Raw genomic sequence first — 56307 nt, forward strand, 5'->3', positions numbered from 1 at the left:
TCGACGCAGTAGCCGAGGGCCTCCTCGTAGCCGAAGGCGAGGCCCTCGAGCCGGCCGATCCACTTGAAGCCGGTCAGCGTCTCGGCGTGCGGCTGCCCGGCCGCCGCCGCCATCTTGGCCAGCAGGGAGGAGGAGACGATCGAGGTGGCGTAGACGCCGTGGTGGCCGCGGTCGAGGAGGTGCTGGGCGAGCAGGGCGCCGACCTCGTCGCCCCGCAGCATCCGCCAGCCGTGCGGTCCCTCGATCGCGGCGGCGCACCGGTCGGCGTCGGGGTCGTTGGCCACCACCAGGTCGGCGCGGCGCTCGCGAGCCAGCGCCAGGGCGAGGTCCATCGCCCCGGGCTCCTCGGGGTTGGGGAAGGCCACGGTGGGGAAGTCGGGGTCCGGCTGCTCCTGCTGCTCCACCACGTGGAGGGTGGAGAAGCCCGCGGTCTCCAGCACCTGGGTGACCGAGGCGCCGCCGACCCCGTGCAGCGGCGTGTAGACGATCTCCAGGTCGCGGGGGCCGTCGGCGACCAGGCCGGCGGTCGTGTCGAGGTAGCGGTCGATGAGCTCCTCGCCGACGAGGGTCCCGGGGCCGCCCCGGGGGATGTCGGCGACCGGCCCGACGGCGGCGATCCGCTCCGCGATCCCGGTGTCGGCGGGCGGCACGATCTGGCTGCCGTCGCCGAGGTAGACCTTGTAGCCGTTGTCCTGAGGGGGGTTGTGGCTGGCGGTCACCATGACGCCCGCCACGCAGCCGAGCTCGCGGATGGCGTAGGCGAGCAGCGGCGTCGGGAGGGGGCGGGGCATCACGAAGGCCCGGAACCCGGCGCCGGTCATCACCTCGGCGGTGTCGCGGGCGAAGACCTCGCTGTTGTGTCGCGCGTCGTAGCCGATCACCACGGACGCCTCGCCGGTGACGCCCTGGTCCCGCAGGTAGGCGGCGAGTCCGGCGGCCGCGCGCAGCACCACGATCCGGTTCATCCGGTTGGGCCCGGCGCCGAGCGCGCCGCGCAGTCCGGCGGTCCCGAACTCCAGGGGGCCGCGGAAGCGGTCGGCCAGGTCGGCCGCGTCGCTGCCGGCCTCCACCTGGGCGATGACCGCCTCCAGCTCGGCGCGGGTGACGTCGTCCGGATCCTCGGCGGCCCAGGCGCGGGCGAGGTCGAGCAGGCGTGCGGTGGGGGCGTCAGACGTCATGGCGGCACGGTAGCGCGGCGGGTCGCGGCGCGTGCGAGCCGCGGGTTGTTCCCCGGCCTCGCCCAGGGGCGGAGGAGCCGCCTGGGCGAGCCGGGTGGAGGTCGAGCAGGGTCAGGAGAGCGCGGCGAGCGCGGCGTCGTAGTCCGGCTCGGTGGTGATCTCGTTGACCAGCTGGGTGTAGGCGACCTTGCCGTCGGCGTCGAGGACCACCACGGCGCGGGCCAGCAGGCCGGCCATCGGGCCGTCGGTGAGCGTGACGCCGTAGTCCTCGCCGAAGCTGGAGCGGAACGCCGAGCCGACCTTCACCTGGTCGATGCCCTCGGCGCCGCAGAACCGGGCCTGCGCGAAGGGCAGGTCCTTCGACACGTTGACGACGGTGGTGTTCTCCAGGCCCCCTGCCAGCTCGTTGAACTTCCTGACGCTCGCCGCGCAGATCCCGGTGTCGACGCTGGGGAAGATGTTGAGGACGACGCGGGTGCCCTGGGTGTCGGCCTGGGTCAGCTGGGAGAGTCCCTCGCCGACCAGGTCCCATCCCGGAGCGGAGCTGCCGACGGCCGGCAGCTCGCCGACGGTGTGGACGGTGTTGCCCTTGAGTGCAGTGGTAGCCATGGACCATTCCTACACCGGGACCGCAACCGCCGGTCGGCGGGTCTCAGGGTCGGCGGAAGTGCGCCGTGTGCTCGGCCAGCTCGGCGAAGACCGCCTGGTTGTGGCTGAACGCGCGCTGGACCTCCGCGACGGCCTCCGCCTGCTGGGCCCCGTCGAGAGGGAGGGCGTCGAGCCGGGCGCGGTAGCCGTCCTTGTAGACCTTGACCTTCTCGATCGACTCGAACCGGTAGAACGACAGGCCGGCGCCACCCCGGTCGAAGTCGCGGTCGAGGATGCGGCCGATCGCCTGGCCGCCCGAGAGGTCGCCCAGGTAGCGGGTGTAGTGGTGGGCCACGAACCGGGCCGGGTGGTCGACGGTGGCGCGGATGCGCGCGGCGTACTCCTCGGCGGCCAGGCCGCGGCAGACCTGCTCCGCGTCGTCCCCGGTGCTCCAGGACTCGAGGTCGGCGTCGAGCGAGGGGAGACGCTCCAAGGCCGGGTCGTGGAGCGGTGCGACCAGGGGGTGCGCCGCCAGGGCGCGGGCGGTCTCCTCGAGCGCGGCGTAGACCGGGCGCAGCGAGCGCAGGTAGTTGACGTAGCCCGCCTCGTTGACCCGGCCGCCCATCAGGTCCTCGATGAACGTGGAGCTCTCGGCGGCGGCGTGCTGGGCCTGGGAGCCCTCGCGCAGTGCGGTCGACAGGGGGGCGGACGCGGCGTCCAGGACGGTCATGTCTGGGGTCTCCAGGGGGTCGGGGGCGAGGTGCCGGAGGGGGGCCGAGCGAGGCGGTTAGGTGATCCTAAGTTGGGTTAGGCTAACCTAAGCCCACGGGGTCGTGCTCGTAGCCCCGGTCCGGTACTCGTCGAGGAGAAGTTGAGAATGCTCAGGTCGCAGGCGCCCCGCGTGGCCGCCCTGGCGGCGGTGGTCGTCCTGGTCGCCGGCTGTGGGATCCAGGGCCCGGACCGGGCCTCCGGTACCGAGGCGTCGAGCGGGGTCAAGGCCGCACCGCCGGTGGCCGGCGTGACCCCGGCGGAGGACCCCCGGGCCTGGCGCGGCGCGGTGAGCGCCGGGGTGGACGTCTCCGACCTCAACCCGGTCGCGACCAGCCCCGAGCCCGCCCTGCCCGCCACCCTCACCGACGCGCAGGGGACCGAGGTGGTGGTCGAGGACGTCTCCCGGGTGCTCGCCCTCGACCTGCACGGCACGCTGTCGCGCACGGTCTTCGAGCTCGGCCTGGGTGACCGGCTGGTCGGCCGCGACCTCTCCACCGGCTTCGAGCAGGCCGCCGACCTCCCGCTGGTGACCGGGAACGGCCACGAGCTCAACGCCGAGGCGATCCTCGAGCTCGACCCGACCCTGATCATCACCGACACCTCCCTGGGGCCCTGGGACGTGGTGCTGCAGATGCGCGACTCCGGCATCCCGGTCGTCGTCGTGGAGTCCTCGCGGTCGCTGGACAACATCGACGAGGTGACCGCGACGACCGCCGCCGCCCTGGGCGTCCCGAAGGCCGGCGCGGCGCTGGTCGAGCGGATCTCGGACGAGGTCGCGGCGGTCCGCGCCGACATCGCCGAGGTGGCTCCCGAGGACGAGCGGCGGCGCCTGCGCACGATCTTCCTCTACGTGCGCGGCAACGCGGGCGTCTACTACATGTTCGGCAAGGGATCCGGCGCCGACGACCTGATCGACGCCGTCGGTGCCTACGACGTGGCCGAGGAGATCGGCTGGTCCGGGATGCGCCCCGTCACCGCCGAGGGGCTCGTGGCCGCGGCGCCCGAGCTGGTGGTCATGATGCGGGGCGGCCTGGAGTCGACGGGCGGAGTCTCCGGACTGCTGGAGAGGCTCCCGGCCCTGGCCAACACGCCTGCCGGGCGCAACGAGCGCTTCGTCGACATCGAGGACTCCCTGGTCCTCGGCTACGGCCCGCGGACCGCCGACGTGCTCAACGCCCTGGCCGTCGCCGTCCACGCTCCGCAGGAGCTGGCGTGAGCCTGAGCCTGCCGCTGCCCCCGACGGGCACCAGCAGGCGCGCCGTCCTGGTCACCCTCGGTGCCCTGCTGCTGGTGGCGGTGACGGTCGCCGCCGGTGCCGGCCAGCTCCACATCCCCGCCGCCGAGGTCGTGGGCTCGGTGCTCAACCGCCTCGGGCTCGACGTGACCTCCCTCCCCACCCACCCCCAGGGCGAGTCCACCCTGTGGCAGGTCCGGTTCCCGCGACTGGCGATGGCCGTCCTGGTCGGAGCATCGCTCGGCGTCGCCGGCGCGGTGATGCAGGGGGTCTTCGGCAACCCGCTCGCCGAGCCCGGTGTGGTCGGTGTCTCCGCCGGCGCCGCCCTCGCCGCGGCTGCGGTCATCGTCTTCGACGTCGTCGCGCTGGGCCAGTGGACGCTCCCGGTCGCCGCGTTCCTCGGCGGCCTGGTCACCACCGTCGCGGTCTACCTGCTCTCCCGGGACTCCGGTCGCACCGAGGTCGTCACCCTGGTCCTCACCGGCGTCGCGGTCAACGCCATGGCGGGCGCCGCCCTGGCCTTCCTGATGTTCCTCGGGGACACCCAGGCGCGCGAGGAGATCGTCTTCTGGCAGCTGGGCAGCCTCAACGGCTCCCGGGCCGAGCAGGTGCTGGTCACCGTGCCGGTCGCGCTCGTCGGCATCGTGGCGGCCGTGCTCCTCTCCCGCCGGCTCGACCTGCTCGCGCTGGGGGACCGGGGCGCCAAGCACGTCGGGGTCGACGTGGAGCGCCTCCGGATGGCCAGCATCGTGGTGGTCGCGGTGCTCACCGCGGCGGCGGTCTCCTTCGCCGGCATCATCGCCTTCGTCGGGCTCATCATCCCGCACCTGCTGCGGATGGTCGTGGGCCCCGGACACCGGGCCCTGGTGCCCAGCTGCGCGCTGGGCGGGGCGCTCCTGCTGGTCCTCGCCGACCTCTGGGCGCGCACCGCGATCGCCTACGCCGACCTGCCGATCGGCATGCTCACCTCACTGGTGGGTGGTCCGGTCTTCTTCTGGCTGCTGCGCAGGGCACGTCGTACGGCGGGGGGCTGGGCATGACGGCCACCCGCGGCCCTGCGGCCGCTCCGGCCCTGCGCGCCCGAGAGGTCGGCGTCGAGATCGACGGGCGCCACATCCTCCGCGACGTCTCCTTCGAGGTGAGCCCGGGCGAGCTGGTCGCCCTCGTCGGGCCCAACGGAGCCGGGAAGTCGACCCTGCTGGCCGTGCTCGCCGGGGACCGGCGCCCGGACAGCGGCGAGGTCGAGCTCGCAGGCCGTCCGCTCGCGACCCAGTCGGCCGCCGAGATGGCTCGGAGGCGGGCGGTGCTGCAGCAGAAGCAGACGCTGGCCTTCGGCTTCCGGGTGCGCGAGGTGGTCGAGATGGGGCGCGCGGTCTGGCGTCGCACGGCGCGCGCCGAGCACGACGACGTCCGGGTCCAGGAGGCGATGGAGGTGGCCGAGGTCGACCACCTGGCCGCCCGGGTGGTGCCCACCCTCTCCGGGGGCGAGCAGGGACGGGTGGCCTTCGCCCGGATGCTCGCCCAGGAGGTCGAGGTGCACCTGCTCGACGAGCCGACCGCCGCGCTGGACATCCGCCACCAGGAGGCCCTGCTCTCCCACGCGCGGCGCAGCGCCGCGGCCGGGGCCGCCGTCGTCGTGGTGCTGCACGACCTGAGCCTCGCGGCCGCCTTCGCCGACCGGATCTGCGTCCTCGCCGCGGGTGCGGTGCGGGCGGTCGGACGCCCCGCCGAGGTGCTGACCTCCGCCCTGCTCACCGAGGTCTACGAGCACCCGGTCGAGGTCGTCGACCACGCCGGCAACCTCCTGGTCCTTCCGGTGCGCGGCCCGGTCCCCGCGACCGCCGCCGACCCCGCTCCCTTCCCGACCGTCGTCCCCGAGGAGGCCACGTGCCCGTCCTGAGCTCCCGGAGGTGGCTGCCGCAGCGCGTGACCGCCCTCGTCCTCGCCCCGGCCCTGGCGCTGCTCCTGCTGCTCGGCACGGTGCTCCTGGGCCAGGCTCCCGCCCAGGCGGCGGGACGCGTGGTGGTGGACAACGACGGGCGCGGTCAGGTCATCGACTCGCGGTACTCGACCGAGCTCAGGGTCTCGGGTCAAGGGTTCCAGTCGGTCAAGGGCGGACACGGCGGCCTCTACGTCTGGTTCGGCACCGTCAGCGGGCGTTGGCAGCCCAGCAAGGGCGGCCGGTCGGGCACGGACTACGTCTACGTCCCCGACAGCGAGTCCCGCAGCAATGCCGGCTTCCAGCGCTACGTGGCCTTCCCGGGCTCGGACACCGCCTCCTCGGCCAACGGCGGCACGATGACCGCCGACGGCTCCTGGTCGGTGCGGCTGCTCGTGCCGGGTCCGACGTTCCAGGGAGTCGGGCGCGACGGCACCGCCCGGACCGTGGACTGCCGCAAGGTGACCTGCGGCGTCATCACCGTCGGCGCGCACGGGGTGCACAACGCCAACAACGAGACCTTCACCCCGGTGCGGGTCGCCGACCTCACGCCGGCCGCGAGCCCGGGTGAGTCCGTGGCTCCGGAGGCGGGGACGTCGACGACGGAGACCCCGCGCGGCGCGGCCACCGAGGACGACCGGGACGTGGTTGCGCCCGCCGCGCCCGCCGCACCGGCGAAGCAGAGCAGGCAGGGCAAGCCCGCGCTCCGGGTCGACCGGGCGTCCGCGGTGCCCGGACGGGCGCTGTCGTTCGTCGCCCGCGGACTGCGCCCGGGTGAGCAGTTCACCGTCGTCCTCGACGACGGGCTCGCGGCCAGCGGGCCGCACACGGTGGGCGCGGACGGCCGGGCGGTCGGAGTCGTCGGGCTGCCGGCGGGGCTGCCCGGAGGCACCCACGAGCTGCGCCTCTTTGGCGGCGGCCGGGAGGCCTCGGTGATGTTCGGGGTGAGCACGGACGCCGCCCCGGCCGCGGAGGTCGAGCCCGGGGCGGGCGGCGCCGCGGCGACGAGCTCCTCCTGGTGGTCGGAGGAGGCCCCGGCGACCGTCTTCCTCGTGGTCTGCGCGCTCCTCTTCGCGGGCGCGCTGGGCCTGGCGTTGAGCCGTGTCGTGAGGAGCCGCCGTGCGCACGCCTGAGCGCGCCCGGGCCGGGCTGGCCGTGACGGCCGCCGCGCTCCTGCTCGCCCTCGGTGTCGGGGTGCCCCCGGCCGGCGCGTCCACGGGGCTGGAGGAGCCGGCCCCGAGCACGGCGCTCGAGGTCTCCGACGTGGTCTTCGCGTGGAGCCTCAACGAGCAGACCAACGCGCGCTCGCACAACCCGACGGCCATCAACTTCCTCGCCGCCGGGGTGGCCGACCCGGGCCGCGGCGGCGCGACGCTCCCGTCCTCGAAGTGGTCGCCGACCGCGGGGAACACCACCATCGAGAAGCTCGACGCCGCGGGGACCTGGCAGACCGCCACCTGGCAGGGGCTGGGCACCGACGCCCACGGCGCGCCGATCGACCTCTACGGACCGTTCAGCGGCCACCGGGTGAAGGTGGCCGGCGGCGCCGGGACCGTGGACCCGGTCGCCGAGGACGCCTCCCTGGCGTGGACGGGCACCTTCACGGTCGTCTACTACGCAGGCAACACCGTCTTCACCGTCTCCGACCCGCAGCTCAGCCTGAGCGGCGGTGCCGGGGAGGTCACCGCGGTGCTCGGGGGATGGCTGGCGGACCGCACGGACACCCGGACCTGGACCCCCGTGGAGGGCCGCCGCGTCGCGATCGCGACCCTCTCCGGGGTCGACGTGACGGAGACCGGCCTGGTCGCCACCCCGGCCTACGGCGGCGTCGAGGTGACCGGCTCGGTCCCGCAGCGGCGTACGGGGGAGCACTGGGGGAGCTTCCCGGCGCCGATGATCGACTTCCTCTCGCCCCTCGGGGTGGACCAGTTCTGGTACTCGACCGGTCTCCAGTCGGACTGGACCAAGCTGCCCAGCCCGGTCGTGGTCGGGTACGCCGGGACGCTGCCGGAGGCGCCGGCCCCCACCCGGGGCCCCGCGGCCACCAAGCCGACCCCGGCGCCGGCGAAGGTGACCAACCCGGTCAGGCCCAGCCCCTCGCCCAGCCCCTCGCCCAGCCCCTCGCCCAGCCCTTCGCGCGGCCCCGCGAAGTCCGCGCAGGCGGGTCCGGTGGACCCGGTGGAGCCCGCCCCGCCGGTCGCCGGAGGCCCGGAGGACAGCGTGCCGGCGGACGTCGTACCCGACGCCGGGCCCGCGGCCCCGCAGGCGGTGGGCGCGCCGCTCTCCCTGCAGGCGGACCTGGTCGCGGCGGACGTCACCTCCCTCGCGGCCGCCAGCTCCGAGACCGTCCATCCGGGCTGGTGGGCCGGGGGAGCGCTGCTGCTCGCCGGCGCGCTGCTCCTCCTGCTCCCGGCCCGTAGACCCTCCTGAGCCTTCCTCCCTCCACCCAGCACCACCGAAAGGAACACCCATGTCCACCTCCCGTTCCACACGCCGCATCGCGGCCGGAGCAGCAGGCGCCCTGGTGGCCGGTCTCGCGACCGTCGCCACCGTGTCGGCTCCCGCCCAGGCCGCACCGGCCACCGGGGCCCTGACCTGGAACATCTCCCAGCAGTTCGTCGAGCACCTCTTCTTCAGCCGGTTCGGGCAGAGCACGCCGATGCCCAGCACCGCCACCGGCACGGTGAGCGACGGCGCGACGCACACCGCCGGTGACCCCGGCACCGGCGCCGACGACCTCTTCACCTTCCCCGCCGCGAGCGTCGAGACCGACGGGGGCGCCACGGTGCGTACCTACCGCGGCACGGTCCGCGGCGCGTTCGTGGCGGCCGGGGCCGAGCAGTACTCGGTCGTCGTCTCCGACCCCTCGGTCGTCACGCAGGCCGACGGCACCGGCGAGATCCGGGCGACCGTCTCCGCCGCCAACATCGGCAGGGCCGGCGGCGCGCCCGCCGCCAGCACCGCCCCGACCTCGGTCACCGTCGCCGAGTTCTCCGGCGCCACCTCCACGCCGGAGAGCGTCGTGGCGACCCCCGACTGGGCGGGCGTCCTGGCACCCGGCTCCGACGTCGCCGTCGAGCTGGGCGCCGTCGCACCGCACCCGGTGGACGGCAAGTCGTTCCACCCCGAGTTCCTCGGCGCGCTGACCCCGGGCGTGCGGGGGCACTTCTACTTCACCAGCAGCGGTGACCACAAGCGTCCCGGTGCGTTCGCGGCCTCCGCGACCGCGAGCGCCCCCTCGGTCAGCGCGACCGTGACCGGTGCGGACGTCACCGACGGGGTGACGGTCAAGGTCGAGGGCAAGGGGTTCAACCCCACGACCAACCCGGGCGACGCGGGCGTCTACGTCGCCCTGGCCCCCGCCGGCACCGCGATCGACTACGGCAACCGCGCGAGCCTCGCCACCATGGCGGCGGTCAGCTACGTGATGCCGGGCGACTTCTCCGGTGACGCCTTCACCACCGTGCTCAACGCCCCGACCGAGAAGCTCGTCGCGGGCACGCAGTACGCGGTCTTCACCTGGCAGGCGCACACCCACTCCAACACCACCCAGGACACCGTCACCCCGGTGGCGATCGACTGGAGCTTCCTGGCCCAGCCGGCTCCCGCCCCCACGCCTGCCCCCGTCCCCGCCCCCGTGCAGAAGGTGGCGCTCAAGGCGAAGGCGAAGCTCGCGACCGCGCCGACCACCCGCAAGGCGGGCCGGGTCGTGGTTACCCTCAAGGGCAAGGCCGGCCCCGCGACCGGCCGCCTCAAGGCGACCCTCAAGGTCCCGGGCAAGAAGAAGGCCGTCCAGGTCAAGCCCAAGCTCAACAAGCGCGGCAAGGCGGTCATCAAGCTGCCGAAGGGCAAGCGCGGCGCCTACAAGCTGGTCGTCCGCTTCACCGGCGACGACAGCTACACCAAGGCCCGCAAGGTCGTGAAGTTCCGCATCACCCGCTGACCTCGTCCGTCACTTGAATCCCCGCCTGGCCGGTGATCCGCAGGGTTAGTGGGGCATACATGCCCCACTAACCCTGAAGATCCCCGCCCAGGCGGGGATCCCTGCGTCACCCCCGCGGCAGGGCGGGGCGCCAGAACTCCTCGCCGGCGAAGGGGCCCCCGACGTGCGCGGCCTCGGCGGGGTCCTCGGGGCGCGGCGCGATCTCCCCGGCGTACGACGAGGCGTCGTCCTGCGGCTCGTAGCCCAGGGCCCGGCCGGGCTCGAGGTCCCACCAGGCGTCGGTGTTGGCCGAGATGCCGTAGAGCACCGCGAAGCCGGGCGCCCGCGCGGTCAGCGCGGCCTCGACCATCCGCACGCAGTCGCCGTGGGAGAGCCAGGTCGAGAGGTGGCGGGCGGTGGTGGGGCGGGGGAGGAACGAGCCGATGCGGCAGGCCACCGCGTCGACGCCGTAGCGGTCGGCGTACAGGCTCATCACCGCCTCCGCGGCGACCTTGCCGACGCCGTAGAAGGTGTCGGGCCGCGGCCGGGCGTCGACGCCGACGCAGTCGGTGCGGGGGGTCCGCCCGACGGCGTGGTTGCTCGAGGCGTAGACGAAGCGGTCCACCCGGTGGGCGACGCAGGCGTCGAGCAGTGCCGCGGTGGTCAGCACGTGGGAGGAGAACGACCCGGGGAGGTCGAGCTCGTCGGGGTGGCCGGCGAGGTGGACGACGGCGTCCAGGGGCTGGGCGGCGAAGACGGCGTCGACGGCGTCGGGGTCCGTGCAGTCGCCGAGGTGCCAGGCGACGTCGACGCCCTCGGGGGCGGGGACCAGGTCGAGGCCGACGACCTCGTGCCCGGCCTCGGCGAGCCCGGGCAGCACGACCCGCCCGATGGAGCCGGCGGCGCCGGTGACCAGGACCCGCATCAGATCCGCGGGACCAGGTCGCCGAGGAGGGCGCCCATCCGGGTGGCGGCCGAGCGGCCGGCCTCGAGGACCTCCTCGTGGTTGAGCGGCTCCCCGCTGATCCCGGCCGCGGCGTTGGTGACCAGGCTGATCCCCAGCACCTCCATGCCCGCCTCACGGGCGGCGATCGCCTCCAGGGTCGTGCTCATCCCGACGAGGTCGCCGCCGATCGCGCGGACCATGCGGATCTCGGCGGGCGTCTCGTAGTGGGGGCCGGGGAACTGCACGTAGACACCCTCGTCGAGGCTGGGGTCGACCTCCCGGCACAGCGCCCGCAGCCGGCTGGAGTAGAGGTCGGTGAGGTCGACGAAGTGGGCGCCCTCGATCGGCGAGGTGGCGGTGAGGTTGATGTGGTCGCTGATCAGCACCGGCGTGCCCGGAGCCCACGTCTCGCGCAGACCGCCGCACCCGTTGGTCAGGACGATGGTGCGGCACCCGGCGGCGGCCGCGGTGCGCACCGGGTGGACGACGGCCCGCACGCCCTTGCCCTCGTAGAAGTGGGTGCGGGAGAGGAAGACCAGGACGTCGGAGTCGCCGACCCGGATGCTGCGGATCTTGCCGGAGTGTCCCGCCACGCCGGCGGCGTGGAAGCCGGGGAGGTCGGTGGTGGAGATCTCGGCGGTCGCCGGTCCGAGCGCGTCGACGGCGGGCAGCCAGCCGGAGCCGAGCACGAGGGCCACGTCGTGGGAGTCGACGCCGGTGAGCTCACGCAGAGTCGAGGCGGCCGCGGAGGCCAGGGCTGAGGGATCGGTCTCGGTCACCCACCGATCCTAGGCAGCGTCCCTCTGGTCGAGCCACTCCGCAGGGTGCAGGCTGGGACGATGATCGATCACCTCGGCATCAACGTCACCGACCTGGGACGCGCCAGCGCCTTCTACGACCGCGTCCTGGGCGTGCTGGGGCATCGGCGGCTCATGGAGCACGGGGTCGCCATCGGCTACGGGACCGATCACCCGAGCTTCTGGATCGGGACCTTCGACGAGGTCGGGCCCAATCGCGAGGTCCATGTCGCCTTCGCCGCACCGGATGCCGCCACCGTGCGCGAGTGGTTCGCGGAGGCGGTGGCGGCCGGTGCCGAGGTGCTGCACGAGCCGCGGCTGTGGCCGGAGTACCACGAGGGGTACTACGGGGCCTTCGTGCGCGACACGGAGGGCAACAACGTCGAGGCCTGCTGCCACAGCGGCGAGTGAGCGGCGAGTCATGCCGCGGCCCTCGCGTCGTGGGTGAGGATGTGCGTGTGCCGGTTCACCCGCGGGTCCAGCGCATGAGAGAGCTCGTGCCGCGGATGACGCTGCGCGACAGGTGCCGGGCCGTCGCGCGGCGGTGGCGCCAGCTGCTCCGGCTCGCGGCCGCGACCGCCGCCGCGTTCGCGTTCTCCACCCATGTCCTGGGCCACCAGCAGGCCTTCTTCGCCCCCATCGCCGCGGTGATCGTGCTGGTCGCCGGGGTGGGGCTGCGTCAGCGCATGCTGCTCGAGCCCGTCCTGGGAGTGGCCGTGGGAGTGCTGGTGGGTGAGCTGTTGATCCTGGCCATCGGCCGGGGCGCGTGGCAGCTCGCCCTGGTCGTCGTGCTGGCCACGGCCTCCGCGCTCTTCGCCGGGCTCAAGGGGGTGGCGATCACCCAGGCCGCGAACTCGGGGGTGCTGATGGCCGCGGTGGTCCCGGTGGCGGGGGCCGACAACCCGGCGGTGACCCGGTTCCTCGACGCGCTGGTCGGCGGTTTCTGCGGCCTGGCGATGGTGCTGCTGCTGCCGCGCAACCCCACCCGCGACCTCACCCGGGAGGTGCGTCCCCTGCTCGAGGAGCTGGAGCGGATCCTGGAGGCCGTGGCCCGCGCGATGCGCTCCGGTGACCTGGCGCTCGCCGAGGCGGCACTGGCCAGGGCGCGGAGCATGCAGGGCGACGTCACCACGGCTCAGAACACCGCCGCGAACGTCGCCGAGGTGGCGGCCATGTCCCCGGTGCGGTGGCGCCACCGCAGCGAGGTGGCCCGCTACGCCGGGGCCCTGGGCGACATCGACAACGCGATCCGCGACGCCCGGGTGCTGGCGCGCCGGGTGGCTTCGATGCTGCGGCTGGGCGAGGAGTGCACCGACCTGATGTGCTCCTCGGTGGAGGCGCTGGCCCGCGGAGTGCGGATCTTCGAGTCGGGGCTGGGGGAGAGGCCCGACACCGAGGAGATGCACGAGGCGAGGGAGGAGCTGGTCGAGTCGGTCCGCTTGGCGGTGGCGTCGCTGACCGACGAGATGACCCTCAACCGGGCGGCCGTCGCCTCGCAGGTGCGCTCGCTGGCCGCCGATGTCCTCTTCGCGAGCGGGATGAGCCGCGACGAGCTGGACGTGCGCCTCAACTTCTGAGGCGGACGGCGCTCAGAGGCCGGTCGAGCGGCACGGGCGCTGGCGCAGCGCGGCGACGTAGTCGTCGGGGGCGGCCGCCGCCTCGGCGGCGTCGGCGAGGACCCCGAGGTAGGAGGCACTGGGCAGTCCGCCCTCGTAGGCGTCGAGCACGTAGGCCCAGGCGGTCACCTCGCCGGCGAGGGTGGAGACCCGCACCCGGGTCTTGCGGTAGAGGCCGGTGTCGGCCGACTCCCAGCCGTCGAGGGCCGCCTCGTCCTCGCCGCCGATGTCGTAGACGGCGACGAAGACCTGCTCGGCAGCGTCCTGGACGATGGTCGGCAGTGCGCCGTCCCAGCCGTGCTCCTCGCCGCCGAAGGTGAGCCGCCAGCCGGTCAGCCAGCCCGTGCCCCGCAAGGGGGAGTGCGGGCAGCGCTCACCCATCCGACCGGGGTCGAGGTTGGTGCCGTAGGCGGCGTACAGCGTCACGGGGTGCAGGCTATCGCGCAGCGGAGGTGGGTTACGCCGCCCACCGGCCGCAGCCTAGGCTGTGGGTCGTGACTGACTCCGCACACTTCGACGTCGTTGTCCTCGGTGCCGGCCCCGGCGGGTACGTCGCCGCCATCCGCGCCGCCCAGCTCGGCAAGTCCGTGGCAGTGGTCGAGAAGCAGTACTGGGGCGGGGTGTGCCTCAACGTCGGCTGCATCCCCTCCAAGGCCCTGCTCAAGAACGCCGAGCTCGCCCACACGCTCACCCACGAGAAGGCCAAGTTCGGCATCGAGGGCGAGGTGACGATGTCCTTCGGCCCCACCCACAAGCGGTCCCGCCAGGTGAGCGCCGGCATCGTCAAGGGCGTCCACTTCCTGATGAAGAAGAACAAGATCACCGAGATCGACGGCTGGGGCACCCTGACCTCGCCGACCTCGATGGACGTCGCGATGAACGACGACTCCACCCGGTCCCTGACCTTCGACGACCTCATCATCGCCACCGGCGCGACCGTGCGGATGCTGCCGGGCATGGAGGTCAGCAAGAACGTCGTGACCTACGAGGAGCAGATCCTCGACGAGGAGCTGCCCGGCTCGATCATCATCGGAGGCTCCGGCGCGATCGGCGTCGAGTTCGCCTACGTGATGAAGAACTTCGGCGTCGACGTCACCATCGTGGAGTTCCTGGACCGGATGGTGCCCACCGAGGACGCCGACGTCTCCAAGGAGCTGCTCAAGCAGTACAAGAAGCTCGGCGTCAAGGTCATGCTGTCGACCAAGGTCGAGAACGTCGAGGACACCGGTGAGGGCGTGCGGGTCACCGTCAGCCCGGCGGCCGGCGGCGACTCCCAGGTCATCGAGGCCGACAAGATGCTGGCGGCCTTCGGGTTCGCCCCCCGCCTCGAGGGCTACGGGCTCGACGAGATCGGGGTGAAGACCACCGAGCGCGGTGCGATCGCGGTCGACGAGCGAGGACGCACCAACATCGAGCACGTCTACGCGATCGGCGACGTCACCGGCAAGATGATGCTGGCCCACGTGGCCGAGGCGATGGGGATCGTGGCGGCCGAGACGATCGCCGGCGCCGAGACCATGGAGATCAACTTCGACATGATCCCGCGGGCGACGTACTGCCAGCCGCAGATCGGGTCGTTCGGCTACTCCGAGGAGCAGGCCAAGGAGAAGGGGTACGACGTCAAGACGTCGACCTTCCCCTTCAGCGCCAACGGCAAGGCGGCGGGCCTGGGCGAGACCGTGGGCTTCGTCAAGGTGGTGGCCGACGCCAAGTACAACGAGATCCTCGGGGCCCACATGATCGGGCCCGACGTGACCGAGCTGCTCCCGGTGCTCACCCTGGCCCAGCAGTGGGACCTCACCGCCGACGAGGTCTCGCGCAACGTCTTCGCCCACCCGACCTTGTCCGAGGCGGTCAAGGAAGCCGTCCACGGCATCGCCGGCCACATGATCAACTTCTGACGTCGTGGCCACCCGAAACCCGTCCACCGACCGGGTCGTCATCATCGGAGGAGGCCCCGGCGGCTACGAGGCCGCGCACGTCGCGGCCCAGCTGGGTGCCACGGTGACCGTCGTGGACAGCGACGGGATCGGCGGCTCGGCCGTGATCACCGACTGCGTGCCGTCCAAGACGCTGATCGCCACCGCCGAGGTGATGACCGAGCTGACCACCGCGGCCGAGCTCGGCGTGAGCTTCGTCGACCCCGAGGGCGACTCCGCCGCCCGGGTGGTCGTCGACCTGGGCCGGGTCAACGCCCGGGTCAAGGCGCTGGCCGCCGAGCAGTCCGCGGACATCCAGCGACGCCTGGAGCGCGACGGCGTCCGGGTGGTGCGCGGCCACGGCCGGCTGGCCGGGCCGCAGCAGGTGGTCGTCGACCTCGCCGACGGCGGCACGGAGACGCTCGACTCCGACGCGATCCTGGTCGCCACCGGCGCCGCGCCCCGCACCCTGCCGAGCGCCCAGCCCGACGGCGAGCGGATCCTGACCTGGGAGCAGGTCTACGACCTGACCGAGGTGCCCGAGAGCCTCGTGGTGGTGGGGTCCGGGGTGACCGGGGCGGAGTTCGCCTCCGCCTACCTCGCGCTCGGCATCCCGGTCACCCTGGTCTCGTCGCGCGACCGGGTGCTCCCCGGCGAGGACGCGGACGCGTCCGCCGTGCTGGAGGAGGTCGCCGTACGCCGCGGCATGAACGTGCTCTCGAAGTCGCGGATGGAGTCGGTCACCCGCGAGGGCGACCGGGTGACCGTCACCCTCACCGACGGCCGCACGGTCGAGGCCTCCCACTGCGTGCTCGCCCTCGGGTCGGTCCCCAAGACCGCCGGCCTCGGCCTCGAGGAGGCGGGGGTCCGGCTCGACGAGGGCGGCTTCATCCGGGTCGACCGGGTCTCGCGGACCGCCGCCCGCGGCGTCTACGCGGCCGGTGACTGCACCGGCGTGCTGATGCTGGCCTCGGTGGCGGCGATGCAGGGGCGGATCGCCATGTGGCACTTCCTCGGCGACGCGGTCGCGCCGCTGGACCTGAAGAAGGTCTCCTCCAACGTCTTCACCGCCCCCGAGATCGCGACGGTGGGCTGGTCGCAGCAGGCGGTGGACAACGGCGAGATCGACGCCGAGGTGGTGACCCTGCCGCTGGCGGGCAACGCGCGCGCCAAGATGCAGGGGGTCAAGGACGGCTTCGTCAAGCTCTTCTGCCGTCCCGGCACGGGCATCGTGGTGGGCGGGGTCGTCGTCGGTCCGCGGGCCAGCGAGCTGATCCACCCCGTCTCGCTGGCGGTGGCCGAGTCGCTCACCGCCGACCAGCTCGCCCAGGCCTTCACGGTCTACCCGTCGATGAGCGGGTCCCTCGCGGAGGCCGCCCGGCGGCTGCACCGGGTCTGACCCGGCGCCCGGCACCTCAGTAGGTGCGGACCCACAGGGTGTGCTCGGAGGCGCGCAGCTCCTCCATCGACGCGGGGGAGAGGTCGCTGGTGGCGTCGGTGACCACATAGCCGATGGGGCCGTGGGTCGCGAGCTGCTGACCGGTGATGTTGTCGCCCTCGGCGGCCAGCAGGGTGTTGAAGCCGGCGAGCACGCCGGGCACGTTGTGGTGCAGGATGCCGATCCGGTGCCCGTCGAGCCGCGGCGGCTGGACCTGGGGCAGGTTGACCGAGAGCGTGGTGCTCCCCTCGAAGGCGAAGCCCAGCAGCTTGCCGGCCACGAACCAGCCGATCTCCTCCTGCGCCTCCTGCGTGGAGCCGCCGACGTGCGGGGTGAGGATGACGTTGTCGAGGCCGCGGAGCACCGACTCGAACTCGTCGCCCTGTGCCTTCGGCTCCACCGGGAAGACGTCGAGGGCGGCCCCGGCGATGTGGCCCGAGAGCAGGTTGTCGCGCAGCGCGACGTCGTCGACGACCATGCCGCGCGAGGCGTTGATGAAGAGCGAGCGAGGCTTCATGGCGGCGAACTGGCGGGCGCCGAAGAAGCCCTGGTTGCCCGGTCGCCCGTCGATGTGGAGGCTGACCACGTCGGCGACCGCGAGCAGCTCGTCCAGGGAGCCCATCCGCTGGGCGTTGCCGTGGGCGGGCCGGTCGGCGGTGTCGTAGAAGACGACGCGGAGGCCGAGGGCCTCGGCGAGGTTGGAGAGCTGGGTGCCGATGTTGCCGTAGCCGACGATGCCCAGGGTGCGGCCCCGTACCTCGTGGCTGCCTCGCGCCGACTTGTCCCAGATGCCGTCGTGCATCCGCTGGATCTTCTCCGGGAGGCGTCGGGCGAGGGCGATGATCTCGCCGATCACCAGCTCGACGACGCTGCGGGTGTTGGAGTAGGGAGCGTTGAAGACCGCCACTCCGCGCGCGGCCGCCGCCGCCAGGTCGACCTGGTTGGTGCCGATGCAGAAGCAGCCGATCGCGATCAGCTCGGGTGCCGCGTCGAGGACGGCGGCGGTCACCTTGGTGTTGGAGCGGATGCCGAGCAGCGAGACGCCGTCGAGCGCCTGGATCAGCTCCTGCTCCGAGAGGGAGCCGGCGCGCAGCTTGACCTCGATGCCGCGGCTCTCGAGCGACTCGACGGCGCGGGGGTGGATGTTCTCCAGGAGCAAGGCCTTCATGGCGCCACACTATGCAATGGGGGCGACGGTGCCTGACGGGTGCTCCGGTCTCGGACGCATACTGGGGGCATGAGTCGCCCGGGACGGGTCGTCATCGACGACAGCGAGCTGACCTGGCGTTTCTCCCGATCCTCCGGCCCCGGCGGGCAGCACGTCAACACCAGCGACACCCGGGTGGAGCTGCTGTGGTCGCTGACCGGGACGACGGCGCTCACCGCCCAGCAGAAGGAGCTCGCCGCGCAGCGCCTGGGCGGCCGGTTGGTCGACGGGACGCTGACGGTCGCCTCCTCGGAGTACCGGTCGCAGCACCGCAACCGGGAGGCGGCGAAGGCGCGCCTGGTCGAGCTGGTCACCGAGGCGGTGGTGCCGCCGCGGCCGCGGCGCCGGACGCGGCCCACCAAGGGATCGGTGGAGCGCCGGCTGGTGGCCAAGAAGCGGCGCGGCGACGTCAAGCAGGGCCGCCGCGGCTCCTGGGAGTGAGACCTGCCGCCGGCTGCCGGCGTCGGCTCACTCCAGCACGAGCAGGAGGTCGCCGCCCTCGACCTGGCGGGTCTGGCCCACCACCACGCGTGCCACCCGGCCGGCGGACGGGGCGGTGATCGCCGCCTCCATCTTCATCGCCTCGATCGTGGCCACGGTGTCCCCGGCCGCCACCCGATCGCCCTCGGCGACCATCACGGTGACGGCGCCCTGGAACGGCGCCGCCACCTGGCCGGGCGCGCCCGGGTCGGCCTTCTCGGTGGCCTGGACGTCGGAGGAGACTGCGCGGTCGCGCACGCTGACCGGACGCAGCTGACCGTGCAGGGTGGCCATCACCGTCCGGTAGCCCCGCTCGTCCGGGTCGCCGATCGCCTGGAGGCCGAAGATCACCTGCTTGCCCTGGTCGAGGGTCACCTCGAGCTCCTCGCCCTGCTGGAGGCCGTAGAGCCAGCCCTGGGTGGGCAGCACCGAGAGGTCGCCGAAGGTGGCCCGGGCCTTGCGGAACTCGGCGGTCGGACCGGGGAACAGCAGCTCGTTGAGGGTCTCGCGGGGCCGCTCCTCCAGGCCCTGGCGCTGCTCGGGGGTCAGGGTCTCGGCCGGCTTCCGCCAGCTGCGTCCCTCCAGCGCCCGGGTGCGGAACGGCTCGGGCCAGCCGCCGGGCGGGTCGCCGAGCTCACCGTGCAGGAACCCCACCACCGAGTCGGGGATGTCGAAGCGCCCCGGGTCCTCGGCGAAGTCGGCGGGGTGGGCCCCCACCGCGACCAGGTGCAGGGCGAGGTCGCCGACGACCTTGGAGGAGGGGGTCACCTTCACGACGTTGCCCAGGATGGCGTTCGCCGCGGCATACATGTCCTCGATCTGCTCGAACTTCTCGCCGAGGCCCAGCGCGATCGCCTGCTGGCGCAGGTTGGAGAGCTGGCCGCCGGGGATCTCGTGGGTGTAGACGCGCCCGGTGGGTGAGAGCAGACCCGACTCGAAGGGCGCGTAGAGGCGCCGGGTGGCCTCCCAGTAGGGCTCCAGGCTGCACACCGCCTCCAGCGAGAGGCCGGTCTCGCGCGCGGAGTGGTCGGTGGCCGAGACGAGGGCCGAGAGAGGGGGCTGCGAGGTGGTGCCGGCCATCGGGGCGGCGGCGGCGTCCACCGCGTCCACGCCGGCCTCGATGGCGGCGAGCAGGGTGGCCAGCTGCCCTCCCGGGGTGTCGTGGGTGTGCAGGTGCACCGGCAGGTCGAAGCGCTCCCGCAGGGCGGTCACCAGGGTCCGGGCCGCGGGTGCTCGAAGCAGCCCGGCCATGTCCTTGATGGCGAGCACGTGGGCGCCCGCCTCGACGATCCGCTCGGCCAGGCGGAGGTAGTAGTCGAGGGTGTAGAGCCGCTCCCGGGGGGAGGAGAGGTCCCCGGTGTAGCAGAGCGCCACCTCGGCGACGGTGGTCCCGGTGGCCCGGACGGCGTCGATGGCGGGCCGCATCTGGTCCACGTCGTTGAGGGCGTCGAAGATGCGGAAGACGTCGATGCCGGTGCGGGCCGCCTCGGCGACGAAGGCCTCGGTCACCTCCGTGGGGTACGGCGTGTAGCCCACGGTGTTGCGTCCCCGCAGCAGCATCTGGAGGCAGACGTTGGGCAGCGCCTGGCGCATCGCCGCGAGCCGGTCCCACGGGTCCTCGCCGAGGAAGCGGAGCGCCACGTCGTAGGTGGCGCCGCCCCAGGCCTCCACCGACCACAGGGACGGGGTGAGGCGGGCCACGTGACCGGCGACCTGGACCAGGTCGCGGGTCCGCACCCGGGTGGCGAGCAGGGACTGGTGGGCGTCGCGGAAGGTGCTGTCGGTGACGGCCACCCCGCTGGCGGCCCTCAGCTCCGCGGCGAACGCCTCGGGACCGAGCGCCAGCAGCCGCTGGCGCGTGCCGTCGGGGGCGGGCACCGCGAGGTCGAGCGGCGGGAGCTTGGTGGCCGGGTCGACCTCGACCGGGCAAGGACCGTGGGGCTGGTTGACGGTGACGTCGGCCAGGTGGGCCAGGAGCGCGGTGCCCCGGTCGGCGTCGGCCTGGATGGAGAGCAGCTGGGGGTGGTCCTCGATGAAGGAGGTGGTGACCCGGCCGGCGGCGAAGTCGGGGTCGGCCAGCACCGCCTCCAGGAAGGCCAGGTTGGTCGTCACCCCCCGGATGCGGAACTCCGCCAGCGCCCGGCGGGCCTTCTGCACCGCCAGCTCGTGGGTGCGGCCGCGGCAGGTGAGCTTGGCGAGCAGCGAGTCGAAGTGGGCGCTGACCTCGGCGCCGGTGTACGTCGTGCCCCCGTCCAGCCGCACGCCCGCACCGCCGGGGGAGCGGTAGGTGGTGATCTTGCCGGTGTCGGGGCGGAAGTCGTTGGCGGGGTCCTCGGTGGTGATCCGGCACTGCAGTGCGGCACCGCGCAGCACCAGCGACTCCTGGCTGAGGCCCAGGTCGGTCAGGGTGGCGCCGGCGGCGATCCGCAGCTGGGACTGCACCAGGTCGACGTCGGTGACCTCCTCGGTCACGGTGTGCTCGACCTGGATCCGCGGGTTCATCTCGATGAAGACGTAGTCGCCGGCGGGGTCCAGCAGGAACTCGACGGTCCCGGCGTTGCGGTAGCCGATCTCGCGCGCGAACCGGACGGCGTCGGCGCACATGCGCTCGCGCAGCTCGGGGTCGAGGTGGGGAGCGGGGGCGATCTCGACGACCTTCTGGTGCCGGCGCTGCACCGAGCAGTCGCGCTCGAAGAGGTGCATGACGCCGCCTTCGCCGTCGGCGAGGATCTGGACCTCGATGTGCCGGGGGTCCACCACGGCCTGCTCGACGAAGACCGTGCCGTCGCCGAAGGCCCCTTCCGCCTCCCGCATGCACGCCTCGATGGCCGCCCGCAGCTGCGCGGGGTCGTCGACCCGGCGCATGCCCCGGCCTCCCCCGCCGGCCACCGCCTTCACGAAGAGCGGGTAGGGGATCGCCTCGGCGGCGACGAGGAGCTCCTCCACGTCGGCGGAGGGGGCGGTGCCGGCCAGCGTCGGCACACCCGCGGCGTGGGCTGCCGCGATCGCCCGCGACTTGTTGCCGGTGAGCGTGAGCACCTCGGCCGACGGGCCGACGAAGGTGAGCCCCGCGTCGGCGCACGCCTCGGCCAGCAGCGGGTTCTCGGAGAGGAAGCCGTAGCCGGGGTAGACGGCGTCGGCGCCGGACCTCAGCGCGGCCGCCACGATCGCGCCGGGGTCGAGGTAGGCGCGGACCGGGTGGCCGCGCTCGCCGATCTCGTAGGCCTCGTCGGCTCGCAGCCGGTGCTCGGACCAGCGGTCCTCGTGCGGGAAGACGGCCACCGTCCGCGCGCCGACCTCGTGGGCCGCGCGGAAGGCACGGATCGCGATCTCGCCGCGGTTGGCCACCAGCACCTTGTTGAACATGTCAGGACGGTAGTCGCAGCGACCCGCCACGGGGCCACGGGTCCGGGTGCCGAGAGGGTCCCTGGCGACGCCGTCGCGGGCGGGGGGAACTACAGGGGAGTAGTTCACCGGTTCCGTTTGTGCGTCGTGGAGCGGTGTGTTTCCCTGCCATGTCACTGCTGTCACAGGGGACCCGACGGTCCCGAGAGATGAGCTGCCCGATGCGTCCCCGTCCTCTTCCCGCGTGTGCCGTCCGAGTCGCGACGCTGGCGGCCGCGCTGGTGCTGGTGCCGCTCGCGCCGGGAGCCGTGGCCACCGAGCCGGCGGCGTCCCCTCCGCTCGCCACCGCCGAGACCTGGACGGTCCTCGGCTCCTCGGCGGTGCGGATCGTGGGCCGCGGCTACGGGCACGGGCACGGGATGTCCCAGTACGGCGCGGAGGGCGCGGCCCGCGCCGGCCTCACCCACCAGCAGATCGCCGAGTTCTACTACCCGGGCACCCAGTGGGGTGCCGCCTCCGGCAAGGTCCGGGTGCACCTCACCGCCGACACCACCGACGACGTCATGGTCAGCGCCCGCCCCGACATCACCCTTAAGGACCTCGCCTCCAAGAAGCGGTGGCGACTCCCGGAGGGCCGCGCCCGCCAGTGGCGCCTGACCACCAACGCGAGGAACCGGGCCGTGGTGCAGTGGCGCGCCCGTGGTGCCTGGCGGCAGTGGAAGATGCTGGCCGGCGACGGTGAGCTCTCCGCACCGGGCGGCCTCACCCTGATCACGCCCACCGGGTCGACCACCTACCGCGGCAAGCTGCGCGCCGCCTCTCCGTCCCCCGGCAGCCGGGAGCGCGACACCGTCAACGTGCTCTCCCTGGAGAACTACCTGCTGGGTGTCGTCCCGTTGGAGATCCCCGCGTCGTGGAGTCCCGAGGCGGTCCGAGCCCAGTCCGTGGCCGCCCGCACCTACGCCGCCTTCGAGCGGTCGCAGCCCCTCGCACGGCACTACCAGATCTGCGACACCACCGCCTGCCAGGTCTACGGCGGCAAGTCGGCCGAGCACCCGCTGGCCACCGCGGCCGTCCGGGCCACCTCCCAGCAGGCGCTCACCGTGGACGGCGCGCCGGCCTTCACGCAGTTCGCCTCCAGCAACGGGGGCTGGAGCTCGGCGGGGTCGAGGCCCTACCTGGCCGCCCAGGCGGACCCCTACGACGGCTGGGCCGGCAACCCCAACCACGTGTGGGAGGTGACGCTCGGCGACGAGCAGCTCGAGGCGGCCTGGCCGCGGCTTGGCGACCTCCAGCAGATCACCGTCACCGGTCGCGACGGCAACGGCGAGTGGGGAGGCCGGGTGGTCTCCATGACGCTGGTCGGCAGCGCCGGTCAGGTCGAGGTCACCGGGGACCAGGTGCGCAGCGCGCTCGGGCTGAGGTCCAGCTGGTTCACCTTCGAGGTCACCACGCGCAGCGCCCGCGGCGCCTGGTAGGCACCGCGGGCGCTGGCTGCTCGGACCGCTCGGTCTAGAGGGTCAGTCCTTCAGCTCGCAGATGACCGCGCCGCTGGTGACGGTCGCCCCGACCTCGGCGACCAGGCCGGAGACGGTGCCCGCCTTGTGCGCCTTGAGCGGCTGCTCCATCTTCATCGCCTCGATGACCACCACGACGTCGCCCTCGGCGACCTCCTGGCCCTCCTCGACGGCGACCTTGACGACGGTGCCCTGCATGGGGCTCGTGACGGAGTCGCCGGAGGCGGCCGCGGCCGCCTTCTTGCCGCCGCTGCGCTTGGGCTTGCGGGCGCCGTTGCCGGCAGCGCCGCCGCCGAGCCCGGCCAGCCCGGCGGGGATCACGACCTCGAGACGGCGACCGCCGACCTCGACGGTGACCTTCTGCCTCTCGTCGGCCTCGGGCGCCTCGCCGGCGTCGCCGGAGTAGGGCTCGATCTGGTTGTCGAACTCGGTCTCGATCCAGGTGGTGTAGACCTCGAACGAGCCCTCGCCGGACGGGGTGGAGGCGCCGACGTAGGCCGGGTCCTCGACCACCGCCGCGTGGAACGGGATGACCGTCGGCATGCCGTCGACCTCGAACTCGGCCAGGGCGCGGCGCGAGCGCTCCAGCGCCTGGGTGCGGTCGCGGCCGGTGACGATGAGCTTGGCGATCAGCGAGTCGAAGGCGCCGGGGATCGTCTCGCCCTTCTCGTAGCCGCCGTCGAGCCGGATGCCGGGGCCGCTCGGGGGCGACCACTGGGTCAGCGTGCCGGGGGCGGGCATGAAGTTGCGGCCGCCGTCCTCGGCGTTGATCCGGTACTCGATCGAGTGCCCGCGGATCTCCGGGTCGCCGTAGCCGAGCTCTTCGCCGGCGGCGATGCGGAACATCTCGCGGACCAGGTCGATCCCGGTCACCTCCTCCGAGACGCAGTGCTCGACCTGGAGGCGGGTGTTGACCTCGAGGAAGGAGATGGTGCCGTCGGCCGCGACGAGGAACTCGCAGGTCCCGGCGCCGACGTAGCCGGCCTCCTTGAGGATCGCCTTCGACGACTCGTAGAGACGGGCGACCTGGTCCTCGGTCAGGAACGGCGCGGGCGCCTCCTCGACCAGCTTCTGGTGGCGGCGCTGCAGCGAGCAGTCGCGGGTCGAGACGACGACCACGTTGCCGTGCTGGTCGGCGAGGCACTGGGTCTCGACGTGGCGGGGGCGGTCGAGGAACTTCTCGACGAGGCACTCGCCGCGGCCGAAGGCGCCGACGGCCTCGCGGACCGCCGACTCGTAGAGCTCGGGGATCTCCTCCAGGGTGCGCGCGACCTTCAGGCCACGGCCGCCGCCGCCGAAGACCGCCTTGATCGCGACCGGGAGGCCGTTGGCCTTGGCGAACTCGACGACCTCGTCGGCGTCCTGGACCGGGTCCTTGGTGCCGGGGGCGAGCGGGGCGTTGGCCTTCTGGGCGATGTGCTTGGCCTTGGCCTTGTCGCCCAGGCTCTCGATCGCCGCCGGCGGGGGACCGATCCAGACCAGGCCGGCGTCGAGCACGGCCTGGGCGAACTCGGCGTTCTCGGCGAGGAAGCCGTAGCCGGGGTGCACGGAGTCGGCGCCCGAGCGCTTCGCGACCGCGATGATCTTCGCGATGTCGAGGTAGGAGTCGGCCGGGGTGGTGCCGTCCAGCGAGTGTGCCTCGTCGGCGAGACGCACGAAGAGGGCGTCGCGATCGGGCTCCGCGTAGACCGCCACGCTGCCGATGCCGGCGTCCTTGCACGCACGGATCACACGGACGGCGATCTCGCCGCGATTGGCGATGAGGACCTTCTGCAAGCTCACTCCGGGCTCCTGACACACATGTACGACGGGGGTGCGAACCACCGCAGATTACCTGCCGCTGCCGACGCGGCACGGCGGGGTCTGTGCCACGGACACAAGAGGGGCCGGTCGGTCCCGCGCGGGACCTGGTCGGCGGTGGTTAACAAACGTTAACTTCGGCGGGTAGCATCGCGCCATGACGTTCGAACTGTCCCGTGAGCACGAAGAGTTCCGTCGCAGCGTCCGCGACTTCGCCGAGGCCGAGATCGCCCCGCACGCCGCGCAGTGGGACCGCGACCACCACTTCCCGACCGACGTGGTCCAGAAGATGGGCCAGCTGGGGCTGATGGGCCTGACCGCTCCGGAGGAGCTCGGTGGCGCCGGGATGGCCGGCGAGGACGGGGGCTTCACCAGCCTGTGCCTGGCGATCGAGGAGATCGGGCGCGTCGACCAGTCGATGGGCATCACCCTCGAGGCGGCCGTGGGGCTCGGCATCAACCCGATCCTCACCTACGGCACCGCCGAGCAGAAGCAGGAGTGGCTCCCCGACCTGGTGGCCGGGCGTCGGCTGGCCGGGTTCGGGCTCACCGAGCCGGGTGCCGGCTCGGACGCCGGCGCCACCCGGACGCGGGCCGAGCTGGTCGACGGCGAGTGGGTGGTCAACGGCGCCAAGCAGTTCATCACCAACTCCGGGTCGCAGATCACCAGCCTGGTCACCGTGACCGCGCGCACCGGCGAGCTGGCCGACGGCCGCCCCGAGCTCTCCACGATCATGGTGCCCGCCGGCACCCCCGGCTTCGTGGCGGAGAAGTCCTACGACAAGCTGGGCTGGCACGCCTCCGACACCCACCCGCTCTCCTTCGAGGACGTCCGGGTGCCCGAGGCGAACCTGCTGGGGGAGCGAGGCCGCGGCTACGCACAGTTCCTGGCGACCCTCGACGACGGCAGGGTGGCGATCGCCGCCCTCGCGGTCGGCTGCATCCAGGCCTGCCTGGACCTGAGCCTCGCCTACGCGGGCGAGCGCCAGACCTTCGGGGGACCCATCGGCCGCAAGCAGGGCGTCGCCTTCCAGGTGGCCGACCTCCAGGTCATGCTCGACGCCAGCCGGCTGCTCACCTACCGCGCCGCCGCGATGAAGGACGCGATGGACGCCGGGGCGCCCGTGACCACCCGGGAGTTCAAGCAGGCCGCGGCGGTGGCGAAGCTCTACTCCACCGAGTCGGCGGTCAGCGCGACCCGGATCGCCACCCAGGTCTTCGGCGGCTACGGCTTCATGGAGGAGTACCCCGTGGCGCGCCTCTACCGCGACGCCAAGGTCCTGGAGATCGGCGAGGGCACCTCCGAGGTGCAGCGGATGCTGATCGCCCGCGGGCTCGGCCTCCCGGTGGAGTGAGGGCGGACGCTCGCGGGTTAGCCTCTTCCCATGCCACGAGGTAAGAGGCGGGTCGCCGCCGACGCCACGAGGTTCCTCGTGGTCGGGGCGGTCGCCACCACTGTGGCCCTGGTGATCTTCAACGGCCTGGTGCACGGCTTCACCAGGGGGTCGGAGGCGCCGCTCAACGACCGGCCCGAGCTGGCCTACTTCCTGGCCAACGTGGTCGGCATGCTGGTGAGCTTCCGCGGCACCCGCGACTGGGCGTTCCGCAACCGCGGCATCCGGCACGGCGACGGCGGGCGGACCGCCTTCGTGGTGATCAACCTGGTGACCATGCTGATCCCCATGGGCTTCCTGATGATCAGCCGCAACCTGCTGGGCCTCGACGACCCCGTCTCGGACAACATCGCGGCCAACGTCCTCGGCCTCTTCGTCGGTACGACGGTGCGGTTCCTGCTGCTGCGTCAGTACGTCTTCCCGCGCACCTTCGAGGTGACCACGCAGGTCTCAGGCCGCTGACCACAGGGAGTGCCAGGTGGTGCCCAGGCGTGCCGCCAGCTCCCGCAGCAACGGCAGGCTGACGCCCACCACGTTGTGGTGGTCCCCCTCGATGCCGGCGACGAAGGCACCCCCGAGCCCGTCCACGGTGAACGCCCCGGCCACGTGCAGCGGCTCCCCGGTGGCGACGTAGGCGGCGATCTCCTCGTCGCTCACGTCGGCGAAGTGCACGGTGGTGCTCGCGGTCGCCTCCACGGTGCGTCCGGTGGCCGAGTCGGCCAGGCAGTGGCCGGTGTGCAGCACCCCGCTGCGCCCGCGCATCTCCCGCCACCGCGCGGTGGCCTCCTCCGCCGTGCCGGGCTTGCCCAGGGCGCGTCCGTCCAGCTCGAGGACGGAGTCGCAGCCGAGGACCAGGGCCCCGGGGGGCACCTCGTCACGCGGCAGGACCGCCGCGCACTTCATGGCGGCGAGCCGCAGCGCGAGCTCCGCGGGCGGCAGCCCCGTGACCTGCTCCTCGTCGACGCCGGAGACGATCACGACCGGCTCGATGCCGGCGCTGCGCAGGGTCGCCAGGCGGGCGGGGGAGGCCGAGGCCAGCACCAGGGTGGTCGCCGGCCCCGTGGCGGGGTTCGTCTGACTGCTCACCGGCTCAGTGCGGCAGGCCGCTGCTGCGCCAGCCGCCGGGCCCGTGCGGCAGGGTGCGGCGGACCAGCCGGGCCGGCGCCGACCACTGCGGCTGCCTCGGGGTCACGGTCTGCTCGCCGCCCAGCGAGGAGAGGACGGCGACGAGCGCCGCCACCTCCTCCGGCGTGGCGTCGGGGTTGACCACGCGCAGCACCGGGGCCGCCGGTGCCGGGGTGGTCTCCTGGTCGGGGGTCTCGCCGGCCATCAGAGGGGGATGTTCCCGTGCTTCTTGGCCGGCAGCGTCTCCCGCTTCGAGCGCAGGAGGCGCAGCGCCCGGACGATCTCGCTCCGGGTCTCGTGCGGCGGGATCACCGCGTCGATGTAGCCGCGCTCCGCCGCGACGTACGGGTTGGCCAGGGTGGTCTCGTACTCGTCGATCAGCTCGGCCCGCCGGGCCTCGACGTCGCCGCCCTCGTCGGCGATCTTCTGCAGCGCCTTGCGGTGGACGATGTTGGCCGCGCCCTGGGCGCCCATCACGGCGATCTGGGCGGTGGGCCAGGCGATGTTCATGTCGGCGCCGAGGTGCTTGGAGCCCATCACGTCGTAGGCGCCGCCGTAGGCCTTGCGGGTGATGGTGGTGACCAGGGGCACCGTCGCCTCGGCGTAGGCGTAGATGAGCTTGGCGCCGCGGCGGATGATGCCGTCCCACTCCTGGTCGGTGCCGGGCAGGAACCCGGGGACGTCGACGAAGGTGAGCACCGGGAGGTTGAAGGCGTCGCAGAACCGCACGAAGCGGGCGGCCTTCTCGGAGGCGTCGATGTCCAGGGTGCCGGCGAACTGCATCGGCTGGTTGGCGACCACGCCGACCGGGCGGCCCTCGACCCGGCCGAACCCGACGATGATGTTGGGTGCGAAGAGCTCCTGGACCTCCAGGAACTCCTCGTCGTCCAGCACCGCGGTCAGCACGTCGTGCATGTCGTAGGGCTGGTTGGGGGAGTCGGGGATCAGGGTGTCCAGCGCGCGGTCGGTGTCGTTGAACGCCAGGTCGGCCTGCTCGTCGTGGACGGGCGCCTCGTCCATGTTGTTCTGGGGGAGGTAGGAGAGGAGCGCCCGGACGTACTCGAGCGCGTCGGCCTCGTCGGTGGCCATGTAGTGGGCGTTGCCGGACTTGGTGTTGTGGGTCCGGGCGCCGCCCAGCTCCTCCATCGAGACGTCCTCGCCGGTGACGGTCTTGATCACGTCGGGGCCGGTGATGAACATCGCCGAGGTCTTGTCGACCATGATGGTGAAGTCGGTGACCGCGGGCGAGTAGACGTGGCCGCCCGCGCAGTTGCCCATGATGAGCGAGATCTGCGGGATGACGCCCGAGGCGTGCACGTTGCGCTTGAAGATCTCGCCGTAGAGGCCGAGCGAGACCACGCCCTCCTGGATCCGGGCCCCGGCGCCTTCGTTGATGCCGATGATCGGGCTGCCGGTCTTGATGGCGAGGTCCATGATCTTGGTGATCTTCTCGCCGTAGACCTCGCCCAGGGAGCCGCCGAAGACGGTGAAGTCCTGGGAGAAGACGCAGACCTGGCGGCCGTCGATGGTGCCGTAGCCGGTGATCACGCCGTCGCCGTAGGGGCGGGTCTTCTCCAGGCCGAAGGCGGTGGAGCGGTGGCGGGCCAGCTCGTCGATCTCCACGAAGGAGCCCTCGTCGAAGAGCATCTCGATGCGCTCGCGGGCGGTCTGGCGGCCCTTGGCGTGCTGCTTCTCGATGGCCTTCTCAGACCCGGCGTGGACGGCCTCGTCGATCCGTCGTTCCAGGTCGGCCAGCTTGCCCGCCGTGGTGTGGATGTCGATCTCGGGCGTGTTCGTGGCTTCGGCGCTCACCGGTCAGGTCTCCTCGGCTGTGCTGGGTCGGGGGTCGTGCTCTCGCGCGGTGTGGGCCAATGTAGTCCTCATGCCAGACCTCCCAGCATCGCGCCCAGCACTCGACCCCACTCGCTTCCTGGACCTGCCCTCCCCGCTGCGGGTCGAGGTGGTCGCGGAGACGGGCTCGACCAACGCCCTGGTCGCGGAGCGGGCGCGGGCCGGGGAGGCGGCCGGGCTGGTCGTGGTCACCGAGCACCAGACCGCCGGGCGGGGGCGTCTCGACCGGGTGTGGGAGACGCCGCCCCGGGTGGCGCTCACCTTCTCGATGCTGCTGCGCCCCGAGGTGCCGCCGGCGGCCTGGCCGTGGCTGCCGCTGCTCACCGGCTACGCCGTGCAGGCGTCGCTGGCCGACCGGCTCCCCGACGTGGCGCTCAAGTGGCCCAACGACGTGCTGATCGACGAGCGGAAGATCGCCGGGATCCTGGTGGAGCGGGTCGAGACGCCGTCGGGGCCCGCCGCGGTGGTGGGGGTGGGGATCAACGTCAACCAGACCGCCGCCGAGCTTCCGGTCGAGACCGCGACCTCGCTCTGCGTGGAGCTGGGGGAGACCTTCGACCGCTCCGACCTGCTGGTCCAGGTGGTGCGCACCCTCCACGCGCTGGAGCCGCTGCTCGCCGAGACCACGGCGCTGCGCCCGGCCTACGCGGACGTCTGCGCGACGCTGGGGCGCACCGTCGACGTGCACCTGCCGGGCGGGGAGGTGGTCCGGGGGGAGGCGCTGGACCTCGACGCCTCGGGGGCGCTGGTGGTGAGCAGCGGCACCGGGACCTGGACGGTGAGTGCCGGAGATGTCGTCCACGTGCGCGCCGTCGGATGACATGATCGCGCCATGGCCTTCCCCACCAAGCTGCTGAACGACGGCGAGCACGTCGTGGTCTCCACCCGCACCCACCCCAAGGCGCTCATCGGGCCCGTCCTGGTGGTGGTCGTGGTGGTCGCGGCCGCGCTGGTGCTGGGCGGCCTGGTCAACGACGTGGCCAACGACGACGTGGCGACCGTGCTGGGCGTCGTGGGCGGCGCCGCGGCGGTCCTGCTGGTGGGCTGGTTCACCCTGCTGCCGCTGCTGCGCTGGCTGACCACCACCTACACCTTCACCAACCGTCGCTTCATCAAGCGCAGCGGCATCATCGCCAAGGAGGGTCGCACCATCCCCCTCAACCGGATCAGCGGCGTCGACTTCGAGATCGGCGTCGTCGACCGCCTCTTCGGGTGCGGCACGCTGATCGTCAGCGACGCCAGCTCGCAGGGCCGGGTCGACGTGCACGACGTCCCGCGGGTGGAGGAGATCCAGCTCAAGGTCGCCGAGGAGCTGCACCGGCTCTCCGACCGACGTGACGACGGTGCCTGAGCCGCGGAGGAACCGCAGATGAGTGACCCACAGCGTCCCAGCCGCGAGCGGCTCGAGGAGTCCATCCTGGGCCAGGCCCCGGAGTTCAACGCCGTCGAGGTCGCCGCCGAGGCCGGCGTCACCCTCGACCAGGTGCGGCGGCTGTGGCGGGCGCTCGGGTTCCCCGAGGTGGTGGGCGAGGCGGTCTTCACCCGCTCCGACGTCGAGGCGGTCTCCCGCGTCTTCTCCACCGTCGACAGCGGGACCCTCGGCTTCGACATGGCGGTGGCGCTGACCCGGGCGCTGGGCCAGACCATGTCCAAGCTCGCCGACTGGGAGGTGGCCACGCTGGCCGGCCGGGTGGAGGAGCTCGAGCAGGGGGAGGACGCGACCGGCAGCCGGATGGGGTCGGCGCTGAGGCTGGTCGACGAGGTCAACCCCGCCTTCGAGGACCTCATCATCTATGCCTGGCGGCGCCACCTCGCCGCTGCCGTCTCCCGGATGGAGGCGATCGGCGCGGGCGACGAGGACCTGCACACCACCCACGTGACCGTCGGCTTCGCCGACATCGTCCACTTCACGGCGCTCTCCAACAAGCTCACCCAGACGCGGATCGGCGACCTGGTGGAGATCTTCGAGGCCCGCTGCCACGACGTGGTCTCCAACGCGGGAGGGCGCGTGATCAAGTCGATCGGCGACTCGGTGCTCTTCGTCACCGACACCGCCGAGCGTGCCTTCGAGATCGCCGAGGGGATCATCGCGGTCATCGGGCGCGACCCGCGGATGCCCGACGTCCGCCTGGGGCTGGCGTCGGGCTCGGTGGTGACCCGGATGGGGGACGTCTTCGGCCCACCCGTCAACCTGGCCTCCCGGATGACCGCGGTCGCCCGGCGCAACCGGATCATCGTCGACGCCGCGACCGCCGAGCTGCTGCCGGAGGCGGAGTTCGAGACCCGCCGGCTGCCGGCCCGCCCGGTGCGGGGATTCGGCGTCGTGGAGCCCCTCGCGGTCCGTCGCCGCTGAGCCCCGCTGGTCTGGACCACCGGGACCGGCTCTCCGGATTCCGCGGCGGAGCGGGCGAGGATTTCCTACCGTCGTGACGTGATCGTGGTGCAGGACGTCCGCGTCGACCCCGTCGCCAGGCGGGTCTGGCGCGCCGGTGGGGAGGTCGTGCTCTCCCGCATGGAGTTCGACCTGCTCCATGCCCTGATCGCGCGCGCCGGCGAGCTGGTCACCCGGCAGGAGCTGATGCACCAGGTGTGGGGTGCGACCTTCTACACCTCGTCGAAGACCATCGACGTCCACCTGGGCTGGGTGCGTCGCAAGCTCGGCGACGACAGCCGCAACCCGACGTTGATCACCACGGTCCGCGGCCGGGGGCTGCGGTTCGAGACCGGTGCCGGGACCATGGCGGACGTCCGCACGGAGGGGCGCAGCGCCTCCGGCTAGGGTGCTGCCCGTGCCGACCCCGCTCGCTCCGACCCTCGCCATCATCGGTGGCGGCCAGCTGGCCCGGATGATGGCCCAGCCGGCGATCGCGCTCGGTCTGCCGCTGCGGCTGCTCGCCGAGGCCGAGGGGGTCTCGGCGGCCCAGGTCGTCGTCGACCACCTCGTCGGGGACTACCGCGACCTCGACGACCTGAGGGCCGCGACCCGCGGCTGCCGGGTCGTGACCTTCGACCACGAGCACGTGCCGACCGAGCACCTGCACGCGCTGGCCGCCGACGGTGTCGCCGTACGCCCCGGCCCCGACGCGCTGGTGCACGCCCAGGACAAGGCGGTGATGCGCGCCCGGCTCGACGAGCTCGGACTCCCGAGCCCCCGGCACGCGGTGGTGACGGGGGCCGAGGACGTGGCCCGCTTCGGCTTCCCCTGCGTGCTCAAGACCACCCGCGGGGGCTACGACGGCAAGGGCGTGTGGGTGGTGCGCGGGCCCCAGGACGTGGCCGAGGCCTTCGACGCCGCGGACCGGGCCGGCGTGCAGGTGCTCGCCGAGGAGCTCGTCGACTTCCGCCGTGAGCTCTCGGCCCTGGTGGCCCGCTCGCCCAGCGGGCAGGCCGCCGCCTACCCGGTGGTGGCCTCCACCCAGGTCGACGGCGTCTGCAAGGAGGTCGTCGCGCCGGCGCCGGACCTCGACCCCGAGCTCGCCGGCCGCGCCCAGCAGGTGGCGCTCACCCTCGCCGGGGCCCTGGACGTGACGGGCATCCTCGCGGTCGAGCTCTTCGAGACCACCGACGGCCGGATCCTGGTCAACGAGCTGGCGATGCGGCCGCACAACACCGGCCACTGGAGCCAGGACGGTGCCGTCACCTCCCAGTTCGAGAACCACCTGCGGGCCGTGATGGACCTGCCCCTCGGCTCGCCGGAGCCCCGCGCGCGGTGGACGGTGATGGTCAACATCCTGGGCGGCCGGCAGGACGCCGGGCGCCTCTACGACGGCCTCAACCACGCCCTGGCCCGGGACCCGCGGCTGCGGGTCCACCTCTACGGCAAGGAGTGGCGGCCGGGTCGCAAGGTCGGTCACGTGAACGCCTTCGGGGACGACCTGGAGGACTGCCTGGAACGGGCCCGGCACGCCGCGGCCTGGTTCGCCGGAGAGCTGGGAGACGAGAGTGAGTGAGACGAGCGTGGACGAGCAGGCGGCAGTGACCGGTCGGGTCGGCATCGTGATGGGCTCGGCCTCGGACTGGCCCGTGATGGAGGCCGCCGCGCTGGCCCTGGACGAGTTCGGCATCGAGCGCGACGTGGAGGTGGTCTCCGCGCACCGCATGCCCGAGGAGATGGTCGCCTACGGCCGTGGCGCCGTGGAGCGCGGGCTCTCGGTCATCGTGGCAGGCGCCGGAGGCGCGGCGCACCTCCCGGGGATGCTGGCCTCGTTGACGCCGCTGCCCGTCATCGGGGTGCCCGTCGCCCTGCGCCACCTCGACGGGATGGACTCGCTGCTCTCCATCGTGCAGATGCCGGCCGGCGTGCCGGTGGCGACGGTCGCCGTGGGCAACGCCCGCAACGCGGGTCTCCTCGCGGTGCGCATCCTGGCCGCCGCCGACCCGGTGCTGCGGCAGCGGATGGTCGAGTTCCAGGAAGGTCTCCGCGAGGAGGCGAAGACCCGCGGCCGAGCGGTCCACGAAGCAGCCCGCGGCGGCAAGCCCCGCGTCGGCTTCTGACGCCCGTGACCCGCCTCGTCGGCATCGACGTGGCGCGCAGTCTCGCCCTCCTGGGCATGGTCGCCACCCACGTCCTCGAGCCGCGGACCCCCAGCGGTGACCTGGCCCTCGCCCAGGAGCTGGCCGGCGGCCGCGCCTCCGCGCTCTTCGCCGTGCTGGCGGGGCTGAGCATCGCGCTCACCACCGGGCGCCGGGAGCCACCGCGGGGGGCGGCGCGGGCCGCGGCCTCCACCGGCCTGGTGGTCCGGGCGGGACTGGTGGCCCTGGTGGGGCTGCTGCTCGCGGCGCTGGAGAGCGGGATCGCGGTGATCCTCACCTACTACGGGCTCCTCTTCGTCTGTGCGCTCCCCTTCCTGGGGCTACGGTCCCGGGCCCTCTTCGGGTGGGCCGCCGCCTGGGCCGTCGCCGCCCCCGTCGTCTCCCACCTGGTGCGACCCTCGCTGCCCGAGCGCGGGTGGACGAGCCCGTCGTTCGAGCAGCTGGCCGACCCCGGCCCCCTCCTGGCCGAGCTCCTGCTGACCGGCTACTACCCGGTGCTCCCGTGGATCGCCTACCTGCTGGTCGGGATGGGGGTCGGTCGCCTGGACCTCTCCCGGACCCGGGTGGCGTCCGGGCTCGCGGCGGCCGGTGCGCTGGTGGCGGTCGCGGCCACGGCGGTCTCCGACTCCCTGACCCGCCGGGACGACGTGGTGCGCGCCCTGCTCGCGGACCCGACGCCGCTCGGGACCGGGGCCACCACCCGGGAGGAGCTGCTGGACCAGGTCGCGGGCGGGATGTACGGCACCACCCCGACCGGGGCCTGGGAGTGGCTGCTGGTGCGGGCGCCGCACAGCGCCACCCCCTTCGACCTGGCGCAGACGATCGGCAGTGCGCTGCTGGTGATCGGGGTGGCGCTGCTCGTCGTCGAGCGCCTTCCCGGGGCAGGTCGGCGCGGGGTCGCCGTCCTCTTCGGCGCCGGCACCGCGACGCTGACCCTCTACGCCCTGCACGTGGCGATGCGCTCGCAGTGGCTCTGGCCCCCGGACGGGCCCGAGAGCTTCCGGTGGCACGTGCTGGTGCTGGCCGCGGTCGGCGCCGTCCTGGTCGCCCTGGGCCGCCGCGGGCCCCTGGAGACCGCGGTCGGCGTCGTCTCCCGGGCGAGCGGGGCGGCCACCTCGCACGCGCTGGGCTCCCGCCCCGCCTGACGGGACCTCGTGCGCGACCCGGCAGGCATGGCCTGGGGGGTGGGCGGGGTACGCAGTCGTCATGGACACCCACGACGAGGACAAGCCCGACTCCACCGCAGGGCAGGACACCGAGGGCCAGGAGACTGAGGGCCAGGTCTCGGAGGTCAGCTCGATGGACGGCGCCGGCGAGGAGATCTCTCCCGGCGACGCCGTGGCAGGAGCCCCCGACCAGAGCGCCGGGGACGACCGGGCCCAGGAGGGCACCGCCGGCCCGGACGCCCCGCCCCGGCACGGCATCCCCGAAGAGTCCAACGAGTCCTCGCGATGACCCTGCGATGAGCGAGAACCGGCGCATCCTCGAGGCCTCCGTCGAGGACGTGTGGAAGGTCCTGTGCGACGGGTGGCTCTACCCCCTGTGGGTCGTCGGGGCCTCCCGGATGCGGGAGGTCGACGACGGCTGGCCCGCCGTGGGCACCGAGCTGCACCACTCCGTCGGCACCTGGCCACTGCTCATCGACGACACCACCGAGGTGCTGGAGGCCGAGGAGCGCCGCCGCCTGGTGCTCAAGGCGCGCGCCTGGCCGACAGGGGACGCGATCGTGGAGATCGAGCTCCGGCCGGGCCAGGACGCCTCCTCGCCCACCACCGAGGTGGTGATGCGGGAGGACGCCCACAGCGGCCCGGCCGCGCTCGTGCCGTCGGCGCTGCGCCAGCCCGTGCTGGTGTGGCGCAACACCGAGTCGTTGCGTCGGCTCGCCTACCTCGCCGAGCGCCGTCGGTAGTCTGCTGAGATGACCGGGTCACAGGCGGTGTCGGGAGGCTGGGACGCCGTCGTCGTCGGGGCCGGCCCCAACGGGCTGGTCGCCGCCAACCGGCTCGTCGACGCCGGATGGCAGGTGCTGCTGCTGGAGGCGCAGCCCACGGTCGGCGGCGCGGTGCGCAGCGACCGCGACGTGCACGGCGACTTCGTGCACGACACGTTCAGCGCGTTCTACCCGCTGGCCGGCGTCTCGCCGACGATCCGCTCGTTCCGGCTCGAGGAGCACGGCCTCACCTGGCGGCACGCTCCGGCGGTGCTGGGGCACCTGGTGGGGGACCGGTGGGCGCTGCTGCACCGGGACCGCGAGGTGACGGCGCGGAGCCTGGACGGGTTCGCTGCCGGCGACGGTGAGGCGTGGCTGGAGCTGTGCCGGGAGTGGGACTCGATCGGGGACCAGCTCATCGCCGGCCTGCTCGCGCCCTTCCCACCCGTGCGGGCAGGTCTGGGTCTCGCCGCCCGGCTGCCGCGGGTGGGTGGGCTGGAGATGGTCCGCACCCTGCTCACCCCCGCCCTGGATCTGGCGCAGCAGCGGTTCAGGGGCGCCGGGGCCCAGCTGCTGCTCGCCGGCAACGCGGGTCACGCCGACATCCCGCTGGACGCACCGGGGTCGGGGCTGATGGCCCTGATGATGTCGATGATGGGCCAGACGGTCGGGTTCCCGGTGCCCGAGGGCGGCGCCGGCCAGCTCGCCCAGGCGCTGCACCGGCGCTTCACCGGCGCCGGCGGACAGACCCGCACCTCGGCGGAGGTCACCCGCGTCCTGGTCGAGGACGGCCGCACCGTCGGCGTCGAGACCGCCGACGGGACGCGGCACGAGGCCAGGGCCGTGCTGGCCGACGTCGCCGCCCCCGCTCTCTACGGGCGCCTGATCGCGCCCGAGCACCTGCCCGAGCGCGTCCACCGGCGGATGCGCGCCTTCCAGCTGGACCCCGGGACGGTGAAGGTCGACTGGGCGCTCTCCGGGCCGATCCCCTGGCGCACGGAGCCCGAGCACGCCCCCGGCACGGTCCACGTGGCCGCCTCGGTGGAGGAGATGACCCGGGCGTTGACCCAGGTCCAGACGGGAGCGGTCCCGGCGCGGCCGTTCATGCTCACCGGCCAGATGACCACCAGCGACCCGACGCGCTCTCCCGCGGGGACCGAGTCCTTCTGGGCCTACACCCACGTGCCGCAGCGGGTCACCTCCGACGCCGGAGAGGACGGGATCACCGGCCGCTGGGACCACGACGAGAACGAGCGGTTCGCCGACCGGATGGAGACCGAGCTGGAGGAGCTGGCCCCCGGCTTCGCGGACCTGGTGCTCGCGCGGCGGGTGCTGGGCCCGCACGAGCTGCAGGCGCGCAACGCCAACCTGATCGGCGGCGCGCTGGGCGGCGGGACCGCCCAGCTGCACCAGCAGCTGGTCTTCCGGCCGGTGCCCGGCCTGGGCCGTGCCGAGACCCCGGTGAAGGGCCTCTACCTGGCCTCGGCCTCCGCGCACCCCGGGGGAGGGGTCCACGGTGCCTGCGGCAACAACGCGGCGCGCGCCGCGCTGGCCCACGCCCGGGTGCGCAGGCTGCTCCCGTTCGGGGGCTGAACGCTCAGGCGGTGGTGGCGCCCGCCCCGCGCCGGCGCCACTCGATGGCCGGGCAGGTGTCCATCACCATCGGCACGCCGGCCCGGGTGGTGCGCTCGAACGCCTCGTGGTCGACGACGCCGAGCTGGAACCAGACGGCCCGGGCCCCCACCTCCACGGCCTCGTCGGCGAACTGCCCGGCCGCCTCCGAGCGCCGGAAGACGTCGACCACGTCGATCCCGAACGGCACCTCCGCCAGGGAGGCGTAGCCCTGCTCGCCCAGCACCGTGGGGGCGTCGGGGTGGATCGGCACGATCCGCTTGCCGCGCTGCTGCAGCAGCGCGGCGATGGAGTGGGCCGTGCGCGAGGGGTCGCCGGAGAGACCGACGACGGCCCAGGTCTGGCACTCGTCGAGCATGAAGTCGACGTGTGCGGGATCGATCCACGGGACGCTCATGCTCCCGAATGTAGCGGTCCGGGTGCAGGGCGGCGCCCCGGGCCGCTCAGGCGTCGACGACGATGGCGATGATCAGCGGGCTGCGGCGGAACTTCCGGTGTGCCCACCGGCCGATCTCGCGGGTGATCATCTGCTCGAGCCGGTGAGCCTCACCGATGCCCTCGGCCGCGGCCCGGGCCAGCGTCTTCTCCACCACCGGGATCGCGTCGCGGAAGGCCTCCGGGTCGTGCACGAAGCCCCGGATCAGGAAGTCCGGCTCCTCGGCCAGCTTCCCGGTGTCGGCGTCGACGAGCGCGAGCACGGTGACGACGCCCTCCTCGGCGAGCGTGCGGCGGTCCTTCAGCGTGTTCTCGGTGGCGCCGCCGACCGTCTGCGCGTCGACGTACACGTTGCCGGCCGGCACCTTGCCGGTGATCTTCGCCCGGCCGTTCTGCATGTCGACGACCACGCCGTCCTCGGCGAGGACGACCCGGTCGGGGTCGATGCCGGTGCTGATCGCCAGGTCGGCGTTGGCCTGGAGGTGGCGCCACTCGCCGTGGATCGGCATCACGTTGGCGGGCTTGACGATGTTGTAGCAGTAGACGAGCTCACCGGCGCTGGCGTGACCGGAGACGTGCACCTTCGCGTTGCCCTTGTGCACCACCTTGGCGCCCCAACGGGTGAGCCCGTTGATCAGGCCGGAGATGGCGTTCTCGTTGCCGGGGATGACCGAGCTGGCCATCAGCACCGTGTCGCCGGGCGCGACCCGGATCTTGTGCTCGCGGTTGGCCATCCGGGCGAGGGCGGCCATCGGCTCGCCCTGGGACCCGGTGCAGACGATGGCGACCTTCTTCGGGTTCATCTTCTCGAGCTGCTCGAACGGGACCACGAGGCTCTCGGGGTACTTCAGGTAGCCCAGGTCGCGGGCGACGCCCATGTTGCGCACCATCGACCGGCCGACGAAGGCGACCTTGCGGCCGTGCTCCTGAGCGGCGTCCAGGACCTGCTGGATGCGGTGCACGTGGCTGGCGAAGCTGGAGACGATGACGCGTCGCGGCGCGGTGCGGAAGACCGTCTCGATCGCCGGGGTGAGGTCGCGCTCGGACATCGTGAAGCCGGGGACCTCCGCATTGGTGGAGTCGGTCATGAACAGGTCGACCCCCTCCTCCCCGAGGCGCGCGAAGCCGCGCAGGTCGGTGATGCGGTCGTCGAGGGGGAACTGGTCCATCTTGAAGTCGCCGGTGTGCAGGACCAGGCCGGCCGAGGTGCGGATCGCCACCGCGAGACCGTCGGGGATCGAGTGGTTGACCGCCAGGAACTCCAGCTCGAAGGGCCCGAAGGTGACCCGGTCGCCCTCCTTCACGTGGTTGAGGACGGGCTTGATCTGGTGCTCCTTGAGCTTGGCCTCGATGAGCGCCAGTGTCAGGGTCGAGCCGACCACCGGGATGTCGCGCCGCTCGCGCAGCAGGTAGGGGACACCCCCGATGTGGTCCTCGTGGCCGTGCGTCAGGACGACGGCCTCGATCTGGTCGAGGCGGTCCCGGATCCAGGTGAAGTCAGGCAGGATCACGTCGATCCCGGGCTGGTGCTCCTCGGGGAAGAGCACTCCGCAGTCGACGATGAGCAACTTGCCGCGGTGCTCGAAGACGGTCATGTTCCGACCGATCTCACCGAGGCCGCCGAGGCCGATGATGCGGAGGCCGTCCTTCGGGAGTCGCGGGGGCAGCTTGAGTTCGGGATGGGGGTGGCTCACGGCGTCACGCTAGCCGAGACGCTCCCCACAGCCCAGTCGGGCCCCAGGCGCATCAGGGATCCGGGGACGGGTACCGGGCGCACATGACCCACTCCACGCAGGGCTTCCTCCGGTTGATCGACGTCCCCGACCCCCAGGCCGGCGACGGCCGGGCGACCCTGGAGGTGGAGGTGGACGAGCGCCACCTCAACCCGGCCGGCACCGTGCACGGCGGGCTGCTCGCCACCCTCGTCGACACCACGATGGGTGCGGCCATCAGGAGCGCGGTCGACGACGAGACCCCGGCCACCAGCCAGCTCAGCCTCACCTACCTGCGCCCCGGCAAGCCCGGCCGGCTCGTCGTCACCGCGACGGTGAGCAAGCGCGGGTCGAGCCTCACCGTCTGCGAGGCGGACGTCGAGCAGGACGGGAAGGCGATCGTCCACGCGCTGGCCACCTTCGCGCTGGTGACCCCCTGACGCGCTCCTGAGGCGCCGACGCCCTGACGCGGCGGCATCCGCCGGTGCGGCACATTGTGGCCTTTCGCTGTGCGAGCCGCCGCGGCTTTGCATACTGCCGGGAGGTGCAGCCGCGCACCACCGTCCAGCCAGTCACTCCTCGGGGGCCCCATGATCTCGCTCACCTATATCAGCACCGCCACGCGCTCCTTCAGCGCCGTCGAGCTGAGCGAGCTGCTGGAGACCGCGCGTGAGCGCAACCACGCCGTCGGGCTGACCGGGATGCTCCTCCACGCGGGAGGCCACTTCATCCAGACCCTGGAGGGGCCCGAGGACGCGGTCGAGGCGGTCTTCACGAAGATCCGGGTGGACCGGCGGCACCGCAACGTCGACGTCGCCCTGCAGGAGCCGATCGAGGCCAGGACCTTCGGCGACTGGTCGATGGGCTTCGAGACGCTCACCGCGGACGAGGCGCGCTCGCTGCCCGGCTTCACCGACTACCTGGAGGGGAGGAAGACCCCGGGCAGCGGTGAGGCACTGGGTCGTGCCGGCGTCTTCCACCGGGTCTTCCGCCAGACCATGCGCTGAGACCCGTCGTCGGGGGTCGTTGCGGCCTCAGGCGCTCCGCACCAGGAGCAGCGCCAGGTCGTCGGCGAGGTCGTGGCCGTGGAAGGCGCGCACGGCCTCACTCACCGCGGCGGCCAGCTCGACCGTGGGCAGGTGGCCGTGCTGCTGGAGGAGACGGACGAGCCGCTCGGTGCCGAACATCTCGCCACCCCGGCGGGCCTCCACGATCCCGTCGGTGAAGGCGCACAGCACCTCGCCCGCCACGAGGTCGTGGGTGCTGTCGTGGAGGTCGGGCGTGTCGAGCAGCGCGAGCGCCGTGCCGGTGACGCCCACCTCCTCCACCTCCCCGGTGCGGCGCAGCACCAGGGGAGGGTGGTGGCCGGCCAGGGCGAGGGTGACCCGGGTCCCGTGCTCGGAGGGGCAGAGGTGCCCGAAGACGAGGGTGCAGTGCCGCTCGGTCTCGGTCTGGGCGAGGAGCTTGGCGTTGACCTCGGCCAGCGTCTGCGCGGGGGCCCGGTCGGCGGCGGCGATGGCGCGCAGGGTGTAGCGGGCAGCGGCGCTGACGGCGGCCGCCTCGGCCCCCTTCCCGCTGACGTCGCCGAGCACGAAGCCCCAGGTGCTCGGGCACGGACCAGCCGCGCCGAGCTCGAAGACGTCGAGGAAGTCGCCGCCGACCTCGCTGCCGTCCCCGGCCGGCTCGTAGCGGCTCGCCAGCTCGACGCCGGCCACGTCCGGCAGACGTGGCGGCACCATGCTCGCCTGCAGGGACGCGGCGATCCGCGACTTCGCGGCCAGCACGCGCTGGAGCCTCTCCCGGTCGCGCACCCGCTGGGTCACCTCGGTGAGCACGACCACCTCCCCGGCGGTCCGGCCGGAGTCGTCGCGCAGCGTGCTGTGCGAGACGTCGAACGTCCGTGGGTCCGGGTCGGAGCCCGCGTCCTGGAGGATCAGCTCGCCCGAGGTGGTCCCGAGGCTCGCCGCCCCCGGGAGGACGTCCTCGAGGTGCCGGCCGAGCAGCGCGGCCCGGCGTCCGGAGGTGAGGGCGACGGCCGCGGGATTGACGTCGACGATCCGCCTGAAGGCGTCGAGGACGAAGACGCCGTCGGCCATGCTGTCCAGCACGGCGCCCCGGGCCAGGGGGGTCAGGTCGACGAGCCGCTCGTGGAAGAGACCCCACACCAGCAGTCCGCCGGAGAGGATGAAGGCGAACGGGGTGAGGTCCATCCGGGCGAACCACCCGACCTGGAAGTTGTGCAGCAGGTTGGAGACCCACGGCAGCATCGCGCTGGCCAGGAGGAGCAGGGCCATCCGCCGGTAGGTGCGGGCCAGCTGCACCATGCTGATCATGAAGAGTGCGGTGGCCCCCACGAGCAGGAGGTTGTTGTAGACCAGCACCCCCCAGAACGCCGGCCCCGTCGCGACCACGGGCAGCTCGTCGGTCGCGGTGGTCTCGGGGTAGGAGCGGACCAGGTCGTGGGTCGCGGGAACGGCCAGCAGGGTCAGCACGATGATCGGCTCGACGGCGAGCAGGGCCAGCAGGCGCTTGGTCACGAACCGGTCCCGGCCGGTGTACTGCAGCACGAAGACGAGCCAGGCCGGGGCCAGGGTCTGGATCCCGACGTACTTCAGGATGCCCCACCGGGTCTTGTCCGCGACGTCGTCGACGGAGAGCTCCACCGCGTAGGCGAGACCCCACCAGGCCACCGAGACGAGCAGGACGGCCAGGCTCCACCCCATCCGGGACTCCCGGCGCCACGCCACGTAGGCCGCCAGCCCGGCCATGATCAGCCCGCCGAGAGCCATCAGAGCAGCGAACAGGAGGGTCAGCACACGCGCAATCCTCCTGCACCCGTCAGGCGTACGACTCCTCGTGACCGAGGGACCGAGCGCCCACGCTAGCCACCCGGGGGCCTCGTGTCCGGGACTTTCCCGGTCAGGCCGGGGGCGCGTCGCCCGACCCGGGCGGGTCGTCGGCGAGCAGGGCGGTGTCGCCGGTGGTCACGGGACCGGGCGCGACCACCTCGGCGTCGACCCCGAAGCCGAGCCCGTCGGCGCCGGGACGCGCCGCGAGGGCCTTGAGCAGAGGGAGGTCCCGCAGGCCGCTGTCGGGGTCCAGGTCGATCACCGCACAGCGTGGGATCACGCCGCGGATCCGTATCTCGGCGGAGCCCAGCCGCAGGCGCCGGCCGACCCAGCCCTCCTCGGCGTGCGGCGGGAGGTCGCCGACGAGGTGGAAGGTGGCCCGGAAGCGCGCGGGGTCGACGTCCGTGCCGATCCCGGCCGCGAGGGCAGCGAGCGAGCCGCTGGTCACCAGCGAGACCGGGCCGCCGTAGACCACCAGACCCGGCGCGGCGCGGGCCAGGACCACCTCGCGGCCCAGGTGGCGGGAGTAGGCCGCGGCCCACGGACCGTCGACCACCTCGACGCGTGCCTCGCGTCCCCAGTAGTCGACCGTGCGGAGCTCTCCGGTCGCGGTGGGCCGGCCGGTCACCGTGCCGCCGGGCAGCCGCGCCGAGAGCACGGTGCCGTCCCAGGAGACGGCCGTGCCCAGCAGCCCCGGGTTCTCCACCGTGCGCAGGCAGCGGTCGCGCCCCGCGTCGAGCAGGCAGAACGCCCGGTCGCCCACCGGTCCGGCTGCGGTCAGCAGCACGGACCGGTGGGTCTGGTGCCGGGCGCCCTTGAGCGGCGTGAACCCGATCCTGGCGACGTGCACGCCGCCCACCCTCTCACCCGGTGGGTCGCACCACCGGGCTCATGGGCGGTCCAGGCCGAAGACGTAGGAGCCGCTGCCCGAGTAGGAGAGCACCCGCCAGGAGTAGGTGCCGGCCGCGCCGGTGTACCTGACGCTCTCGTCGGGACCCGAGCTGGTGCCCTGGGCCACGGTCGTCCAGGTGGAGCCGTTCCACCTCTGCAGGTAGAGGTCGAAGTCGACGCCGGTCGGACCGTCCAGGCAGCCGACGTGCGTGCCCGCGGCGGCGGAGTAGGAGCCGCTCGTTCCCGGGTGCCGGTCGGAGTCGCCGGCACCGCTCAGCGAGCCGGTGAACCTCTCCGGGAGCGCGCAGCCCCCCGGGGCGGGCGTCGGGGTGGGCGTCGGCGTGGGGGTCGGCGTCGGGGTCGCGCCGGCGCTGCCGATGTTGAGCAGCCGGTTGGGCGAGCCAGTCCCGACGTTGGTCAGCACCCCGGTCGTCGCGTTGGCGACCAGCGCGCTGCTGACCGTGGCCGGCGAGGCGCTGCGGTTGGCCTGGAGGTAGAGGGCGGCCGCGCCGGCGACGTGCGGGGCGGCCATCGAGGTGCCGCTGATGGTGTTGGTGGAGGAGTCGCTGCTGATCCAGGCCGAGGTGATGCTCGAGCCGGGGGCGAAGAGGTCGAGGCAGCTGCCGATGTTGCTGAAGCTCGACCGGGCGTCGGTCTGGGTCGAGGAGCCCACGGTCAGCCCGGGGGCGACCCGGCCCGGCGACCCGTTGCAGGCGTTGGCCCCCGAGTTGTTGCCCGCCGCCAGCGCATAGGTCACGCCGTCGGCGATGGAGTTGCGGACCGCCGTGTCGAGCGCGGTGGAGGCGCCGCCGCCCAGGCTCATGTTGGCGACCGCGGGCGCGCCTGCCGCATGGTTGCTGGTCACCCAGTCGACCCCGGCGATCACGCCGGAGTTGCTCCCGGAGCCGTTGCAGTCGAGCACCCGGACCGCGACCAGGCTCACGTCCTGGGCGACGCCGTACGTCTCGCCGCCGATGGTGCCCGCGACGTGCGTGCCGTGGCCGTTGCAGTCGTTGGTGCCGCGTCCGTCGTTGATCGCGGTGTAGCCCGAGCGTGCCCGGCCGCTGAACTCCGCGTGCGTGGTGCGGATGCCGGTATCGATCACGTACGCCGTGACGCCGGCGCCGGAGGTGGCGTAGGTGTAGGAGTTGTTGAGCGGGAGGTTCCGCTGGTCGATGCGGTCCAGCCCCCAGGTGGCGGGGGTCTGGGTCTCGGCCAGCGTGACCGGCCGGTCGGGCTCGATGTAGGCGACGCGCGGGTCGGAGCGCAGCGTCTCCAGGGCCTCGTCGGAGAGCTGCGCGGCGAAGCCGTCGAGGACGGTGCCGAACGTGTGCGTGACCCGCGCCCCCTGGGTGCGGACCTTGCTGCGCATGGTCTGGACCTTGGTCGCGGAGACGCCTTCGTCGAAGACGACGATGTAGCGGTCGTCGGCGGCCGCCCCGAGGACGGGCGCCAGGGAGTCGTCGACGGCTGCTACGTGCGTGGTGGGGGCTGCGGTGGCGCCGAGCGGTGCCAGGCTCAGCCCGACGCCGGTGGCCACGGCCAGGAGGCCGAGGTGGAGGCGGGACGTGCGAGGGGACATTGCGGATCCTTCCCGAGGAAGACGGACGCGTCGAGCGTGGTCCGGCCCCGCCCGGGGCCACAAGAGCACCGGAGGCGTTAACAGTTAACTGGTCGCCTCAGCCCGCCGCCGGCAGCCCCTCGCCGTCCGCCTCCCAGGTCCACTCGATCCCGGTCGCGAGGCGGCAGCCGGTGCCGACCAGGTGCACCCGGTGGGCGCTGTCCAGGAAGAGCGGGACCGGCTCCTGGGGCGTGCCGAAGGTGGAGCAGGAGGCAGGCAGCGCCGAGCCGGCGAACTCGACCTCCAGGACGTACTCGGTGACGGGGAGCCGGAACTTGCGGCCGTACGACGCCTCGGACGGGCCGTCGACCCCGGCGACGACCTCGTACTCGATGATCGCGGTCTCACCGCGCAGCAGCGGTCTCAGGAAGACCAGCTCCGCACCGACCACGCCCCGCTCCGCGTCGCTGGCGGTGCACCCCAGGTGGCACCCCCGCAGCGCCCGGATCGCCGGCAGGGTGGCGGACCTGTCGTCGTAGAAGTGCAGCACCACCCGACGGTCCGGACCGTCGGCCCGGGCCCGCAGGACCTGGCGGACGGTCAGCGAGACCTGTCGCCGGTCGGCTCCCACCAGCAGCCGGTCGTGGATGCTGATCCGGTGGAGCTCGGTGTCCCAGCCGGCGTCCAGCCGGTCGAGGACCCGCTCGTGGCGCGCGCCGGGCCAGAGGGTGTCGAGGTCCACCGCCGGGGACCGACGACGGCGGGCCGCCGTCATGCCGAGCGTCGCGTGCAGCGTGCCCGGCGGCAGCTCGAGCACCGTCTCGAGGTGGGGGAGTGCCGCCAGGGAGCTCTTCCGCTCGGGCCGGCTCCGTCCGGACTGCCAGTAGCTCAGGGTGGCGACGCTGATCGAGACGCCTCGTTGCTGGAGGTGGTCGCGGATCCGCTCGAGACCGAGCCCGCGACGCTCGATGGCGTCACGGAGCACGTCGGCGAAGCCGCCTCCCGAGAAGGACACCTGGTCATTCAAGACGCCCTCGACCGGAGCCGCAATGCACAGGCCCCGACCCGGCGCTGGGAGCCCGGCGGGAGCAGTCGGCGGCATCACGACCGGGCCATGGAACCTACGCCCCGGCCCGTGCGTTGAGCGCCTCGACATCCCCTCGCCGTGAAAAGAGCCATGGAGCCTCAAAGTACGACCCCGCCCCGTCCCTGTTCCGTCCCCGCTCCCTGCCCCATGACCGGGGGGTCGACGAGGTGAGCGCCCTCCTGACGCTCGCGGCCGGACTTCTCGTGGTGCTGCTGATCACCGTCGTCACGGGTTACTTCGTGGCCCAGGAGTTCGCCTACATGTCGGTGGACCGGTCCCGGCTGGGCGCCCGGGCGGCCGCGGGGGACGCGGCCGCGAGCCGGGCCCTCAAGGTGACCGGCCGCACCTCGTTCATGCTCTCCGGTGCGCAGCTCGGCATCACCGTGACCGGGCTGCTGGTGGGTTACGTGGCCGAGCCGCTGATCGGCCAGTCGCTGGGCACGCTGCTCGGCGGCGTCGGCGTGCCCACCGCGGCGGGGGTGGCGGTCGGGACGATCCTCGCCCTGCTGCTCTCCACCGGGATCCAGATGGTCTTCGGGGAGCTCTTCCCCAAGAACCTCGCGATCGCCCGGCCCGAGCCGGTCGCCCGGTGGCTGGCCACCTCGACGCTGGTCTACCTCAAGGTGGCGGGCTGGCTGATCTGGGTCTTCGACCAGTCCTCCAACGTGCTCCTGCGGCTGCTGCGCATCGAGCCGGTGCACGACGTCGAGCACTCCGCGACCGCCCGGGACCTCGAGCACATCGTGGCCGCCTCCCGGGAGACCGGCGACCTGCCCCCCGAGCTGTCGATGCTGCTGGACCGGGTGCTCGACTTCCCCGACGAGACCGTGGGGCACGCGATGATCCCGCGGGTCCGCGTCGGCACCGTGCCGGCGGGGGCGACGCTGGCCGAGCTGCGGGCCCGGATGGCCGGTGGCCACTCCCGCTACCCGGTGCTGGACGAGGACGAGCGGATCGTCGGCGTCGTCCACCTCGCCGACGTCCTCCGCGTCGACGGTGACGGCGGGGACCGGTGTGCCCGCGACCTGGCCCGTCCCGCCCTGATGCTGCCGACGCTGATGCGGCTGCCGGACGCGGTGCGCGAGCTCTCCCGCACCCGCAACCAGCTCGCCTGCGTGCTGGACGAGTACGGCGGGTTCGACGGCGTGCTGACGGTGGAGGACCTCGCTGAGGAGCTGGTCGGCGAGATCACCGACGAGCACGACCGCGTGCCCGCCCCGGAGGTCACCTCCGAGCCCGGCCGGCGGGCGTGGACCGTCGCCGGTGAGTCGCACGTCGACGAGGTCGAGCGCTCCCTGGGCCGCGACCTGCCCGCCGGCGACTACGAGACGCTCGGCGGGCTGGTCATCGCCCACCACGGCCGGTTCCCGGAGGTCGGCGACGTGGTCCGGGTGCCGCTGCCCATCGACCCGGGCAGCTGGGCCGGGCCCGAGGAGCCGGTGATCGAGCTCGCCGCGCTCGAGGTCCTCGAGGTCGCCGACCACATCCCCACCCTCGTCCGCATCACCCTGGACCACAGCGCCGTGGAGGCAGAGCAGTGACCGACAACCCGTGGATCGTGGTCTCGGCCACCGTCGCGATCATCGCCCTGAGCGCCTTCTTCGTCGCCGTCGAGTTCGCGCTGATCGCGGCGCGCAAGAACCGCATCGAGGACGCCGCCGCCACCAGCCGGTCGGCCCGCGCCGCGCTGCGCAGCCACTCCGAGCTGACCCTGCTGCTGGCCGGCTCCCAGCTCGGGATCACCGTCTGCACGCTCGCGCTCGGCGCCCTCACCAAGCCGGCCGTCCACCACTGGCTCACGCCGGCCTTCGAGGGCTGGGGGCTGCCCGCCTGGGGCGCCGACGCGACCGGGTTCGTGGTCGCCCTGGCCATCGTGACCTTCCTCCACCTGGTGGTCGGTGAGATGGCACCCAAGTCGTGGGCGATCGCCCACCCCGAGCGGTCGGCCATCATGCTGGCGCTCCCGATGCGGGCGTTCATGTGGACCACCCGGCCGGTGCTGCGCGCCCTCAACGAGTCGGCCAACTGGTGCCTGCGCCGGGTCGGCGTCGACCCCGATGAGGACGCCTCGGCCGGCCAGGACCCGGCGGCGCTGCGCCACCTGGTGGAGCACTCGGTCAACGTGGGGGCCCTGGACGCCAGCTACTCCGTCCAGCTCTCCGGCGCCCTCGACCTGGAGACGATGACGCTCGCCGACCTGGTGGAGCCCGCTCCGCTCAGCTGTGTGGGGCCGGACGGCACGGTCGCCGACGTGCAGGGGGTCTCCCGGGAGTCCGGCCACCTCCGGATCCTGGTCCGTGGCCACGGCTCGCCGGGGGAGGAGTACGCCGGAATGGTGCACGTGCGCGACACCCTGGTCCGGCCCATGACGGAGCCGGTCGGCCCGCTGGTGCGCCCGGTGCGGAGCCTGTCCCACGCCACCACGATCTACGAGGCGCTGGCCCACATGCGACGCACCAGCAGCCAGCTGGTGCTGGTGGAGAGGGACGGGACCACCGTGGGTGTGATCACCATGGCCGACCTGCTCGCCCGGCTCTTCCCGCACACCCAGAGCGCCTGAGCCCGGGCCGCGCGCTCACTCGTGGGTCAGCGGCCCGGCGATCTCGCGGAGCGCGGGAAGCATCTCCTCCAGCGACCGCGTCGTGCGCAGCACCACCAGGGAGCCGGCCGGTCCGGGGGAGGGGTCCGGCGGGGAGCCGTGGAGCCGGAGCACCTCGTCCATCGCGGCCTGGAACTGGGCCTCCACCGCCGTTCGGTCGACCTGACCGCGCAGCCAGCGCCGCAGCACGTGGTTGTGGGCGGTCACCACGGCGTTGGCCATCAGCTCGGCCCGCAGGGCGGACTCGGGCGTGCTGCTGAGCCAGTCGTGGATGAAGTCGCGGAAGGTCTGCTGGTACTGCCGCTGGCCCGCGATCTCCCGGGCCCTCAGCGTCGGCACGCTGCGTGTGAGCCGGTAGCGGATGCGCGCCCGATCGCCCTCCTCGAGGTAGTGCTGGAGGACCAGACGGGCCGCCTCGGTGACCGCGACCGGTGCGGTGGCGTCCGTCGCGGTGGCGAGCCGGTCGCGCACCGCTCCCAGGACCACCCCGTGGTCGGGGAAGATCACGTCCTCCTTGGACTTGAACGCCCGGAAGAAGGTGGTGCGGCCCACCCCGGCGCGCTCGGCGACGTCGTCGACGGTCGTCTCCTCGAAGCCACGCTCGTCGAAGAGGGCGAAGGCGGCCTCGATCAGGCGCTCCCGGCTGCTGGTCATGGCTCCATCCTGCGGGATGGTACTCAGTACCGTAGCATCGGGATGCAGTCCCTACCTGAATGAAGAGAGACCCATGAGCAACCCTGACTTCGCCCTCTACCAGCTCTCCGAGGAGCACCAGGCGATCCGCGACGCCGTCCGGGCCGTCTGCGAGGCCAAGATCGCCCCGTACGCCGCCGAGGTAGACGAGCAGATGCGCTACCCCCAGGAAGCGCACGACGCCCTGGTCGCCTCCGACTTCTTCGCCCCGCACGTCCCCGAGGAGTACGACGGCGCCGGTGCCGACGCGCTCGCCACCTGCCTGGTCATCGAGGAGGTCGCGCGGGTCGACGCGTCGGCGTCGCTCATCCCGGCGGTCAACAAGCTGGGCTCGATGCCGCTGATCCTGGGCGGGGACCACGACCTGAAGAAGCGCTACCTCACCCCGCTGGCCCAGGGGCGCGGCGGCTTCTCCTACGGCCTCTCCGAGCGCGACGCCGGCTCCGACACCGCCGCGATGCGGACCCGCGCCCGGCTCGACGGGGACCACTACGTGCTCAACGGCCAGAAGTCGTGGATCACCAACGCCGGGGTCTCGGAGTACTACACCGTCCTCGCCGTCACCGACCCCGAGGGCGCCCGCGGCAACAACGTGAGCGCCTTCATCGTGGAGAAGGCCGACGAGGGCTTCACCTTCGGGGAGAAGGAGCGGAAGCTCGGGATCAAGGGCTCGCCGACCCGCGAGCTGCTCTTCGACGACGTGCGGATCCCCGCCGACCGGATGATCGGGGCGCCGGGCACCGGTCTCAAGCTGGCGCTGCGCACCCTGGACCACACCCGCGTCACCATCGGGGCCCAGGCGGTCGGCATCGCCCAGGGCGCGCTCGACTTCGCGGTCGGCTACGTCAAGGAGCGCAAGCAGTTCGGCAAGCACATCGCCGACTTCCAGGGCATCCAGTTCATGCTCGCCGACATGGCGATGAAGCTCGAGGCCGCCCGCCAGATGGTCTACGTCGCGGCCGCCAAGTCCGAGCGCGACGACGCCGACCTCGGCTTCTTCGGGGCGGCCGCCAAGTGCTTCGCCTCCGACGTCGCGATGGAGATCACCACCGACGCGGTCCAGCTGCTGGGGGGCTACGGCTACACCCAGGACTTCCCCGTCGAGCGGATGATGCGCGACGCCAAGATCACCCAGATCTACGAGGGCACCAACCAGGTGCAGCGCGTCGTGATGGCACGGAAGCTGCTGGCCGGCTGACCGTCACGTCGGCGCCACCGGGCGCCGGGCTCGCACTGCCTGCGTAGGGTCGTCAGCATGCACACACGCACCCTGGGAACCTGGCAGGTCGGCGCCGTCGGGCTCGGCCTGATGACCTTCACGCAGAGCGGGGAGCAGCCGCGCGAGCAGCTGCTCGACACGCTCCGGACGGCGCTCGACAGCGGGGTCACGCTGCTCGACACCGCGGATGCCTACGGGCCGAGCGAGGCCGGGGCGCAGGCGCAGGGCGTCAACGAGACGCTGGTCGCGAGCCTGCTCGACGAGCTCGGCGTCCGGGACCAGGTGGTGCTGGCGACCAAGGGCGGCCACCTGCGCACCGACGGGGGCGGGTGGGCGACGGACAGCAGCCCTGAGCACCTGCGGGCCGCCGTCGACGCCAGCCTGCGCCGGCTCGGCGTCGAGCAGATCGCGCTGTGGCAGCACCACCGTCCCGACCCCCAGGTGCCCTACGCCGACGTGATCGGCACGCTCGCCGAGATCGCCGCGAGCGGCAAGGTGGCCACCATCGGGCTCTCGAACGCAGACCCGCAGCAGATCCGCGACGCCCACGCCGTGCTGGGCGACTCGCTGGTCAGCGTGCAGAACCAGTTCAGCCCGGCCTTCCGGTCCAGCCGGCCCGAGATCGACGTCTGCGCCGAGCTCGGCCTGGCCTTCCTGCCGTGGAGCCCGCTGGGGGGCCTGGGCGACGCCAAGGAGCTCGCCGCGCAGCACCCCGCCTTCGCCGAGGTGGCCGAGCGGCGCGGCGTCTCGGCCCAGCAGGTCGCCCTGGCCTGGGAGCTGGCCCAGTCGCCCTGCGTGATCCCGATCCCCGGGGCGAAGCGGCCTGAGTCGATCAGGGACTCCGCCGCCGCGGCCGACCTGGTGCTGGCCCCCGACGAGGTCGCCGCGCTCGACGCCGACTGACCCCGGCCCGGCTCGGCCGCCACTGGCCCGCACACCGGGCCCCCGGTCCCCCACGGACCGGGGCCCCGGCGTGGTGAAACCTCGACCCACCCTGCTCAACGAGCGGCGGCGGAAAGGGTCACGCGCCGAACGTGTACGCGATGGGGAGTCGCGGTTGTGCTGCCCGGTGGCGCAGTGACCGCCTCAGGCGACGAAGGTCTGGTCCGGGCTGGTCACGCTGCCGAACGGCGTGGTCAGGGTGACCGAGTAGTGGTACGTCCGGCCCCGCTCGAGGCCGGTGATCGCCTCCCCGACCATGGCCGTGTAGGTGCCGTCCTCGTGTCGCTTACCGGCGATCGTCCTCGTCGTCGTCTGGCCGTAGGCGGAGGTGGTGCCGTAGCGGACCGTCTGCGTCACGGAGGAGGCGGTGAACAGGCGTGCCCACCCGCCGAGGGTCGCCGAACCGTTATCCAGAGAGACCGCCCCGAGCCTGGTGAACGCCGGTGGGCCGGGGACCGTGAACGTCTGGTCCGGGGTCGCCACCGACCCGTACGTCGTGCTGACCGTGGCCGAGTAGTGGTAGCCGGTGCCGGGGACGAGCCCCGTGAGCGTCTGGTCGATCGCCGCCTCGAAGCGCCCGTCGGCCTGCACGCTGCCGTGGATGGTGCTGGTCGCCGCCTGCCCGTAGGCCGCGGTCGTCCCGTAGCGGAGGGTTAGCGTGGCCGTGGGGGCGGAGAACAGCTGGGCGGTGCCCGTGATCTTCGCCGAGCCGCTCGCGACGCGAGCCACGCTGAGCGGTCCGGCGGTCGGCGGACTGCCGACGTCGAGAAGGACTGCCCTCTTGGTGAGTGCGGTCACCACGATCGTGAAGCCGTCCGGCGACGTCCAGCTCTGCTCGTCGCCGAGGGTCGCGGTGCCGACGGACGGACTCGTTCCGGGCGTCGGGTCGATCAGCACCGGGCCAGCCCCTCGCGACCCGGGGCCGGTGAACCGCACCTGCACACCGGCGAATGCGGCGGGTGGTAGCCGTGCGTCGTGCCCGACCGGTTGGCGGTACTCGATCCAGTACGTGCGAGAGCCCGCGGTCACCTTCACGGCGTTGACACCCACCGTCTGGTCTGCCAGGGGGCGAAGCACGGCGGAGCCACCCTGGGACAGGTCGACCTGGCGACCGTTGCCCAACCAGCCCATCTTGTCCTTCTGGGGCGCGCTGTAGTGCGGCGTCAGGGTGGCGTCGCCCATGGTGTCGTAGTCGTCGCCGTACTGCTCGAAGGTGCACGAGTTGTCGAAGGCGCCGGTGCACATCAGCGCGTTGCTGTGGCTGAGGCCGTAGGTGTGACCCAACTCGTGGGCCAGCACCGGCAGGTTCATCCGGCCGTTGAGCCACAGGCCCCCCACGGAGGCCCACCCGGGGTTGCCGCTGCAGTCGCCCGAGGTGACCCGGGGGAAGTACACGATGAAGTTCTGGTAGTCGGCCGGGTCCAGCCCGCTGGACTTCGCTGCCGCCTTGGCCCTGCTCATCGTCAGGCCACCGTCGGCGAAGCACCTGCCGTCGGGCGGCGCGTCGATCTCGAGCCAGTCCGTGACGTCGCCGCTGAGCCCCAGAGCGCCGTAGGAGACCTCACGGAACCACGCGTCGGCCTCCTCGAACACCACCTGCTCGGCCTGCTCCTTGTTCAGGGAGTCGTGCCCGGTCCAGTGGGCGAGCATCACCAGGGTCTTGGTCGTGCCCGTCGTGGGCGGAGCACTGGTGACGGCGGCCGTCGGCTCCGCCGTCTGCGCCTGCGGCTCGCCCGGCGAGGGCGCCGCGCCGGCCAGCGTGGCCCCTGCGGTGGTCGTCAGGGCCAGCAGAGCGACGGCGGACGCCGCGAGCCGCCCGAGTGCACGGAACCTGCGGTTCTTCATGGGGCTGCCTCTGCGGACGGGCGGCGGAGCGCCGCGATGGATGGAGCACGACCGACGAGGCGCTCGCGCCGGCCGTCCCGCCCACCATGGCGAAGCGGTCAGCGCACGTCCAGAGCGATCCATCATGCGGGCACCCTCGCGGACGCCCCTTCCAGACCGTCCAGGACGGCGGCGGCCCGCCGTGGGAGATCCCACGACGGGCCGTCGTCACACTGCGGGCCTGCGTCCGAGCCGGTCAGCCGTTCCAGGACGGCTGCGGCACGAAGAGGATCCCGGCGACCAGCGCGCCGCGGACGCCGTTGAGCAGCCAGCCGACGTAGGTGGCGAGCCGCTGGGCCCCTGCATGGGCACATCCTGACCTGCCCGGTCAGCCCGCGACCGCCCGGTCCAGCAGCGGCGCCAGGTCCAGGCCGGGCGGCAGGGTGCCGAAGGCGCCGCCCCAGTCCCGGTCGAGCCGGGACGCGCAGAACGCGTCGGCCACCGCCGCCGGGGCGTGCCGCAGCAGCAGCGACCCCTGGAGGACCAGCGCGAGCTGCTCCACCACCCGGCGCGCCCGCAGCTCGAGGTCCTCGGACGCCGACAGCTCCTTCTTGAGCCGAGCCAGTGCGTCGTCGAAGCGGGAGTCCGCCCCGGCCGCCTGCTCGACCTCGGCGAAGTAGGCCTCGACCGTGTGCGGCTCGCGACCCATCGCCCGCAGCGCGTCCAGCGCCGCGACGTTGCCGGATCCCTCCCAGATCGAGAGCAGCGGGGCCTCGCGGTAGAGCCGGGCCAGGTCGAACTCCTCGATGTAGCCGTTGCCGCCGAGGCACTCCAGCGCCTCGCCGACGGCGTACGGCGCGCGCTTGCACACCAGGTACTTCGTCACCGCCAGCGCCAGCCGGCGCAGCGCCGCCTCGCCCTCGTCGCCGCGCCCCGCGCGGTCGGTGGCGCCGGCCAGCCGCATCATGGCCGTGGTCGCGGCCTCGGACTCGACGGCCAGGTCGGCGAGCACGTTGCGCATCAGTGGCTGGTCGATCAGCGGGCGGCCGAAGGCGGAGCGGTGGCGGGCGTGGTGGGTGGCGCGGATCAGGGCGCTGCGCATCGCCATGCTCGAGCCGATCACGCAGTCGAGCCGGGTCATGTTGACCATCTCCACGATGGTGCGCACGCCGCGGCCCTCCTCGCCGACCAGGTGGCCGACCGAGCCCTCGTACTCGATCTCGGACGAGGCGTTGGAGCGGTTGCCCAGCTTGTCTTTGAGCCGCATCAGGCGCAGCGGGTTGCGCTCGCCGCCGGGGAGCACCCGGGGCACCAGGAAGCAGGAGAGCCCGCCCGGGGCCTGGGCCAGGGTGAGGAAGAAGTCGGACATCGGGGCGCTGGTGAACCACTTGTGCCCGACCAGCCGGTGGGTGCCGTCGGCCTGCGGGGTCGCGGTCGTGGTGTTGGCCCGGACGTCGGAGCCGCCCTGCTTCTCGGTCATCGACATGCCCGCGACCAGTCCGCGCTTGGTCTCCGGGTCGCGCAGGGACGGGTCGTACTCGCGGGAGGTCAGCAGCGGCTCGAACCGGGCGGCGAGCCCCGGGCTCTCGCGCAGCGCCGGGACCACCGCGTAGGTCATCGAGACCGGGCAGCCGTGGCCGGCGTCGACGTTCCACACCATGAACTTCGCCGCCCGGGCGACGTGGGCGCCGGGGCGGTTGTCGGCCCACGGGGCGGCGTGCAGGCCGTGCTCGACGGCTGTCCGCATCAGCTGGTGGTAACTCGGGTCGTAGACGACCTGGTCGATCCGGTGCCCGTAGCGGTCGTGGGTGTGGAGCACGGGGGAGTGCTGCTCGGCGAGCCGACCCAGCTCCTGGGCCTCGGCGGTGCCGGCGAGGCGGCCCAGCGTCGAGACCTCCTCCAGGGCCCAGCCGGCGCCCTCGCGCTCCAGCCCTTCGCGCAGTGCCGGGTCCGCGCTGGTGTCGTGCCCCTCCAGCGGCGGGACCTGGTTGGTCACCTCGTGCGTGGCTGCCATCGTCGCTCCCTCCGTGCGGCGACGCGCCTACGTCGCCACATTACGTCTCGTCGAACGACTGTAGGCTGAAATGTAATGATGCGACAGCCTTCCGAGCCGCAGGACCCGCCCGTGCCGGAGCCCAGGACGCTCTCGGCCCGCTCGGCCCTGCTCAGCCTGCTGCTCGGGGCGCCTGCGGCGGGCCTGACCCCCCGGCAGCTGGTCAGGTGCGGGGAGCACCTGGGGATCGGCGAGGCCACGGTGCGGGTCGCGCTGAGCCGGGCGGTGGCCGCCGGGGAGCTGCGGCGCGCGGGGCCGGCGTACCAGCTGGGGGAGCGGCTGCTGGCCCGTCGGCGCCGGCAGGAGGAGCAGGACTCCCGGATCGACTGGGACGGCGCCTGGGAGATGGTCGTCGTCACCGGCGGCGGACGTCCGAGCCGGGAGCGGGCCGACACCCGGGCCCGGCTCGCCGCGGCGAGGCTGGCCGAGCTGCGCGAGGGGGTGTGGATGCGCCCGGCCAACCTGGCCCGCCCCGGCCCCGGGCCGGGCAGCGGCGACGGGCTGCGCGGGCTGCGGGTGGCGCCGGTGGAGGATCCCGCCCGGCTGGCCGCCGAGCTGTGGGACCTCGACGGGTGGGCGGCCTCGGTCCGCGGGGCGCTGGCGTCCCTGGAGGAGACGCCCGACCCCGCGCGCCGCCTGGCGGTGGCCGCAGGGCTGGTGCGGCTGCTCGCCGAGGACCCCCTGCTCCCGGTGGAGCTGCTCCCGCCGGAGTGGCCGGCGGCGCAGGCCCGGGACCGGTACGTCGCCTACCAGGCCCGGTTGCGGGCGGCGGCCACGGCATAGGCCGGATCGAGCCGTGGGGGACGGGGTGGCCGGACTCACCCGCGTGCCCACGGAGCGGGTGGGTACGTCGGGGGGCGAGCCGACAAGCCTGAGAGGACCCCACGTGGCCACCACCGCAGACTCCACCGACGTCGTCAGCCTCCTCCTCGAGCAGCACCAGCAGATCCGAGACCTCTTCGCCGCCGTCCGGACCTCCACGGGCGAGGAGCAGCAGGAGAACTTCGAGCGGCTGCGTCGGCTGCTGGCCGTCCACGAGACCGCCGAGGAGCTGATCACCCACCCGTGGGTCCGGATGACCGAGGGGGGCAACGACGTGGTCGACGCCCGGCTCGAGGAGGAGACCGCCTCCAAGAAGCTCCTCGCCGAGCTCGACGGGATGAAGGTGAGCGACCCGGGCTTCGCCGACGGCCTGGCCGCCCTGGAGAAGGCGGTGCTCGACCACGCCGCCGCCGAGGAGCGCGAGGAGTTCCCGCTGCTCCAGTCAGGGACCGACGCGAG

The 56307-nt window shown here is 73.1% G+C and carries 53 protein-coding genes (2 of these 53 cut by a window edge); 32 read left to right on the forward strand and 21 right to left on the reverse strand.

Annotated features, from left to right (window positions below; genetic code table 11):
• From AC3X7R_RS06930 to AC3X7R_RS06940, 3 genes are all read right to left on the reverse strand, one after another.
• A protein-coding gene (locus AC3X7R_RS06930; protein WP_489964840.1) for a phospho-sugar mutase crosses the window boundary here: on the reverse strand, positions 1–1178 show its 5' portion. Its footprint begins 481 nt before the window's first position; only the first 1178 of its 1659 coding nucleotides appear in the window; the start codon lies at positions 1176–1178; its stop codon lies off the left edge, out of view.
• 111 nt (positions 1179–1289) lie between these two features.
• Positions 1290–1787, reverse strand: coding sequence for a thiol peroxidase (gene tpx, locus AC3X7R_RS06935; protein WP_489964841.1), 498 nt, complete (start codon positions 1785–1787; stop codon positions 1290–1292).
• A gap of 43 nt (positions 1788–1830) precedes the next feature.
• Positions 1831–2496 (reverse strand): biliverdin-producing heme oxygenase, encoded by a 666-nt coding sequence (locus AC3X7R_RS06940; RefSeq protein WP_489964842.1) that lies wholly within the window; start codon positions 2494–2496, stop codon positions 1831–1833.
• Between the two features lie 147 nt (positions 2497–2643).
• Here AC3X7R_RS06940 and AC3X7R_RS06945 point away from each other — a divergent pair, with 147 nt between their 5' ends.
• From AC3X7R_RS06945 to AC3X7R_RS06970, 6 genes are read left to right on the forward strand one after another with little or no spacing between them, the layout of a single operon-like run.
• Positions 2644–3753, forward strand: coding sequence for a heme/hemin ABC transporter substrate-binding protein (locus tag AC3X7R_RS06945; protein ID WP_489964843.1), 1110 nt, complete (start codon positions 2644–2646; stop codon positions 3751–3753).
• On the forward strand, positions 3750–4811 hold the full coding sequence (locus tag AC3X7R_RS06950) for a FecCD family ABC transporter permease (RefSeq protein ID WP_489964844.1): 1062 nt from the start codon (positions 3750–3752) through the stop codon (positions 4809–4811). Before AC3X7R_RS06945 ends, AC3X7R_RS06950 begins: the two co-directional genes overlap by 4 nt.
• The gene (locus AC3X7R_RS06955; RefSeq protein WP_489964845.1) at positions 4808–5671 is read left to right on the forward strand and encodes a heme ABC transporter ATP-binding protein; all 864 of its coding nucleotides are present in this window, start codon (positions 4808–4810) and stop codon (positions 5669–5671) included. The genes AC3X7R_RS06950 and AC3X7R_RS06955 overlap by 4 nt, the downstream gene beginning before the upstream one ends.
• On the forward strand, positions 5659–6843 hold the full coding sequence (locus AC3X7R_RS06960; protein WP_489964846.1) for a hypothetical protein: 1185 nt from the start codon (positions 5659–5661) through the stop codon (positions 6841–6843). The genes AC3X7R_RS06955 and AC3X7R_RS06960 overlap by 13 nt, the downstream gene beginning before the upstream one ends.
• Positions 6830–8140, forward strand: a complete 1311-nt coding sequence (locus AC3X7R_RS06965; protein ID WP_489964847.1) for a hypothetical protein — start codon at positions 6830–6832, stop codon at positions 8138–8140. Before AC3X7R_RS06960 ends, AC3X7R_RS06965 begins: the two co-directional genes overlap by 14 nt.
• A 40-nt stretch (positions 8141–8180) precedes the next feature.
• A complete protein-coding gene (locus AC3X7R_RS06970; protein WP_489964848.1) occupies positions 8181–9653 on the forward strand; it encodes an HtaA domain-containing protein in 1473 nt (490 codons plus the stop codon).
• A gap of 106 nt (positions 9654–9759) precedes the next feature.
• On the opposite strand, the gene AC3X7R_RS06975 is transcribed toward AC3X7R_RS06970, so the two are convergent.
• Positions 9760–10557: an NAD-dependent epimerase/dehydratase family protein gene (locus AC3X7R_RS06975; protein WP_489964849.1), complete on the reverse strand. Its 798-nt coding sequence runs from the start codon at positions 10555–10557 to the stop codon at positions 9760–9762.
• A complete protein-coding gene (locus AC3X7R_RS06980) occupies positions 10557–11357 on the reverse strand; it encodes a purine-nucleoside phosphorylase (RefSeq protein WP_489964850.1) in 801 nt (266 codons plus the stop codon). Before AC3X7R_RS06980 ends, AC3X7R_RS06975 begins: the two co-directional genes overlap by 1 nt.
• Positions 11358–11417: 60 nt before the next feature.
• On the opposite strand from AC3X7R_RS06980, the gene AC3X7R_RS06985 reads away from it, so the two are divergent.
• Positions 11418–11786, forward strand: coding sequence for a VOC family protein (locus AC3X7R_RS06985; protein WP_489964851.1), 369 nt, complete (start codon positions 11418–11420; stop codon positions 11784–11786).
• Positions 11787–11860: 74 nt separating this feature from the next.
• Entirely contained in the window at positions 11861–12952 is a 1092-nt protein-coding gene (locus tag AC3X7R_RS06990; RefSeq protein ID WP_489964852.1) for an FUSC family protein, read from the forward strand.
• Positions 12953–12964: 12 nt separating this feature from the next.
• Here AC3X7R_RS06990 and AC3X7R_RS06995 read toward each other — a convergent pair whose 3' ends face one another.
• Positions 12965–13417 (reverse strand): gamma-glutamylcyclotransferase, encoded by a 453-nt coding sequence (locus AC3X7R_RS06995; protein ID WP_489964853.1) that lies wholly within the window; start codon positions 13415–13417, stop codon positions 12965–12967.
• A 68-nt stretch (positions 13418–13485) separates the two neighbouring features.
• On the opposite strand from AC3X7R_RS06995, the gene lpdA reads away from it, so the two are divergent.
• Together lpdA and AC3X7R_RS07005 are read left to right on the forward strand one after the other, a co-directional pair.
• Entirely contained in the window at positions 13486–14892 is a 1407-nt protein-coding gene (gene lpdA, locus AC3X7R_RS07000) for a dihydrolipoyl dehydrogenase (RefSeq protein WP_489964854.1), read from the forward strand.
• A gap of 4 nt (positions 14893–14896) precedes the next feature.
• The gene (locus AC3X7R_RS07005; protein ID WP_489964855.1) at positions 14897–16309 is read left to right on the forward strand and encodes an NAD(P)H-quinone dehydrogenase; all 1413 of its coding nucleotides are present in this window, start codon (positions 14897–14899) and stop codon (positions 16307–16309) included.
• A gap of 16 nt (positions 16310–16325) precedes the next feature.
• Here AC3X7R_RS07005 and serA read toward each other — a convergent pair whose 3' ends face one another.
• Positions 16326–17516: a phosphoglycerate dehydrogenase gene (gene serA / locus AC3X7R_RS07010; RefSeq protein ID WP_489964856.1), complete on the reverse strand. Its 1191-nt coding sequence runs from the start codon at positions 17514–17516 to the stop codon at positions 16326–16328.
• A 69-nt stretch (positions 17517–17585) separates the two neighbouring features.
• Here serA and arfB point away from each other — a divergent pair, with 69 nt between their 5' ends.
• Positions 17586–17996, forward strand: coding sequence for an alternative ribosome rescue aminoacyl-tRNA hydrolase ArfB (arfB, locus tag AC3X7R_RS07015; RefSeq protein ID WP_489964857.1), 411 nt, complete (start codon positions 17586–17588; stop codon positions 17994–17996).
• A 27-nt stretch (positions 17997–18023) separates the two neighbouring features.
• Here arfB and AC3X7R_RS07020 read toward each other — a convergent pair whose 3' ends face one another.
• Positions 18024–21401: a pyruvate carboxylase gene (locus AC3X7R_RS07020; protein WP_489964858.1), complete on the reverse strand. Its 3378-nt coding sequence runs from the start codon at positions 21399–21401 to the stop codon at positions 18024–18026.
• 200 nt (positions 21402–21601) lie between these two features.
• Here AC3X7R_RS07020 and AC3X7R_RS07025 point away from each other — a divergent pair, with 200 nt between their 5' ends.
• Complete coding sequence (locus AC3X7R_RS07025) at positions 21602–22858, forward strand: SpoIID/LytB domain-containing protein (RefSeq protein WP_489964859.1); 1257 nt, start codon at positions 21602–21604, stop codon at positions 22856–22858.
• A gap of 42 nt (positions 22859–22900) precedes the next feature.
• Here AC3X7R_RS07025 and AC3X7R_RS07030 read toward each other — a convergent pair whose 3' ends face one another.
• Complete coding sequence (locus AC3X7R_RS07030) at positions 22901–24679, reverse strand: acetyl/propionyl/methylcrotonyl-CoA carboxylase subunit alpha (protein WP_489964860.1); 1779 nt, start codon at positions 24677–24679, stop codon at positions 22901–22903.
• 175 nt (positions 24680–24854) lie between these two features.
• Between AC3X7R_RS07030 and AC3X7R_RS07035 the strand changes: the two genes are divergently transcribed.
• Together AC3X7R_RS07035 and AC3X7R_RS07040 are read left to right on the forward strand one after the other, a co-directional pair.
• On the forward strand, positions 24855–26051 hold the full coding sequence (locus tag AC3X7R_RS07035) for an acyl-CoA dehydrogenase family protein (RefSeq protein ID WP_489964861.1): 1197 nt from the start codon (positions 24855–24857) through the stop codon (positions 26049–26051).
• 30 nt (positions 26052–26081) lie between these two features.
• Positions 26082–26552: a GtrA family protein gene (locus tag AC3X7R_RS07040; RefSeq protein ID WP_489964862.1), complete on the forward strand. Its 471-nt coding sequence runs from the start codon at positions 26082–26084 to the stop codon at positions 26550–26552.
• Here AC3X7R_RS07040 and AC3X7R_RS07045 read toward each other — a convergent pair.
• From AC3X7R_RS07045 to AC3X7R_RS07055, 3 genes are read right to left on the reverse strand one after another with little or no spacing between them, the layout of a single operon-like run.
• Positions 26541–27176 (reverse strand): Maf family protein, encoded by a 636-nt coding sequence (locus AC3X7R_RS07045; RefSeq protein ID WP_489964863.1) that lies wholly within the window; start codon positions 27174–27176, stop codon positions 26541–26543. The genes AC3X7R_RS07040 and AC3X7R_RS07045 overlap by 12 nt on opposite strands.
• 4 nt (positions 27177–27180) lie before the next feature.
• Complete coding sequence (locus AC3X7R_RS07050) at positions 27181–27420, reverse strand: acyl-CoA carboxylase subunit epsilon (protein ID WP_489964864.1); 240 nt, start codon at positions 27418–27420, stop codon at positions 27181–27183.
• Positions 27420–29027 carry an acyl-CoA carboxylase subunit beta gene (locus AC3X7R_RS07055; RefSeq protein ID WP_489964865.1) on the reverse strand — a complete coding sequence of 536 codons (1608 nt, stop codon included), beginning with the start codon at positions 29025–29027 and terminating at the stop codon, positions 27420–27422. Before AC3X7R_RS07055 ends, AC3X7R_RS07050 begins: the two co-directional genes overlap by 1 nt.
• 70 nt (positions 29028–29097) lie before the next feature.
• Between AC3X7R_RS07055 and AC3X7R_RS07060 the strand changes: the two genes are divergently transcribed.
• The 10 genes from AC3X7R_RS07060 to AC3X7R_RS07105 all read left to right on the forward strand — a co-directional run bounded on the left by AC3X7R_RS07060 (position 29098) and on the right by AC3X7R_RS07105 (position 37122).
• On the forward strand, positions 29098–29886 hold the full coding sequence (locus AC3X7R_RS07060) for a biotin--[acetyl-CoA-carboxylase] ligase (protein WP_489964866.1): 789 nt from the start codon (positions 29098–29100) through the stop codon (positions 29884–29886).
• Positions 29887–29898: 12 nt separating this feature from the next.
• On the forward strand, positions 29899–30417 hold the full coding sequence (locus tag AC3X7R_RS07065) for a PH domain-containing protein (protein WP_489964867.1): 519 nt from the start codon (positions 29899–29901) through the stop codon (positions 30415–30417).
• 18 nt (positions 30418–30435) lie between these two features.
• Complete coding sequence (locus tag AC3X7R_RS07070; RefSeq protein ID WP_489964868.1) at positions 30436–31419, forward strand: adenylate/guanylate cyclase domain-containing protein; 984 nt, start codon at positions 30436–30438, stop codon at positions 31417–31419.
• 78 nt (positions 31420–31497) lie between these two features.
• Positions 31498–31845, forward strand: a complete 348-nt coding sequence (locus tag AC3X7R_RS07075) for a winged helix-turn-helix domain-containing protein (protein WP_489964869.1) — start codon at positions 31498–31500, stop codon at positions 31843–31845.
• A gap of 10 nt (positions 31846–31855) precedes the next feature.
• Positions 31856–33016, forward strand: coding sequence for a 5-(carboxyamino)imidazole ribonucleotide synthase (locus AC3X7R_RS07080; RefSeq protein ID WP_489964870.1), 1161 nt, complete (start codon positions 31856–31858; stop codon positions 33014–33016).
• Positions 33009–33560 (forward strand): 5-(carboxyamino)imidazole ribonucleotide mutase, encoded by a 552-nt coding sequence (gene purE, locus AC3X7R_RS07085; RefSeq protein ID WP_489964871.1) that lies wholly within the window; start codon positions 33009–33011, stop codon positions 33558–33560. Before AC3X7R_RS07080 ends, purE begins: the two co-directional genes overlap by 8 nt.
• Positions 33561–33565: 5 nt before the next feature.
• Positions 33566–34744: a heparan-alpha-glucosaminide N-acetyltransferase domain-containing protein gene (locus AC3X7R_RS07090; RefSeq protein WP_489964872.1), complete on the forward strand. Its 1179-nt coding sequence runs from the start codon at positions 33566–33568 to the stop codon at positions 34742–34744.
• A gap of 61 nt (positions 34745–34805) precedes the next feature.
• Positions 34806–35054 (forward strand): hypothetical protein, encoded by a 249-nt coding sequence (locus tag AC3X7R_RS07095; RefSeq protein ID WP_489964873.1) that lies wholly within the window; start codon positions 34806–34808, stop codon positions 35052–35054.
• A gap of 7 nt (positions 35055–35061) precedes the next feature.
• A complete protein-coding gene (locus AC3X7R_RS07100; RefSeq protein ID WP_489964874.1) occupies positions 35062–35508 on the forward strand; it encodes an SRPBCC family protein in 447 nt (148 codons plus the stop codon).
• 9 nt (positions 35509–35517) lie between these two features.
• Positions 35518–37122 carry a phytoene desaturase family protein gene (locus AC3X7R_RS07105; protein WP_489964875.1) on the forward strand — a complete coding sequence of 535 codons (1605 nt, stop codon included), beginning with the start codon at positions 35518–35520 and terminating at the stop codon, positions 37120–37122.
• A gap of 4 nt (positions 37123–37126) precedes the next feature.
• On the opposite strand, the gene AC3X7R_RS07110 is transcribed toward AC3X7R_RS07105, so the two are convergent.
• Together AC3X7R_RS07110 and AC3X7R_RS07115 are read right to left on the reverse strand one after the other, a co-directional pair.
• A complete protein-coding gene (locus AC3X7R_RS07110) occupies positions 37127–37558 on the reverse strand; it encodes a CoA-binding protein (RefSeq protein WP_489964876.1) in 432 nt (143 codons plus the stop codon).
• A gap of 46 nt (positions 37559–37604) precedes the next feature.
• Complete coding sequence (locus tag AC3X7R_RS07115) at positions 37605–39290, reverse strand: ribonuclease J (RefSeq protein WP_489964877.1); 1686 nt, start codon at positions 39288–39290, stop codon at positions 37605–37607.
• A gap of 83 nt (positions 39291–39373) precedes the next feature.
• Between AC3X7R_RS07115 and AC3X7R_RS07120 the strand changes: the two genes are divergently transcribed.
• Together AC3X7R_RS07120 and AC3X7R_RS07125 are read left to right on the forward strand one after the other, a co-directional pair.
• The gene (locus tag AC3X7R_RS07120; RefSeq protein WP_489964878.1) at positions 39374–39748 is read left to right on the forward strand and encodes a PaaI family thioesterase; all 375 of its coding nucleotides are present in this window, start codon (positions 39374–39376) and stop codon (positions 39746–39748) included.
• A 150-nt stretch (positions 39749–39898) separates the two neighbouring features.
• Positions 39899–40315 (forward strand): BLUF domain-containing protein, encoded by a 417-nt coding sequence (locus tag AC3X7R_RS07125; RefSeq protein WP_489964879.1) that lies wholly within the window; start codon positions 39899–39901, stop codon positions 40313–40315.
• 27 nt (positions 40316–40342) lie between these two features.
• Here AC3X7R_RS07125 and AC3X7R_RS07130 read toward each other — a convergent pair whose 3' ends face one another.
• The 4 genes from AC3X7R_RS07130 to AC3X7R_RS07145 all read right to left on the reverse strand — a co-directional run bounded on the left by AC3X7R_RS07130 (position 40343) and on the right by AC3X7R_RS07145 (position 45624).
• Positions 40343–42124 (reverse strand): histidine kinase N-terminal 7TM domain-containing protein, encoded by a 1782-nt coding sequence (locus AC3X7R_RS07130; RefSeq protein WP_489964880.1) that lies wholly within the window; start codon positions 42122–42124, stop codon positions 40343–40345.
• Between the two features lie 103 nt (positions 42125–42227).
• Positions 42228–43007 (reverse strand): MOSC domain-containing protein, encoded by a 780-nt coding sequence (locus AC3X7R_RS07135; protein WP_489964881.1) that lies wholly within the window; start codon positions 43005–43007, stop codon positions 42228–42230.
• A gap of 39 nt (positions 43008–43046) precedes the next feature.
• Complete coding sequence (locus AC3X7R_RS07140; protein WP_489964882.1) at positions 43047–44630, reverse strand: S8 family peptidase; 1584 nt, start codon at positions 44628–44630, stop codon at positions 43047–43049.
• Positions 44631–44727: 97 nt separating this feature from the next.
• Positions 44728–45624: an XRE family transcriptional regulator gene (locus tag AC3X7R_RS07145; protein ID WP_489964883.1), complete on the reverse strand. Its 897-nt coding sequence runs from the start codon at positions 45622–45624 to the stop codon at positions 44728–44730.
• 239 nt (positions 45625–45863) lie between these two features.
• Between AC3X7R_RS07145 and AC3X7R_RS07150 the strand changes: the two genes are divergently transcribed.
• Both AC3X7R_RS07150 and AC3X7R_RS07155 read left to right on the forward strand, forming a co-directional pair.
• Complete coding sequence (locus tag AC3X7R_RS07150; RefSeq protein WP_489964884.1) at positions 45864–47237, forward strand: hemolysin family protein; 1374 nt, start codon at positions 45864–45866, stop codon at positions 47235–47237.
• A complete protein-coding gene (locus AC3X7R_RS07155; protein ID WP_489964885.1) occupies positions 47234–48256 on the forward strand; it encodes a CNNM domain-containing protein in 1023 nt (340 codons plus the stop codon). Before AC3X7R_RS07150 ends, AC3X7R_RS07155 begins: the two co-directional genes overlap by 4 nt.
• A 15-nt stretch (positions 48257–48271) precedes the next feature.
• On the opposite strand, the gene AC3X7R_RS07160 is transcribed toward AC3X7R_RS07155, so the two are convergent.
• A complete protein-coding gene (locus AC3X7R_RS07160; RefSeq protein WP_489964886.1) occupies positions 48272–48949 on the reverse strand; it encodes a TetR family transcriptional regulator in 678 nt (225 codons plus the stop codon).
• A gap of 73 nt (positions 48950–49022) precedes the next feature.
• Between AC3X7R_RS07160 and AC3X7R_RS07165 the strand changes: the two genes are divergently transcribed.
• Positions 49023–50186: an acyl-CoA dehydrogenase family protein gene (locus AC3X7R_RS07165; RefSeq protein ID WP_489964887.1), complete on the forward strand. Its 1164-nt coding sequence runs from the start codon at positions 49023–49025 to the stop codon at positions 50184–50186.
• A 57-nt stretch (positions 50187–50243) separates the two neighbouring features.
• Complete coding sequence (locus AC3X7R_RS07170) at positions 50244–51110, forward strand: aldo/keto reductase (RefSeq protein WP_489964888.1); 867 nt, start codon at positions 50244–50246, stop codon at positions 51108–51110.
• Positions 51111–51293: 183 nt separating this feature from the next.
• Here AC3X7R_RS07170 and AC3X7R_RS07175 read toward each other — a convergent pair whose 3' ends face one another.
• The gene (locus tag AC3X7R_RS07175; RefSeq protein WP_489964889.1) at positions 51294–52994 is read right to left on the reverse strand and encodes a metallopeptidase domain-containing protein; all 1701 of its coding nucleotides are present in this window, start codon (positions 52992–52994) and stop codon (positions 51294–51296) included.
• Positions 52995–53361: 367 nt separating this feature from the next.
• Complete coding sequence (locus tag AC3X7R_RS07180; protein ID WP_489964890.1) at positions 53362–54987, reverse strand: acyl-CoA dehydrogenase family protein; 1626 nt, start codon at positions 54985–54987, stop codon at positions 53362–53364.
• A gap of 111 nt (positions 54988–55098) precedes the next feature.
• On the opposite strand from AC3X7R_RS07180, the gene AC3X7R_RS07185 reads away from it, so the two are divergent.
• Both AC3X7R_RS07185 and AC3X7R_RS07190 read left to right on the forward strand, forming a co-directional pair.
• Positions 55099–55809: a PaaX family transcriptional regulator C-terminal domain-containing protein gene (locus AC3X7R_RS07185; RefSeq protein ID WP_489964891.1), complete on the forward strand. Its 711-nt coding sequence runs from the start codon at positions 55099–55101 to the stop codon at positions 55807–55809.
• 103 nt (positions 55810–55912) lie between these two features.
• Positions 55913–56307: the 5' portion of a hemerythrin domain-containing protein gene (locus AC3X7R_RS07190; protein WP_489964892.1), read on the forward strand. The gene runs 166 nt beyond the window's last position; the window shows 395 of its 561 coding nt (coding positions 1–395); the start codon lies at positions 55913–55915; its stop codon lies beyond the right edge, outside the window.

The sequence above is a fragment of the Nocardioides sp. Z22_16 genome (genome assembly GCF_058134365.1).

Coding starts and splice junctions, on each gene's coding strand:
- arfB (WP_489964857.1), top strand. CDS start 17,586: ATGAGTCGCCCGGGACGGGTCGTCATCGACGACAGCGAGCTGACCTGG.
- AC3X7R_RS07125 (WP_489964879.1), top strand. CDS start 39,899: ATGATCTCGCTCACCTATATCAGCACCGCCACGCGCTCCTTCAGCGCC.
- AC3X7R_RS07120 (WP_489964878.1), top strand. CDS start 39,374: ATGACCCACTCCACGCAGGGCTTCCTCCGGTTGATCGACGTCCCCGAC.
- AC3X7R_RS07050 (WP_489964864.1), bottom strand. CDS start 27,420: ATGGCCGGCGAGACCCCCGACCAGGAGACCACCCCGGCACCGGCGGCC.
- AC3X7R_RS07180 (WP_489964890.1), bottom strand. CDS start 54,987: ATGGCAGCCACGCACGAGGTGACCAACCAGGTCCCGCCGCTGGAGGGG.
- AC3X7R_RS07170 (WP_489964888.1), top strand. CDS start 50,244: ATGCACACACGCACCCTGGGAACCTGGCAGGTCGGCGCCGTCGGGCTC.
- AC3X7R_RS06970 (WP_489964848.1), top strand. CDS start 8,181: ATGTCCACCTCCCGTTCCACACGCCGCATCGCGGCCGGAGCAGCAGGC.
- AC3X7R_RS07095 (WP_489964873.1), top strand. CDS start 34,806: ATGGACACCCACGACGAGGACAAGCCCGACTCCACCGCAGGGCAGGAC.
- AC3X7R_RS06990 (WP_489964852.1), top strand. CDS start 11,861: ATGAGAGAGCTCGTGCCGCGGATGACGCTGCGCGACAGGTGCCGGGCC.
- AC3X7R_RS06985 (WP_489964851.1), top strand. CDS start 11,418: ATGATCGATCACCTCGGCATCAACGTCACCGACCTGGGACGCGCCAGC.
- AC3X7R_RS07060 (WP_489964866.1), top strand. CDS start 29,098: ATGCCAGACCTCCCAGCATCGCGCCCAGCACTCGACCCCACTCGCTTC.
- AC3X7R_RS07020 (WP_489964858.1), bottom strand. CDS start 21,401: ATGTTCAACAAGGTGCTGGTGGCCAACCGCGGCGAGATCGCGATCCGT.
- AC3X7R_RS07040 (WP_489964862.1), top strand. CDS start 26,082: ATGCCACGAGGTAAGAGGCGGGTCGCCGCCGACGCCACGAGGTTCCTC.
- tpx (WP_489964841.1), bottom strand. CDS start 1,787: ATGGCTACCACTGCACTCAAGGGCAACACCGTCCACACCGTCGGCGAG.
- AC3X7R_RS07165 (WP_489964887.1), top strand. CDS start 49,023: ATGAGCAACCCTGACTTCGCCCTCTACCAGCTCTCCGAGGAGCACCAG.
- AC3X7R_RS06975 (WP_489964849.1), bottom strand. CDS start 10,557: ATGCGGGTCCTGGTCACCGGCGCCGCCGGCTCCATCGGGCGGGTCGTG.
- AC3X7R_RS07035 (WP_489964861.1), top strand. CDS start 24,855: ATGACGTTCGAACTGTCCCGTGAGCACGAAGAGTTCCGTCGCAGCGTC.
- AC3X7R_RS07065 (WP_489964867.1), top strand. CDS start 29,899: ATGGCCTTCCCCACCAAGCTGCTGAACGACGGCGAGCACGTCGTGGTC.
- AC3X7R_RS07140 (WP_489964882.1), bottom strand. CDS start 44,630: ATGTCCCCTCGCACGTCCCGCCTCCACCTCGGCCTCCTGGCCGTGGCC.
- serA (WP_489964856.1), bottom strand. CDS start 17,516: ATGAAGGCCTTGCTCCTGGAGAACATCCACCCCCGCGCCGTCGAGTCG.
- AC3X7R_RS06940 (WP_489964842.1), bottom strand. CDS start 2,496: ATGACCGTCCTGGACGCCGCGTCCGCCCCCCTGTCGACCGCACTGCGC.
- AC3X7R_RS07110 (WP_489964876.1), bottom strand. CDS start 37,558: ATGAGCGTCCCGTGGATCGATCCCGCACACGTCGACTTCATGCTCGAC.
- AC3X7R_RS07025 (WP_489964859.1), top strand. CDS start 21,602: ATGCGTCCCCGTCCTCTTCCCGCGTGTGCCGTCCGAGTCGCGACGCTG.
- AC3X7R_RS07160 (WP_489964886.1), bottom strand. CDS start 48,949: ATGACCAGCAGCCGGGAGCGCCTGATCGAGGCCGCCTTCGCCCTCTTC.
- AC3X7R_RS06955 (WP_489964845.1), top strand. CDS start 4,808: ATGACGGCCACCCGCGGCCCTGCGGCCGCTCCGGCCCTGCGCGCCCGA.
- AC3X7R_RS06945 (WP_489964843.1), top strand. CDS start 2,644: ATGCTCAGGTCGCAGGCGCCCCGCGTGGCCGCCCTGGCGGCGGTGGTC.
- AC3X7R_RS07175 (WP_489964889.1), bottom strand. CDS start 52,994: ATGAAGAACCGCAGGTTCCGTGCACTCGGGCGGCTCGCGGCGTCCGCC.
- AC3X7R_RS07070 (WP_489964868.1), top strand. CDS start 30,436: ATGAGTGACCCACAGCGTCCCAGCCGCGAGCGGCTCGAGGAGTCCATC.
- AC3X7R_RS07100 (WP_489964874.1), top strand. CDS start 35,062: ATGAGCGAGAACCGGCGCATCCTCGAGGCCTCCGTCGAGGACGTGTGG.
- AC3X7R_RS07105 (WP_489964875.1), top strand. CDS start 35,518: ATGACCGGGTCACAGGCGGTGTCGGGAGGCTGGGACGCCGTCGTCGTC.